Origin of the sequence: Paenibacillus cineris, assembly GCF_018333335.1 — a bacterium.
Taxonomy (GTDB): domain Bacteria; phylum Bacillota; class Bacilli; order Paenibacillales; family Paenibacillaceae; genus Paenibacillus_AQ; species Paenibacillus_AQ favisporus.
The window spans coordinates 3,628,285-3,685,662 of sequence record NZ_BORU01000001.1 but is presented as its reverse complement, the minus strand read 5'-3'; the positions used below and the strand labels follow the sequence as shown (position 1 = coordinate 3,685,662).

Annotated in this window: 56 protein-coding genes (2 of these 56 cut by a window edge); 39 read left to right on the top strand and 17 right to left on the bottom strand. The window is 54.1% G+C overall.

The features are described 5' to 3' along the window. Window positions 1-52, top strand: the 3' end of a protein-coding gene (locus tag KI379_RS17085; protein WP_212984294.1) for a phosphotransferase. Its footprint begins 962 nt before the window's first position; only the last 52 of its 1,014 coding nucleotides appear in the window; its start codon lies beyond the left edge, outside the window; its stop codon occupies window positions 50-52. A gap of 109 nt (window positions 53-161) precedes the next feature. Here KI379_RS17085 and KI379_RS17080 read toward each other — a convergent pair whose 3' ends face one another. The 4 genes from KI379_RS17080 to KI379_RS17065 form a co-directional block, all read right to left on the bottom strand. Further along, window positions 162-869 carry a hypothetical protein gene (locus KI379_RS17080; RefSeq protein WP_212984293.1) on the bottom strand — a complete coding sequence of 236 codons (708 nt, stop codon included), beginning with the start codon at window positions 867-869 and terminating at the stop codon, window positions 162-164. Window positions 870-1,054: 185 nt separating this feature from the next. Beyond that, window positions 1,055-1,282 (bottom strand): sulfurtransferase TusA family protein, encoded by a 228-nt coding sequence (locus tag KI379_RS17075; protein WP_076171113.1) that lies wholly within the window; start codon window positions 1,280-1,282, stop codon window positions 1,055-1,057. 47 nt (window positions 1,283-1,329) lie between these two features. After that, a complete protein-coding gene (locus tag KI379_RS17070; RefSeq protein WP_212984292.1) occupies window positions 1,330-2,400 on the bottom strand; it encodes a YeeE/YedE family protein in 1,071 nt (356 codons plus the stop codon). A gap of 118 nt (window positions 2,401-2,518) precedes the next feature. Beyond that, complete coding sequence (locus KI379_RS17065) at window positions 2,519-3,331, bottom strand: helix-turn-helix domain-containing protein (RefSeq protein WP_212984291.1); 813 nt, start codon at window positions 3,329-3,331, stop codon at window positions 2,519-2,521. A gap of 211 nt (window positions 3,332-3,542) precedes the next feature. Here KI379_RS17065 and KI379_RS17060 point away from each other — a divergent pair, with 211 nt between their 5' ends. After that, entirely contained in the window at window positions 3,543-5,009 is a 1,467-nt protein-coding gene (locus KI379_RS17060; RefSeq protein WP_212984290.1) for a sulfatase family protein, read from the top strand. Window positions 5,010-5,124: 115 nt separating this feature from the next. Here KI379_RS17060 and KI379_RS17055 read toward each other — a convergent pair whose 3' ends face one another. The 3 genes from KI379_RS17055 to KI379_RS17045 all read right to left on the bottom strand — a co-directional run bounded on the left by KI379_RS17055 (window position 5,125) and on the right by KI379_RS17045 (window position 7,840). Then, window positions 5,125-6,087: a serine hydrolase domain-containing protein gene (locus KI379_RS17055; protein WP_212984289.1), complete on the bottom strand. Its 963-nt coding sequence runs from the start codon at window positions 6,085-6,087 to the stop codon at window positions 5,125-5,127. 216 nt (window positions 6,088-6,303) lie between these two features. Further along, window positions 6,304-6,894, bottom strand: coding sequence for a YjgB family protein (locus KI379_RS17050; protein ID WP_212984288.1), 591 nt, complete (start codon window positions 6,892-6,894; stop codon window positions 6,304-6,306). A 148-nt stretch (window positions 6,895-7,042) separates the two neighbouring features. After that, window positions 7,043-7,840, bottom strand: coding sequence for a lipase family protein (locus KI379_RS17045; RefSeq protein ID WP_306433675.1), 798 nt, complete (start codon window positions 7,838-7,840; stop codon window positions 7,043-7,045). 79 nt (window positions 7,841-7,919) lie between these two features. On the opposite strand from KI379_RS17045, the gene KI379_RS17040 reads away from it, so the two are divergent. Continuing rightward, window positions 7,920-8,282: a DUF488 domain-containing protein gene (locus tag KI379_RS17040; RefSeq protein ID WP_244879318.1), complete on the top strand. Its 363-nt coding sequence runs from the start codon at window positions 7,920-7,922 to the stop codon at window positions 8,280-8,282. Between the two features lie 185 nt (window positions 8,283-8,467). Here KI379_RS17040 and KI379_RS17035 read toward each other — a convergent pair whose 3' ends face one another. Next, window positions 8,468-9,400, bottom strand: coding sequence for an AraC family transcriptional regulator (locus KI379_RS17035; protein ID WP_244879317.1), 933 nt, complete (start codon window positions 9,398-9,400; stop codon window positions 8,468-8,470). A gap of 56 nt (window positions 9,401-9,456) precedes the next feature. Between KI379_RS17035 and KI379_RS17030 the strand changes: the two genes are divergently transcribed. Further along, entirely contained in the window at window positions 9,457-10,764 is a 1,308-nt protein-coding gene (locus KI379_RS17030; RefSeq protein ID WP_212984286.1) for an ADP-ribosylglycohydrolase family protein, read from the top strand. A gap of 178 nt (window positions 10,765-10,942) precedes the next feature. Further along, window positions 10,943-11,767: a sugar phosphate isomerase/epimerase family protein gene (locus KI379_RS17025; RefSeq protein WP_212984285.1), complete on the top strand. Its 825-nt coding sequence runs from the start codon at window positions 10,943-10,945 to the stop codon at window positions 11,765-11,767. A gap of 105 nt (window positions 11,768-11,872) precedes the next feature. Here KI379_RS17025 and KI379_RS17020 read toward each other — a convergent pair whose 3' ends face one another. Continuing rightward, a complete protein-coding gene (locus KI379_RS17020) occupies window positions 11,873-12,727 on the bottom strand; it encodes a helix-turn-helix transcriptional regulator (protein ID WP_212984284.1) in 855 nt (284 codons plus the stop codon). A gap of 198 nt (window positions 12,728-12,925) precedes the next feature. Here KI379_RS17020 and KI379_RS17015 point away from each other — a divergent pair, with 198 nt between their 5' ends. From KI379_RS17015 to KI379_RS17005, 3 genes are all read left to right on the top strand, one after another. Then, on the top strand, window positions 12,926-14,806 hold the full coding sequence (locus KI379_RS17015) for a beta-L-arabinofuranosidase domain-containing protein (protein ID WP_212984283.1): 1,881 nt from the start codon (window positions 12,926-12,928) through the stop codon (window positions 14,804-14,806). A 211-nt stretch (window positions 14,807-15,017) separates the two neighbouring features. Continuing rightward, a complete protein-coding gene (locus tag KI379_RS17010; protein WP_244879316.1) occupies window positions 15,018-15,911 on the top strand; it encodes an AraC family transcriptional regulator in 894 nt (297 codons plus the stop codon). Window positions 15,912-16,015: 104 nt separating this feature from the next. Then, window positions 16,016-17,026 carry a phytanoyl-CoA dioxygenase family protein gene (locus KI379_RS17005; protein WP_212984282.1) on the top strand — a complete coding sequence of 337 codons (1,011 nt, stop codon included), beginning with the start codon at window positions 16,016-16,018 and terminating at the stop codon, window positions 17,024-17,026. 120 nt (window positions 17,027-17,146) lie between these two features. On the opposite strand, the gene hmpA is transcribed toward KI379_RS17005, so the two are convergent. Continuing rightward, window positions 17,147-18,367, bottom strand: coding sequence for an NO-inducible flavohemoprotein (gene hmpA, locus KI379_RS17000; protein ID WP_212984281.1), 1,221 nt, complete (start codon window positions 18,365-18,367; stop codon window positions 17,147-17,149). A 275-nt stretch (window positions 18,368-18,642) separates the two neighbouring features. On the opposite strand from hmpA, the gene KI379_RS16995 reads away from it, so the two are divergent. The 5 genes from KI379_RS16995 (at window position 18,643) to KI379_RS16975 (ending at window position 22,483) form a co-directional block, all read left to right on the top strand. Further along, window positions 18,643-19,404: a sigma-70 family RNA polymerase sigma factor gene (locus KI379_RS16995; RefSeq protein ID WP_212984280.1), complete on the top strand. Its 762-nt coding sequence runs from the start codon at window positions 18,643-18,645 to the stop codon at window positions 19,402-19,404. Between the two features lie 90 nt (window positions 19,405-19,494). Beyond that, the gene (locus KI379_RS16990; protein ID WP_212984279.1) at window positions 19,495-20,316 is read left to right on the top strand and encodes a VOC family protein; all 822 of its coding nucleotides are present in this window, start codon (window positions 19,495-19,497) and stop codon (window positions 20,314-20,316) included. Further along, window positions 20,303-21,118, top strand: coding sequence for a VOC family protein (locus KI379_RS16985; RefSeq protein ID WP_212984278.1), 816 nt, complete (start codon window positions 20,303-20,305; stop codon window positions 21,116-21,118). The genes KI379_RS16990 and KI379_RS16985 overlap by 14 nt, the downstream gene beginning before the upstream one ends. A gap of 4 nt (window positions 21,119-21,122) precedes the next feature. After that, entirely contained in the window at window positions 21,123-21,902 is a 780-nt protein-coding gene (locus KI379_RS16980; protein WP_212984277.1) for a VOC family protein, read from the top strand. A 2-nt stretch (window positions 21,903-21,904) separates the two neighbouring features. Beyond that, window positions 21,905-22,483: a GyrI-like domain-containing protein gene (locus KI379_RS16975; protein WP_212984276.1), complete on the top strand. Its 579-nt coding sequence runs from the start codon at window positions 21,905-21,907 to the stop codon at window positions 22,481-22,483. A 90-nt stretch (window positions 22,484-22,573) separates the two neighbouring features. Here KI379_RS16975 and KI379_RS16970 read toward each other — a convergent pair whose 3' ends face one another. Next, complete coding sequence (locus KI379_RS16970) at window positions 22,574-23,383, bottom strand: phytanoyl-CoA dioxygenase family protein (RefSeq protein WP_076171158.1); 810 nt, start codon at window positions 23,381-23,383, stop codon at window positions 22,574-22,576. A gap of 134 nt (window positions 23,384-23,517) precedes the next feature. On the opposite strand from KI379_RS16970, the gene KI379_RS16965 reads away from it, so the two are divergent. The 5 genes from KI379_RS16965 (at window position 23,518) to KI379_RS16945 (ending at window position 28,779) form a co-directional block, all read left to right on the top strand. Further along, window positions 23,518-24,336: a helix-turn-helix domain-containing protein gene (locus KI379_RS16965; RefSeq protein ID WP_244879315.1), complete on the top strand. Its 819-nt coding sequence runs from the start codon at window positions 23,518-23,520 to the stop codon at window positions 24,334-24,336. A 151-nt stretch (window positions 24,337-24,487) separates the two neighbouring features. Further along, window positions 24,488-25,642, top strand: coding sequence for a serine hydrolase domain-containing protein (locus KI379_RS16960; RefSeq protein ID WP_212984274.1), 1,155 nt, complete (start codon window positions 24,488-24,490; stop codon window positions 25,640-25,642). Between the two features lie 238 nt (window positions 25,643-25,880). Then, window positions 25,881-27,065 (top strand): hypothetical protein, encoded by a 1,185-nt coding sequence (locus KI379_RS16955; protein ID WP_212984273.1) that lies wholly within the window; start codon window positions 25,881-25,883, stop codon window positions 27,063-27,065. A 311-nt stretch (window positions 27,066-27,376) separates the two neighbouring features. Further along, the gene (locus tag KI379_RS16950) at window positions 27,377-27,781 is read left to right on the top strand and encodes a CBS domain-containing protein (RefSeq protein WP_076171166.1); all 405 of its coding nucleotides are present in this window, start codon (window positions 27,377-27,379) and stop codon (window positions 27,779-27,781) included. A 44-nt stretch (window positions 27,782-27,825) separates the two neighbouring features. Beyond that, on the top strand, window positions 27,826-28,779 hold the full coding sequence (locus tag KI379_RS16945; protein WP_212984272.1) for an aminoglycoside phosphotransferase family protein: 954 nt from the start codon (window positions 27,826-27,828) through the stop codon (window positions 28,777-28,779). A gap of 99 nt (window positions 28,780-28,878) precedes the next feature. Here the strand turns inward: KI379_RS16945 and KI379_RS16940 are convergent, their stop codons facing one another. Further along, window positions 28,879-29,142 carry a hypothetical protein gene (locus tag KI379_RS16940; protein WP_089547926.1) on the bottom strand — a complete coding sequence of 88 codons (264 nt, stop codon included), beginning with the start codon at window positions 29,140-29,142 and terminating at the stop codon, window positions 28,879-28,881. Between the two features lie 333 nt (window positions 29,143-29,475). Between KI379_RS16940 and pdxK the strand changes: the two genes are divergently transcribed. Further along, window positions 29,476-30,288 (top strand): pyridoxine/pyridoxal/pyridoxamine kinase, encoded by an 813-nt coding sequence (gene pdxK / locus KI379_RS16935; protein WP_212984271.1) that lies wholly within the window; start codon window positions 29,476-29,478, stop codon window positions 30,286-30,288. Window positions 30,289-30,434: 146 nt separating this feature from the next. Here the strand turns inward: pdxK and KI379_RS16930 are convergent, their stop codons facing one another. The 5 genes from KI379_RS16930 to KI379_RS16910 all read right to left on the bottom strand — a co-directional run bounded on the left by KI379_RS16930 (window position 30,435) and on the right by KI379_RS16910 (window position 33,051). Then, window positions 30,435-30,731 carry a YxcD family protein gene (locus KI379_RS16930; protein WP_076171759.1) on the bottom strand — a complete coding sequence of 99 codons (297 nt, stop codon included), beginning with the start codon at window positions 30,729-30,731 and terminating at the stop codon, window positions 30,435-30,437. Window positions 30,732-30,736: 5 nt separating this feature from the next. Continuing rightward, window positions 30,737-31,174, bottom strand: coding sequence for a hypothetical protein (locus KI379_RS16925; RefSeq protein ID WP_076171176.1), 438 nt, complete (start codon window positions 31,172-31,174; stop codon window positions 30,737-30,739). Between the two features lie 137 nt (window positions 31,175-31,311). Beyond that, window positions 31,312-31,872 carry a PadR family transcriptional regulator gene (locus tag KI379_RS16920; RefSeq protein WP_076171178.1) on the bottom strand — a complete coding sequence of 187 codons (561 nt, stop codon included), beginning with the start codon at window positions 31,870-31,872 and terminating at the stop codon, window positions 31,312-31,314. A 243-nt stretch (window positions 31,873-32,115) separates the two neighbouring features. Continuing rightward, complete coding sequence (locus KI379_RS16915; protein WP_076171181.1) at window positions 32,116-32,679, bottom strand: beta-class carbonic anhydrase; 564 nt, start codon at window positions 32,677-32,679, stop codon at window positions 32,116-32,118. 48 nt (window positions 32,680-32,727) lie between these two features. Further along, window positions 32,728-33,051 carry an iron-sulfur cluster biosynthesis family protein gene (locus KI379_RS16910; RefSeq protein WP_212984270.1) on the bottom strand — a complete coding sequence of 108 codons (324 nt, stop codon included), beginning with the start codon at window positions 33,049-33,051 and terminating at the stop codon, window positions 32,728-32,730. A 123-nt stretch (window positions 33,052-33,174) separates the two neighbouring features. Here KI379_RS16910 and KI379_RS16905 point away from each other — a divergent pair, with 123 nt between their 5' ends. The 20 genes from KI379_RS16905 to glnA form a co-directional block, all read left to right on the top strand. Beyond that, window positions 33,175-34,692, top strand: coding sequence for a carboxypeptidase M32 (locus KI379_RS16905; protein ID WP_212984269.1), 1,518 nt, complete (start codon window positions 33,175-33,177; stop codon window positions 34,690-34,692). Window positions 34,693-34,901: 209 nt separating this feature from the next. After that, window positions 34,902-35,912, top strand: coding sequence for an ABC transporter substrate-binding protein (locus tag KI379_RS16900; protein WP_212984268.1), 1,011 nt, complete (start codon window positions 34,902-34,904; stop codon window positions 35,910-35,912). 25 nt (window positions 35,913-35,937) lie between these two features. After that, the gene (locus KI379_RS16895; protein ID WP_076171190.1) at window positions 35,938-36,708 is read left to right on the top strand and encodes an ABC transporter ATP-binding protein; all 771 of its coding nucleotides are present in this window, start codon (window positions 35,938-35,940) and stop codon (window positions 36,706-36,708) included. Between the two features lie 26 nt (window positions 36,709-36,734). After that, on the top strand, window positions 36,735-37,580 hold the full coding sequence (locus tag KI379_RS16890) for an ABC transporter permease (protein ID WP_212984267.1): 846 nt from the start codon (window positions 36,735-36,737) through the stop codon (window positions 37,578-37,580). 224 nt (window positions 37,581-37,804) lie between these two features. Further along, a complete protein-coding gene (locus tag KI379_RS16885) occupies window positions 37,805-38,782 on the top strand; it encodes an aromatic acid exporter family protein (RefSeq protein ID WP_089547920.1) in 978 nt (325 codons plus the stop codon). A 265-nt stretch (window positions 38,783-39,047) separates the two neighbouring features. Next, window positions 39,048-39,608 carry an outer spore coat protein CotE gene (locus KI379_RS16880; protein ID WP_089547919.1) on the top strand — a complete coding sequence of 187 codons (561 nt, stop codon included), beginning with the start codon at window positions 39,048-39,050 and terminating at the stop codon, window positions 39,606-39,608. Between the two features lie 114 nt (window positions 39,609-39,722). Then, on the top strand, window positions 39,723-40,982 hold the full coding sequence (locus KI379_RS16875) for a putative amidoligase domain-containing protein (RefSeq protein WP_212984266.1): 1,260 nt from the start codon (window positions 39,723-39,725) through the stop codon (window positions 40,980-40,982). Window positions 40,983-41,045: 63 nt separating this feature from the next. Beyond that, window positions 41,046-43,817, top strand: coding sequence for a DNA mismatch repair protein MutS (mutS, locus tag KI379_RS16870; protein WP_089547917.1), 2,772 nt, complete (start codon window positions 41,046-41,048; stop codon window positions 43,815-43,817). Window positions 43,818-43,874: 57 nt separating this feature from the next. Then, the gene (gene mutL / locus KI379_RS16865; RefSeq protein ID WP_212984265.1) at window positions 43,875-45,980 is read left to right on the top strand and encodes a DNA mismatch repair endonuclease MutL; all 2,106 of its coding nucleotides are present in this window, start codon (window positions 43,875-43,877) and stop codon (window positions 45,978-45,980) included. A gap of 138 nt (window positions 45,981-46,118) precedes the next feature. Then, complete coding sequence (locus KI379_RS16860) at window positions 46,119-46,910, top strand: class I SAM-dependent methyltransferase (RefSeq protein ID WP_212984264.1); 792 nt, start codon at window positions 46,119-46,121, stop codon at window positions 46,908-46,910. After that, window positions 46,900-47,880 (top strand): tRNA (adenosine(37)-N6)-dimethylallyltransferase MiaA, encoded by a 981-nt coding sequence (miaA, locus tag KI379_RS16855; protein WP_212984767.1) that lies wholly within the window; start codon window positions 46,900-46,902, stop codon window positions 47,878-47,880. Before KI379_RS16860 ends, miaA begins: the two co-directional genes overlap by 11 nt. A gap of 19 nt (window positions 47,881-47,899) precedes the next feature. Beyond that, window positions 47,900-48,139, top strand: a complete 240-nt coding sequence (gene hfq / locus KI379_RS16850) for an RNA chaperone Hfq (RefSeq protein ID WP_076171204.1) — start codon at window positions 47,900-47,902, stop codon at window positions 48,137-48,139. Window positions 48,140-48,331: 192 nt separating this feature from the next. Continuing rightward, on the top strand, window positions 48,332-51,031 hold the full coding sequence (locus KI379_RS16845; protein ID WP_212984263.1) for a penicillin-binding protein 1A: 2,700 nt from the start codon (window positions 48,332-48,334) through the stop codon (window positions 51,029-51,031). 140 nt (window positions 51,032-51,171) lie between these two features. Then, on the top strand, window positions 51,172-51,729 hold the full coding sequence (locus tag KI379_RS16840) for a DUF402 domain-containing protein (RefSeq protein ID WP_076171208.1): 558 nt from the start codon (window positions 51,172-51,174) through the stop codon (window positions 51,727-51,729). After that, window positions 51,726-52,382 (top strand): YdcF family protein, encoded by a 657-nt coding sequence (locus tag KI379_RS16835; protein WP_212984262.1) that lies wholly within the window; start codon window positions 51,726-51,728, stop codon window positions 52,380-52,382. The genes KI379_RS16840 and KI379_RS16835 overlap by 4 nt, the downstream gene beginning before the upstream one ends. An 84-nt stretch (window positions 52,383-52,466) precedes the next feature. After that, complete coding sequence (locus tag KI379_RS16830) at window positions 52,467-53,465, top strand: AAA family ATPase (protein ID WP_145132248.1); 999 nt, start codon at window positions 52,467-52,469, stop codon at window positions 53,463-53,465. A 48-nt stretch (window positions 53,466-53,513) separates the two neighbouring features. Next, a complete protein-coding gene (gene hflX / locus KI379_RS16825; protein WP_076171215.1) occupies window positions 53,514-54,818 on the top strand; it encodes a GTPase HflX in 1,305 nt (434 codons plus the stop codon). 22 nt (window positions 54,819-54,840) lie between these two features. After that, entirely contained in the window at window positions 54,841-56,094 is a 1,254-nt protein-coding gene (locus KI379_RS16820) for a methionine gamma-lyase family protein (protein WP_212984261.1), read from the top strand. Between the two features lie 87 nt (window positions 56,095-56,181). After that, entirely contained in the window at window positions 56,182-56,595 is a 414-nt protein-coding gene (locus KI379_RS16815) for a MerR family transcriptional regulator (protein ID WP_076171220.1), read from the top strand. 33 nt (window positions 56,596-56,628) lie between these two features. Continuing rightward, on the top strand, window positions 56,629-57,378 hold the 5' portion of the coding sequence (gene glnA, locus KI379_RS16810; protein ID WP_076171222.1) for a type I glutamate--ammonia ligase. It continues 579 nt past the right edge of the window; the window shows 750 of its 1,329 coding nt (coding positions 1-750); it begins with the start codon at window positions 56,629-56,631; its stop codon lies beyond the right edge, outside the window.

Genomic DNA, 57,378 nt, shown 5'->3' with positions numbered 1-57,378 from the left:
GGACAGGACAGTGGTCGAAGCTCTGCTGGAACGATACCTGCGCCCGGAATGACAGCAAAGGCGATCTCCCCAGTTAATGGGAAGGTCGCCTTTATTTTCGGGAAGATCATACCTAACTTAAGAACCATTTGCCATTTTGCGATGATTGTAAGGGTCGTTTCCTATTCATGCGGAGCAGCAGACGTTGATGCTTGTCGACCAGGGCCTCGATCGAACGATAGGGATAAAAATTGTTGCGTGTATTTCTGTGCTTCTTCAAATCTCTTCCTGTTTCTGCAGTAGCGGGAAAGCATCATGAGAATCGACAGGTAGATGGTCTGCTCTTCCGGGCGCATATCGTCATGCTGATAAGCATCAAAGCGCTCCGTCAAAGGCGCGATATACTCATCGACGTTAAGATCCTGGGAAAGGGCACATTCTAATAGGGTCAGCAATCCGGATAACGTTTCGGACGGATGCTGATTTAGAAAATGGGCGTACTCCTCGAGTTTTGTAAGATTTCCCGATAGAAGTTGTACAGACAGCGAATTGGCATAAGCATAAAAAGCATATTGGTCGAGTATCCGCTGGCTGTGTTCGCTTCCGTCCAAAAACCGGCCAAGATCTTTGTACTGTTCAATGCACTTCAGCGATTCCCCGTATTGCTTGTCTTTTTGATAGCCGATTCCCTTCATCAGCAGACTATATCCTATATAATAAATAATCGGTTTTTGTGCCTGTTTATTGTGAATAAATGCATGATACGCGTCGTTATAGAGCTGATCCGACCGCCGAATCAGAAGAGTCCAATTTTCTAATGAATAGGCGTTGTTCAAGGCGGCTACGGCCGTATCCAAATTCATATCTCCATCATTTGCGCAATCGTCCATGGGGCCCTCCTAGCATTCCTATTTCTTCCAATGAGTAGAGTATATAAGGTAGGCCGGTTACGGTCAATTTATTGAAAGAAAGAACACCGGGCTTGGTCGCTGCGATTTTTGCGCTTCAACAATCCAATACATGCAAAAAGGCGGCCTCCCCAATATGACGGAAGGTCGCCTGTTTATGCGTTACATTATTTCTTTTGCACCGTAATCGTCCAGGAAGCATCGTCGATCTGTTCGAAATTCGTGACGGTGTGGCCGGCTTCTGCAGCCCAGCGCGGTATGGCTTCGGTGGCCTGCGTGCAGTCGAAGTCGATGACCAGCTCGTCGCCGCTGTTCAGCTCTTCGATCGCCTGCTTGGCTTCAATTAACGGGAACGGACAGACCATGCCCAGAACGGCTAGTTTTTGTTGTTTCATGGATGTAACCTCCTTAAGATGTGACTAGTTTAACGTAAAGCTCCTAATTAGGTTGTCGTGGTTTGCAGCGAAGCGGACTGCTTCAGCTTGGCTTTGGTGCGAGGGCGGACGTACACGAAATAAGAAGCCGTCCATGTGCCCAAAATCATAAACACGAGGGATACCCAGCCCTGCCATGTCATCATGGCGGTCATGACGAGACCGTTACCGATCGAGCAGCCGCCTGCCCAGCTGGCGCCGAAGCCCATCAGGATGCCGCCGGCAAAGCTCGAAACCGCCGTCTTTGCATCCGGAGCGCGGAAGCGGAATTCCCGGCTGCCTTTGGCGGCGATAAAGGATCCGACAAGGATACCCAGCACCAGGAACATGCCCCAGTTCACATACTTATCGCTGTCTCCCGTAACCAAGTACTGCAAAATGTTAGCGGAAGGCGTCGTGATTCCAAGACCCGACATGCGTCCGGTGGCCTCGCTCAGCGGCCAGGCCAGCAGGGCGATCAGGCCGACAAGAATGGCGGTAAAGAACGGATGCCAGCGTTTTTCGAACAGCAGATGGCTGAGTCCGGAACGCTTCGGCTTCATCGCTGGAATGGCCACCTTCGGTTTGCGCAGTGTACGGATGACCATCACGATCGTAATGATAGCTAGAAGAGCGATAAACGGCCAAACCGAAATGCCGAAGGTGTCCGGAATGGAGTTGGCCGGAGCTTCTACTTTTTTGATTCCGTTATTGAGCGGCGCCAAGGCACCCGATTTCATCGTGGCGCTCATCGCCATATAACCGAACAGTGCGATCCAGCTGCCGATCAGTCCTTCACCGGCCCGGTACCAGGTTCCTGTCGCACATCCCCCGGCCAAAATAATACCAATCCCAAATATAAACGAGCCGACCACGGTAGCCACCCAAGGGAACGTGCCGGCGCTGAATTCGATGAGTCCAAGCTGGATCAGCGCAAACACGCCGATGCTCTGAATCGAAATGGCGATCAGCAGGGCATAAAACATGCGGTTGTCCTTGGTCAGAAACATGTCCCTGAATCCGCCTGTCAGGCAGAAGCGTCCACGCTGCATGACGAAGCCGAGCAGGGCGCCGCACAGCAAGCCTGTTAACATCAACATGACGTCATTCTCCTCCTTTTCGTATATACGAGTAATTCACTTTGTTTTATCGGTATTTATGATTCTAACAAACGGGCAGGAGAAGTCAATGGAGAAATGTTCCAATGAGGCTGACATATCACGTGATCGTGTTGATGAGCGGAGGCATGCCTGACCGCTGTGACTGTGTAACGTATTCGGTAGGGGAGAGGCCGCAGTATTTTTTGAACACCCGGTGGAAATACGAAGTATCGTAGTAACCGAGGTACTGCGATATGCCCGCGACCGTCATATTTGAGCCCAGCAGCAGGCTGCAGGCCTCCTGCATGCGCAGCTCATGCATATAGCGGATCGGAGACCGGCCATACACTTCTTTGAAGACGGCGGTTACGTAATTGGGGGAGCGGCCGATCAAAGCAGCCAGCCGGGCAATCTCGATCTGCTCCCGGTAATGCTCCAGCAGATAGGCTTTGACCGCTTCGGCATATTTCAGCTTGCTCGGTGTCAGTGCGGGCTGTTCGAGTTCCCGGGCAATCATGCCAAGGAGCTCCTGCAATATTCCAAGACAGATGATGGAACGGTAGCTTTTCCCGCCACGCATCTCTTCGTACAGCCTGTCGCAGCGGTGATAGGCGTATTGGCTTGGGGAGAGCCTGAACTTGATGAAATGTCCTTGATCCACGAACGGAATTCCCGTCTCAGCCCCGGGCTCGCATGTAAATAAAACGGTATGTTTTTGGTGGGGAATGCCGTCCTTGTTCTCTCCTGAACGGCGGGCTCCGCGGGGGATGAAGAGCACGTCCTCCGCTTCGGCAATCACAACATTACCATTAATCTCGTACCGGACCTGGCCCTGCCGGACGACGACTAGAACGTTGTACGGAATCGTCTCAAGGTTGGTCCTCCATTGGGGGATTTCATTGTCGAAATTTACACTCATGATTTGAAGCATGCGCTGCACCTCTTTATTCCAAAACTTAATAAAACCCTATCATAATGCAGACTTCTCGTAAATTATGCTTCCTTGCAATCGGCATAAATCTTATAAATTGCGATAGAAATATACATCAGATCAATGAAATGTACATGGACGCATATGGAGCGTCACGCCTATAATTCAGCTGCAAAGGCATTTCATATTATCCGGAGAGGACGGATGGACGATGAGAGTGTTACTGCTGGATTTGGATTCAACGAGACCGGACCACCTTGGCTGTTATGGCTACCACCGCAATACGTCGCCGCATATCGACCGGGTCGCGGCCGAAGGCGTACGCTTTGACAACTACTATACATCAGACGCTCCGTGCTTCCCGTCGCGTACGGCATTGATGACGGGCCGTTTCGGCATACATAACGGCGTCGTGGGACACGGCGGGACCGCGGCGGACGTCCGGTATGAAGGCGCTGACCGCGATTTCCACGACAAACTCGCGTCAGAGAGCTTCCCGGCGGTCTTCCGCCGCGCGGGCATGCGGACGGCCCTAGTCAGCCCATTTGGGGAGCGGCATTCTGCCTGGACCTTTTATGCAGGATTCAACGAAATTTACAATACGGGCAAGGGCGGGATGGAGTCGGCCGAGGAGGTCACCCCCGTTGTGCTGGATTGGATCGAGCGGAACGCAGATCAGGAAGACTGGCTGCTGTACGTGAACTACTGGGATCCGCACACCCCTTACCGGGCGCCGGCATCGTTCGGCAATCCGTTTCAGGACGAACCGCTTCCGGAGTGGATCACCGAAGAAGTGCTGGAGCGCCACAAGCAAAAGGTTGGCCCGCACGGCGCGAACGAAATCAATATGTATAACAGCAGCACGTCGCCTCATTTCCCCCGCCATCCCGGCGACATTCAGAACATGGACGATTTGCGGAGGATGATCGATGGCTATGACTGCGGCATCCGGCATATGGATGACAACATCGGGATGATTTTCGATCGTTTGACGGAGAAGGGGGTCATGGACGACCTGGTGATCATCATCACCGCCGACCATGGCGAAAACATGGGCGAGCTCGGCATTTACGGCGAGCACGGCACCGCCGACCAGGGCACCTGCCGGATCCCGATGATCATCCGGTGGCCGGGAATGCAGAAGGGGATTTCTGATGATTCCCTGCACTATCATCTCGATCTGGTGCCGACCGTCGCGGAACTGCTGGGCGTTCAATCTGCGCCTAGCTGGGACGGCCGCAGCTACGCCGGTACGCTCCGGAGCGGAGAGTCCGGCGGAAGGGAGTACCTCGTCGTCTCGCAGTGCGCCCACGTATGCCAGCGCAGCGTACGGTTCGGGGACTGGCTGTATACCCGCACGTACCATGACGGATATCACCTTTTTGACAAGGAGATGCTGTTCAATATTACCGAGGATGCCCACGAGCAGAACAACCTGGCTCAGGAACGGAGAGACCTGTGCAAGGAAGCGGTCTACTTGCTGAACGAGTGGCATGACGAGATGATGATGACGATGAAGTTTGACGTCGATCCGCTGTGGACAGTCATTCAGGAAGGCGGGCCGTATCATGCGAAAGGGCATCTGCCGATGTACATCGAGCGGCTGGAACAGACCGGGAGAGGGCATGCCGTGGACGAGCTGAAGCGCCGCCATCCGCGGGAGTTTGCACAGAAATAAGCGGCATGCGGCGGGAACGAAGACAAGGGGCTATCGATTGGCGATAGCCCCTTTCTATATTGCCTGTCGGCGCTGACCATGCTGGCAACAGCGGTTTACCATGCATCGGCGCAGCTTAGTTCAAATCTTCGAGCAGCAGCGGTGCAATGAAATCGCGGAACACATTCGCCGGATGCCGCTCTTTTTTACGCTTGTCATCGGTCAGGACCACTACCGTCTCCAGGATGGGGACGATATAGATGAACTGTCCCGCATATCCGCGGGCGTAAAAATAGTTAAATGAAAGCGGGGATGCAGCAGCGGAATGACCACCAAGCCCGGCTTCAAAAGTATCCGTCCACCAATGCCAGCCGTAGAAGCCGCGGTTTGGCGGACCAGCGGGGATGAACGGCTGTACGGACCGGTTCACAAGCTCTCGGGAGATCAGCTGCCGCTGCTCCCAGCGTCCCTGCTGCAGATACAGCTGCCCGAACCTCAGCAAGTCCCCGGGACGGAGCCATAAGCCGTAGCCTCCGGTGTGGATCCCCTGGGGGTCGGACTCCCAGCGATAGTCTTCGATGCCCAGCGGTCCAAACAAATTTTCCTCGGCGTACCGGGCCGTTGACTTGCCGGCAGCTTGAACCAGGATCGCGGACAGAAGCTGGGAGCATCCCGAGCTGTACTCCATCCGGGTCCCAGGTGTATCGGAAATCGGCTGCTCGAGCACAAATTCGACCCAATTGCCGGTTCTGGTCATGCGCGGAAACGACTTGATCCCGCCGAATTCGCTCCATTCAAAGCCGGCTGACATCGTCAGCAGATGCTCCAGCGTAATCTCCCGCTTGGGTGGATCGGAAGCGGAACGTAACTGCGGGAAAAATTCGATGATCGGCGTCTCCGCACCCGGCAGGATGCCTTGGTCCATTGCGATGCAGATCAGGGCTGACAGAAAGCTTTTGGTGCAGGAATTGACCTTCGCCTGCTCGTCAGGGATGCGGGGATGACGGTAGTGCTCAAACACCAGCCTGCCGTTTTGGCTGATCAGGCAGCTTCTCAGGTCGACCGGTGCGATCATTGAAGCGAGTGCAGATATATTCATGGGAATCTTCCTTTGTTAAGTATGGCTTTTGTGGCATGACGCCGCCTATATATTATGGCAAACTGACGCCTCCCGGACAAGGTTCGGACGATGCTCCAATGGCTATTTTCGATCGAAGGACCATCACGTATAATGAATACTTAGCCTGCTTGAACCTCATCCATACACGCAAAAAGACAGCGGCTCCAGGTGAACCACTGTCTTCGGCGAAGGCTGTTATTTGGTTAAAAGGTTAATATGATCAAGCTCCGTGCTGCTGTTGAAAATAAACTCAAGCTTATAGTTGCCGCGGTTGTACGTCAGCTTGGTCTGTGTCTTCTTCCCGGTTTTGAAGGTGGACACCGAACTTGGTGCATACCAGTTCTGCTTCAGCATCTTCATCGTAATGCCGCCGATATTGGTCTGGCGTTCGACGTTGGTGCCGAAGTAGCGCATTTCACGGATTTTGCCGAGCTTATAATGGATGGCGTAGCCGGGATTGCCCATATTCGCGCTGTATACATCGAACCCATCGGCATCCTTCATCGGATTTTCGGGTTCCCCGATCTTGTGCAGGACATCCTGCCGGGTGCTCTTACCAACGCTGAGGCCGCTAACCGCCCCCGGGAACTGGCCTTTCAGCGCCGGTTTGTAGAAACTGTTCAGCGTCTGGAGTGCCTGCTTGGATGCGTAACCTGCATCGGCTGCCGCAGCAGCGTGTGCTTGATGTACGGAATATGTCGTGCCTGCGCCAACGGCTCCCAGGCCTACCATGCCGGCCACGGTCATGGCCATGATTGCTTTTTTTGCCGGTTTTGTGATGTTCATGCTGTATCCTCTCCTTGTAACTTCTGGGGTCTCTATGTTTTTATTACCCATTCTGCGTAAGATTCAATTCTTCTACAGCATAATAGAACCCTAAGGAGATTGGGTTACGATTCCGTGAAAGAATATGTCAATTTTGACACGGATGGCGTTAAAGGACGCGTTCAGGGAACGGACAGAAGCCAGGGTTGGCTGAGGACAGCATCTTGGTATATTCCGGCTGAAGCTTGGATAACTCGTTGAAATAGCTGGAGATGACGTGGTTCCCTCCAAAGGATCCGAGCTGAAAATGCCGGGGTGACAAGTTCTTTACATGGCTGTAATAAAATGTTTTGGACCGTTTCGGCAGTTTGTATACGGCAGGGGGCGCATGGGTCACGACATCAAACAGATTGGCGATGCGAAAGCTGTTGGGGACATAGCTGGCACAAGCCTTGGCAAAGGCCGGATCGCCTACCCGCGGTGAACCGAATGTGAACAGGTAAGGGGAGCGGAAGCCGGTATTGGCTGCAACATCGACCGCGCATAAGGTCGCCAGCGCCGCACCCAGGCTGTGACCGGTAATAAACAGCGTCTTTCCGCGGGATACCTTAGCCAGTGTCGAGATAATGCGGGTCCTTGCGGAGGCATAAATGTCCGTGAAGCCCCGATGCGTCATACAGTCTTCTTTAATGTATTTGTATTTCTTCTGAGATGCGATCAGGTCCGCGATCCAGTTGGTCGTCGTGCTGGTTCCCCGAAATGCAATGATGACCTCTTGATCCGAATCGAGAATAAAACCGAAGCGTTCCCAGTCGTTCGTAATGGACCTGGCCTCAATCGTCTCAAGCCGTGTGTATGGAGAAGGGACGACAAACGACCCGTCCGCATTCTCAAATTGAGCATAGGTCTGTCCACAGATGGCCGCCAGAAAAATGGTACGCTGCTGCAAATCGTCTGCCTTGCTCATACGCATCCCGCCTTTCACTCCTACACTATATTAAGAGGGTAAGGATCGGGTGCTTGGGCATGAATAGTCTAATAAGGAGGTGTCCACCATTCCGATTCATATCAAACGGGTCTATGAAAAGCCTGAGGCATCAGACGGCAAACGAATCCTGGTCGACCGTCTTTGGCCGAGGGGACTCACGAAAGAGCAGGCCGCGGTCGACGAATGGATGAAAGAGATCGCGCCCAGTCATGAGCTGAGAAAATGGTACGCGCATCGGCTGGAGCATTACGAGAAGTTCAAAGAGCTCTACCTGCAGGAGCTGCAGCAGGACAAGCCTTCCCAGCTTATGCGGCAAATCCGGGAGCTGGCGGAGGATTGCACGGTTACACTGTTATATGCCGCGAAGGATACCACCATGAATCAGGCGGTCGTGCTCAAAGAAATCATGGAAACGTCGTAAGCACCGCGGGCTGGCCAGATCGTTGTAGTCGTTTACTCTCTCGTATATCATTCCGGTGACCGTCATGGCGCCTCCTTAAGGCCAAGGGCTGCAGGGGGCGCCATTTTGAGTTGGTTGAGCCGCGCCTCTAATTGTCTGCCAATCACAAATGATTTTGCTGCAGCACAAAATATTTGCTGCCTCTGTCATCTGTTTTTGGACCGCCATTGGCTCGGGGCTTCGCCCATCAGCCGCTTGAAGTGCCGGTTGAAGCTGGATAAGGTCGCATAGCCGACCTCCTCGGAAATAGCCAAAATGCTGCTGCCGCTATGGCTCAGCAGGGCAGCCGCAACCTGAATGCGCACGTTGTTGATATAGTCCAGCGGAGCCATGCCCATGCATTTGTGGAAAATGCGCCGGAAATGGGTGACGCTGAGGCAGCATAGCTCGGCTAACCGGTGGATCGGGACCGGTTCCATATAGTGCTGGGAAATGTACTCGAGCGCTTTTGAAATTTGCTGCATCGCCCGCCGGTCGGCCCCGCCAGCCGCAGTTTCTGCGGTGCCGCTCTCTTGAAGCAGCAGCTTCCTGCCGATCAGCGTCAGGAGCGTCCAGATGTATCCTTTTACAGCCGATTCATATCCCGGCCCGTGTTTCTCCAGCTCCTTCATCGCGCGATCTGTCAGCCAGACGACCTCAGCGTGATCATCCGGAGTGACGATGTTGTTGAACCGGGAATACGTATCCGTTCCGACCCGGTCCCAGAATCCGGAAGACAGCTGGTCAGACGAAAAGAGGGCGTCCGGATCAATAAAGCAGAAATGCCACCTGCTTTCTTTTCCCTTTAAGCTTTGGGCAAGATGCAGCTGATTCGGAAAGATGATGCTCACATCCCCTTGGGTGTAGGGCAGGATTTTGTCTTCAACGAAAAAGACGCCTGAGCCTTCCAGACAGTAGCCGATCTCAATGCAGTTGTGAAAGTGCAAATACGTAATCTCGTTGTCTCCCTGGATATAATTGCTGAGCCAATCCACGGGGAAATCGGAAGGAAGCATATAAGGCTGGGAGACGACTTTATAATCAAATGGTCGATTCTGCACAGTTTTCAGTCCTTTTTCGGCGGAAGTCATTGTTTTCATTATAATAAACTATCCTTGAACGAAATTCATTGATCTTGGGAAAGGAGTTTATTGATATGGCTTATCCTAAGGAACCGAGGATCCACGAACTGGCAGGTAAAATTATTGAGTACGGGCGGCTCGCGCACGAATACGGAGGACGGGGCGTGGCCGATGCCTGGATCGACGTGGAAGAGAAGATGAAAGAAACGTTGGAGAGACTGCAGGGATTACCCATTGACGCCGAGCTTAAGGAGCGGGAGCCGGACGATCTGCCGTCCATTCGAGCGCAGCGTACTGAAGGACCAAGAAGGCTGTGGGGATCGTTTGACAAGGCGGTCTACAAGGAAAAGCTCGAAGGGGCAATGCTCGCCCGTTTTGCCGGATGCACGCTGGGGGCGCCGGTGGAATTCTGGGAAGTGAGCGACATGGAGAAATGGGCCGCATATATCGGGGATGCCTTTCCTCCACAGCATTATTGGTCCAAAATCAAAAATCCGAACGATCTCCGTTACGGCAAAAGCACCTTTTATGAATATACCTTGGAAGGCTTGTCCCAAGTCCCTGTCGATGACGATATTACTTATACGATCCTCGGACTGCTTATTGCGGAAGAGCACGGCCTCAACTTCACAACAGAGGATGTGGGAAAAAGCTGGCTCAAGTACCTGCCGGTTGCTTGTACTGCGGAGGAGGCTGCGCTCAACAATTTGAAGGCGGGCATCCCGGCGGTGCAAGCAGCTGACGTCAACAATCCGTTCTGCCAGTGGATCGGTGCGGATATCCGCTCGGATCCGTGGGCTTATATGGCTCCGGCGTACCCGGCGAAAGCGGCGGAATACGCCTATCGGGATGCTTATTTGAGCCATCGGCGGAACGGGATTTACGGGGAGATGTTTTTCAGTGCTGCGCAGTCCGCGGCGTTCGCCGTCGATCATCCCGATCAGGCGCTCCGCATCGGCTTGACCGAAATTCCGAAGGAATGCAGCCTTTACAAGGATGTGGAGTGGGCGCTTGCCGTAAGCGGTGAAATCCATGATTACAAGGAAGCCAGGGCGGCGGTCGATGAGCGCTTCAAGGGAATGTCGGGCGTGCACACCAACAACAACGCCTGCTTGACGGTGTTCGGCCTGATGATCGGGGGGACCGATGTGTCCAAGGTGATTTCGGAGACGGTTGCCATGGGACTGGACAACGACTGTACGGCTGCGACGGCCGGCAGCATCGTTGGCGCGATCGTCGGGAAATCCGGCGTACCGGAGCATTGGGTTGAGCCGTTTCACGATACGGTCACAACGTATATGACGAACGCGGAGAAGTTTCAGATCAGCGACCTGGTCGACCGATTTACCCTCCTTGCCGGCAAAACGCATCACGAATCGTAACTTGGCGACGTCGGCCGTAGTTCTTTGTAAGAACGATCCAGTGTGAATCCGTATGTGATCGAACAAAAGACATATCAAATCCATCCACGAATCATGCCCTTGGATCCATGGACAACTGGCGGAGGATCGGAAACAATGGGGGAAACGGTGTCCAATCAACCGGGAGAGGTGGAAAAGGATGAAACTCAAATTGATCAAGGCGTTGTGGGGCATGGAGGGAACGGGTACATTGGAAGAGCAGGTGGGGCGTATCGCTTTCGCCGGTTATGATGGCGTTGAGGCGCCCCTGCCGGCACCTGACGACGAACAGCGGTTTAAGGAGCTCCTCGCAAGCCATAAACTTGATTATGTAGCGATGATTTTTACCGAAGGGCCGGACCACTATGCTTCTTTCGAAGCACAATTGGAACGGGCAACGTCGTTTGGGCCGATCCATGTTACTGCGCATTCCTTAAAGGACTATGTCCCGCTGGAGGAGCAGATCGATTATTTCCGGCGGGCCGTTCAGCTTGAGCAGCAGCTTGGCGTCAAGGTGGGCCATGAAACCCACCGGGGCAGAGCTTTATTTAATCCCTGGGATACGGGGAAGGTGCTGAATGCGGTCCCTGGACTTGGACTGACGGCCGATTTTAGCCATTGGTGCTGCGTTACCGAATCGACGCTGGAACATTTCGAGAGTGAGCTGGACCTGGCTATCGCCCGCACCGTACATATCCATGGGCGTGTCGGTTATGCGCAGGGCCCTCAAGTTCCGGATCCGCGGGCACCCGAGTACGCGCATGAAGTCGCTCGGCATTTTGACTGGTGGAACCGGATCGCCGATGCGAGGCAGCAAGCCGGTGCCTCCGAATTGACCTTTACGCCGGAATACGGTCCGCCGGGTTATCTTCACACGCTGCCTTTTACCAATCAGCCGGTGACGGATTTGTGGCAGGTATGTAAGTGGACGGTAGAACAATACCGTGAAAACTTTGAACGAACCCAATCCGTGAAAGCCACCTGACAAACATAAGTGAAGCTATGTAAAAGAATGCAAAAAAGGCTGCCGCAGTGCTTCAACCGCATGCGGGCAGCCTTTTGTCATGGATACAGGTACCTCTGGCCGAAATTATTTTCGGTAGAGCTGCCGGAAAGACTTCGGGGTATGACCGGTATATCTCGCAAAGCTCCTAACGAAATAAGGAAAGGATCCGAAACCCGTCTGCTCGGCGACGCGTCCGATCGGATCGTCGGTATGGATTAGAGTTTGCTTGGCCTGCTCGATCCTGTGCCTCGTTAAATACTCCAGCGGCGTACAGCCGAACGTCTTTTTCATACATATAGCGATGTAGTTGGAATGAAAGTGCAGGGCTTCCGACATCCGCTTATAGCTGATGGGCTCCCGGTAATGCCGGCGAAGATATTCGCCCGCCAGTTCCGCCACCTTCAGATGTGGATTCTGTACTTCTCCCCCTTCCGTCTGCTGCAGCATGGACAGCAGGTCCTGAAAGCAGGTCTGCTGCTTCCAGCGGGCGGATACTGTTTGTTCCGGGTGCAGCAGCATCAGCCTGCGGAGGAGCTCTTCCACTTGACCTGGGAGAAGTGGAGCTCCTTGCTGGGAAATATAGATTGAGAATTTCTCGATCTGATAGAGGGGATGGCCTTCAAATGCCGGTAAAGAGGAATCCTGCTCGGAAACTTCGTTCCAGCTGCCCAAGGTTTGAAAATGCAGCCAGTAAAAATGCGTTTCTTCCAAACAGGGCCGGGCGGTCCGGTGCGACCGGTCGGGCCGAAGGATGGCGTAATGTCCCGCCGAGACGGTGAGCATCGTAAGCTCTTCCTCCAGAAACAGGCAACCCCTCGTCACGAAGATCAGGTCAAAGACCCCGATGCCGCTGCGGTCCGGATGGATTCCGCCAATCGGGTAGATGTCCTCCCCGCAGGTAATGTAATGGGGCAGAGGCGGAGCGATGAATTGAAACATGGCGATCCTCCTTCCTTCGAATCGAATTGCTTCTATCATAAAGGATTGTACATGGCGAAGCCATATGTTTTGCCTGCATGATGAGGTTGTGATCGGACAAAAACATGTTGATATCCGGTATCGGTAAATAGCGGGGGACATGGTATATTTCATAGCGTTAGCCGAAGTAAACCGAAGATGAAAAGGGAGTGGCGAGCTATGAAATTCGTTAAAACCGCTTATGAACAACTGCCGCTTGGCGCGGTTAAACCTTCCGGTTGGCTTAAGGAGCAACTGATGATTCAAGCAAAAGGTCTTACCGGGCATTTGGAGGAGCATTGGGCGGATGTCGGGCCCGAAAACGGGTGGATCGGAGGCAGCGGAGAAAGCTGGGAACGCGGACCGTACTACTTGGACGGACTTCTTCCGCTTGCCTATTTGCTAGAAGATGAAAGGTTGATTGCCAAAGCCAACCGGTGGGTTGAATGGTCGCTTGCGAGTCAACAGGACGATGGCCACTTCGGTCCGAAACGGATCGAAACCGTCAACCGTGAGGTCGATAAAAAGCACGATTGGTGGCATTACATGATCATGCTGAAGGTCATGATGCAGCATGAAGAAGCGACGAAAGATGAGAGGATCGTTCCCTTTCTGACGAAATTTTTCGGCTACGTCCGCCGCACCATTGAAGAGAATCCGCTGCAAGGCTGGGCGAAAACCCGGGGAGCAGAAATGCTGCTCTGCCTGGTTTGGCTGTATAAAAGGACGCAGGATCCTTTGCTGCTGGAAGTGGCGGAGATCGTGGCCAAGCAGACGACAGACTGGTCCGATATTTTTTACGACTTCCCGTTCTGGCGCAAGGTAGAGGAGTGGGACTGGACGACGCATGTGGTCAATGTGGCGATGGGGATCAAGACGCCGGGTGTTTTGTACGAACTGACCGGTGATGCCGTCTTAAGGGAGGCTGTGCACCGCGGAATCGATTCGCTGATGACATACCACGGTCAGGCACATGGCATGTTTTCGGGTGACGAGTGGCTCTCTGGCACGCACCCGAGTCAGGGTGTCGAGCTGTGCGCCGTGGTGGAATACATGTTTTCGATGGAGCAGCTGACGCGGATATTCGGCGACGGCAGGTTCGGCGACATTCTTGAGAAAGTGGCGTTTAATGCGCTGCCGGCGGCAATCTCTCCGGATTGGACTTCCCATCAGTACGATCAGCAGGTGAACCAGATTTTGTGCAACGTCGCTCCCCGCAGCTGGGTGAACGGGCCTGACGCGAACCTATTCGGCCTGGAGCCGCATTTCGGCTGCTGCACCGCGAATATGCACCAAGGATGGCCCAAGCTGACGTCGCACTTGTGGATGAAGGACCATGAAGGCGGGCTTGCAGCCGTTTCCTATGCGCCGTGTACTGTCGAGACCCCGGTTGGCAACGGTTCCTTGGCCAAGCTGGCTGTCAGCGGAGAATATCCCTTCCGGGACCGTGTCTCCATTTCAATCACTTTGGAGCGCCCGGAAACATTTACGGTTTCCTTGCGGATCCCGTCCTGGTGTACACAGCCTGAAATCCAGATCAACGGTACACTGGTGAACGTTCAGACCGAGAACGGCTATGCCAAAATCAACCGCGAGTGGGCGAGTGGAGACCGGATCGAACTGACGCTGCCGATGGCCGTCAACACGACGTCGCGCAACCTTTATGCGGTCAGCGTAGAGAGGGGACCACTTGTCTATGTGCTGCCGGTCCGGGAGCAATGGCAGATGGTGCGTGAGCGTGAAATGTTCCATGATTGGGAGCTGTATCCGGGATCGGCCTGGAAATACGGCCTGTTGGCCGATACCGGCTTTGAGGTAACCGAGGCGGATATTCCAAGCCAGCCGTTCTCCGCGGATGGAGCCCCCGTGCGGATCACAGCATCGGGACAGCTGGTCAAAGACTGGAAGATGGAAGGCAACAATGCAGGCACACCGCCCATTCATTCCGACTGTAACGGTCAGCCTGTGGCGGAGCTTGAGCTGATCCCTTACGGTAGCGCGCGGCTGCGGATCGGTGAGTTCCCGCTCATCGGCAGCCGGAAGCGGTTCAAGGAGCAATAAGCTAAGCTCTGCTAGACAGGGCTTCTCACCCTGCACGGCAAGGCGTGTGGAATCCGTCCCGGGTTCGCTCTAAAGAGAGAGATGCCGCAGGGCATGCGGTCATCTCTCTTTTTTGGGCTGCAGGGCGCGGTTTAATCGTGTATTATGCTATTAAAACGAGCGGTTCCGATCCGGCAGCGAGAGGGCCAGAAACTAGGGAGGTTGTGCATCGTTGCTTACATTACCCGTCATTCATGCCATGGGGGACATCGCCGTGAAGCCGGGATCCGTTCTCGGGATGCGTACGATCGACGATTTCGAATTGGTATACTTCCCGGCAGGAACCCGATCCGTTTATGAAATCGACCGGGGGCCGTTTGCGCTGGACCGTCCGGGAGTCGTGTTCACCTGCCCCGGAGAACCGCACCGGTACCGGTTTGATCCTAGCCTTCCCACAAGGCACTTATTCGTTCACTTCGAATGTGCTGCAATTCGGGAAGCCTTCTGCAGGCCGGACCACGATCGGGAACATTTCCGTGACTGGTCGGTCATTGCCGGAGGGAGCCTGATTCCCTCCATGCTTAAGCAGATGCTGAAGATCGCACATATCAAGCCGACTGGCTGGCAGCGAAGGGCGTCCGTTTTGCTGATGGGTGTCCTTGAGGAATGGCAGGCGATCGAGGAAGACGAGTCGATGTCGGCCGCTTCGCTGCCCGCCCCCATCATGCGGGCCATGGACTATATGGAGCAGCATCTTCACCGCCAGATTACCATTGAAGAAATCGCCGCCAGCTCGGGCTGGACCCATGAGCATTTCACCCGAATGTTCGTCCGCTGGATGGGCATTCCGCCTCAGAAGGCGCTGCTGGAACGCCGCCTCCGGAGAGCTGAACAGCTCCTTATTCAGGCAGAGCGGACCATCAAGCAAATCGCTTACGATGTCGGGTTTACCGATGAGCACTACTTCTCCCGCATGTTCAAGCGAACCCGTGGAATGACGGCCCTGGAGTTTCGTGACCGGTTCGCGGATCCGTTGTTCCGGCATTTGGCCGTCATCGAGGAAGAGGAGGCCGCGTATCCTTTGAACCGGCATTTTGTCGTACTGGATCACGGTGATTCCCGGTAAAGCGGATATCAAATCCGTCCACCGTTTTCCGTGTCCTCTCCATTGAGAACGCTTACGAAATCCTTCACACTTAAGATAATCAATGCGTGTGGAGGGGATCAACCATGGGGCAGACGTATGTGCCGAAAGCCAAATTAAGAGAGGACCGTTATTATGTAACGGTGGAAGAGTATAAGCAGTATCACAGGGACGGATTCGTCATCGTCCGAGGGCTGCTGGATCCGAAAGAAATCGAACAATACGCCGTGTGGGCAGAACGGCTGCGGATCGAGAATGAAGGAAAGCGCGTACAGGCATCCGAAGAGGATAAGGACCCGCTGAAAGCGGAGTTCGCCGAAAAAACGCGGGTTCATATGATCTCCCGCCTCTATCCGGAAGGGGAGCAGCTGATGCTGCATCCCCGAATACTCGACGTGCTTGAGGCGCTTACAGGTCCGGATGTGTATGCCCTGCAGTCCATGATCTTTTTTAATCCTCCGGGAAAAGGGGGACAGGGATGGCATCAGGATGCATACTACATCAAAACCCATCCCGACACGTTGATCGGAGCCTGGATCGCGCTTGAGGACGCCGATGAAGAGAACGGCTGCCTGTGGGTGGTTCCCGGCTCCAACCATGAGCCGATTTATCCGCCGCCGGGAGATCATGGCGGAAACGTTCACGCCAGGGAGGCGTTTTCCGATCTCCATTCCGTTGAGCATGTCAGTCACCTGGATGACGAAGTCAACACGCTGTCGAAGGTGGTGTCCCATTATCCTGACCCGATTCCGGTTCCGTTAAAGCCTGGGGACGTGCTGTTCTTCCATTCACACCTGTTTCACCGCTCCTACCCGAATCGAACGACGGACCGTTACCGCCGATCGTATGTGTGCCATTACTGCAATGCCCGTTCATTTGTTCCATGGGACCATGACGGCTACGAGGGTGACAGCGGGAATTACCGCCAAATCTTGGCGCGCGGACGGACGCATCTGGCATATGCCGAACCGCTATTCAATACGCCGGTTGATATTACGCAGCATGATGAGATTTCCGAGTCCACCAGCGTGACGATGATGGGGATGGACGACGGCATGATGATGCCGGTCGTTCAGGAAAAAGACGAACAGGACTGAACCCCGATACCTGGATTTTTTTGGAGTAATGATTCAAGCCTGCAGTATCTTTCATAGAAGAAGAGCCCGGCACCTGTGCCGCGCTCTTCTTTATTTTGAAGTGGTTTGCCCCAAATCCGGCTATTCCTCATCCAGTATGGCGATCGGACTGAAGGCTTCATAATGAACGCACTCCTTAGGGATTTCCAGCTCTTTCAATGCTTGATTGATTGCTTTCATGAAGGAGACGGATCCGCAGAAATAATACACTGCCGGCCCGGACGGAAGAATGGAGCGGAGCCACGCTGCATCAACATATCCCTTGTGTGAAAAGCTTTCTGAACCCAGGTCTTGCTCGGTTGGAGAAGAATACGCTGTGAAACAGTGGAGGTTCGGATGGCTGTTGGCCAACTCGGCAAGATGCTCCCTGAACGGATGGTTGTTCCCGTTCGCGGCCGCTTGCACAAAGGTTACTTCGCGGCCTGGAAATTGATCGGCAACGGTATTGATCATGCTCATCAAGGGGGTAACTCCAATACCGCCTCCGATGAGGACTAGGTGGTCGTTGGTATGGTCCATGGTGAAATCACCTGCCGGCGCAGAAAAGAGGAGAGAATCCCCTTCTTGAATGCGGTCATGCAGATCGTTGGATACGATCCCGGCCGGCTTCCCCTCGTTCGAACGCTCCCGCTTCACGCTGATCCGGTAATAGCTTTTGCCCGGGGCGTCCGAAAGGCTGTAATGACGAATGTGCGTATACTTTTCGCCCGGAACTTGCGCTTTGATCGTTAGATATTGGCCGGGTTCAAAGCCAGCAAGAGCCTGTTTGTCCGAAGGCTCTAGGTAGAAGGAGGTCACATCGTCGCTTTCCGCTACTTTCCGGGTAACCGTAAAGCTGCGGAAACCTTCCCATCCTCCGGCTTGTTCTTTTGCTTCTTTATAAAGGTCCTGTTCGATTTGAATAAAGGCCTCGGCAATATATTCGTATGCCTTACCCCACGCACCGATAATTTCATCGGTAGCTGCACTTCCGAGCACCTCCTTGACTGCCTCGAGAAGCGTCTCTCCGACCAACGGGTATTGCTCCGGTTTTACGCCGATAGCCCGGTGCTTTTGGGTGACCCTGGTAATGACCGGCATGATGGCATCCAGATTCGTAATATGTTCACCCGCGGCGTATACCGCATAACCCAATGCCTCCTGCTGCAGCCCGCGCTTCTGGTTGGTCTGGTTAAAAAGGTTGTAAAGATCCGGAGCCTTGGCAAACAACAATTCGTAAAACTTTTTTCCGATTTGCTCGCTGTGCTGCTTAAGAACAGGAGCAGTCGATTGAACGATCTCGATCGTTTTAGAGTCAAGCATGTCTGTTGAGCCTCCATCCATATTTCATTGCCAACCATTAGCTTGACCGATTTCATTTTGCATTAATCAAAATTTTTCCAAACGATGGGGGCTGTATGAAAGGCGGTACAGGGAGGGGGCAAGATCAGAATATTTTTTTGAGAAAAAAGAGGAAAAAGCAAAATAGAGATAGAATATCTTGAATAGGAACATTTGTTTGCGTGGTGCTTTTTTATTAACAATCCCAAATAGGCAGGTCATATGCGACGTTGGGACAGGGGAGCGAGGTGAGTTATATGACGGAAACAACCCTTAATTCTTCCTTCCCGGGGGAATTTGCCGGATTATTGGCCGAAGTGAGACCCCAGCTGCTGCAGTACTGCCGATCGCTGACCCATCGGGAATGGGAGGCCGAGGACCTGGTTCAGGATACCATGGTCAGATTGATGAACCGGTGTATACAAATGCCGGAGATGACCCTGAACAAGCCGTATATGTTTCGCACGGCCCGCAATCTTTGGATTGACCGCTGCAGGTCCAGCCGGAGGCTCGTCACCATGTCGGTCGAACAATTTGAATCGGCTTACGGAAGTGAAACGGAACCCTTCGCGGACAACCTGATCACCCGCGATCTGCTGGAAGAGCTGATGTACCGGCTGAAGCCGAAGGCTTTCGTCATGGTTCTTCTGTGCGACGTATTCGGGCTTACCGCCAAGGAAGCGGGAAACTGCATCAACATGGCGGAGGGGGCCGTTCAGGTTGCCCTTTCCCGGGCGCGCAAACGGCTGCGCCTGCTGGCGCTCCATACGCCGGAAGGGATTTGGAGCGATGCATGCGCGCCGCGGAGCCGGCCGGGAGATCCTAAGACGGCCGCCAGGCTACTTGAAGCGGTTGCCGCTGCTTTTATCCGCCATGATCCCCACATGATTTATGAAGCTTATCTCCAGGTGTACGAGAACGGCTGCCGCATTGCGGACATCCGGACCCGAGATGGTCGATTTTATTTTACTTTTCAGGATCCGGACGGCAATGTTTTTATGGTGAGCGAAACATTTTAATCATCATCTTAGGCGATTGTGTATGGTTGCAGGCAGCTTCATCGTTATTTACATGTAAGGGCATTTAAGCTAGAGAGGAGGTAGAGATTCATGCCATCAGGCGGCGCTTCATTTGTATGCATCGACAGAGTCATTCTGCCGGTCCCTGATGCCAAGGCGGCTGCGGAATGGTACATCAACGAGTTTGAATTCAGGATCGGGCGCAGAGGCAGTAAGGAGATCGACTTGCGGATACAAGATGGGGAAACATTGCTTACGCTGACGGAACATTCCGGAAACCAGCGTTATCAGCCGCTTATCCACCTGGACGCCTCTGGCCACGTTCCATGCTTCAACTTCTATTGTCATTGGGACGATTTGCACAGCGGCTGGCTTCGTTCCAGGAACATTTCGGTCACGTCAACGATGCAGACGGATCACATGAACGTTTGCGAGATGATCGACCCATACGGAAACGTGACCGGGATCTGCCATGAAAAAAGCAATTCGCTCTTCTACACACCGGCTCCAGGACCGGTTCCCCCGATGTTTCACCGGATTCTCGCCGTTTTTCTTCCCATTATAGATTTGGAGTCCTCGATCCGATGGTACGTGGATATGCTTGGTTTTGAGCTGGTAAACCATTGGGGGCAGGGGGCGGATCTCAAAATCGGCAGGGGAGAAACGATTGTTACAATGATTGTTATGGACGAAGAGCTGCACCGTCAAGCCTTGCTGAGGCTGAACGGCCAGGCTTATTATTCGCTGCAAACGCCCAGCATTCACGATGCTTACCGGCAGCTGTCCCAATTAGGCGTCCCGGCCGGATCATGCCGGGAACAGGATGGAGTCAACAGGTTTCACATTTGTTCTCCGGAAGGTTTAATCATCCGTATATCGGAAAAGGAGCTGATTCAAATTGTCTCAACATGAAGAAATGAATCGCACTACCGCGATCCCGTTCGAAAACCGAATTGCGAGCGTATTTGTGCATGTCACGAATCTTCGGCAATCTGCCGAGTGGTACAGCCGCCTGCTGGGTCTTCCGATCAAGGAAGAACGGTTAAACGGCGGACCGGTGTATTGGTTTGATTTTCAAGGTACGCATCTCATCCTGGATTCCAATTCGGGGAACAGGCAAAATCCGGATTGGAGGGAAGACATGATGCCGCGCATGATGTTGCCTGCCAAGGATATTGACGCGGCATACCTTTTTATTCGGAAACAAGGCACGCCTCTCTCTGAACCGGAAAGACACGGGCCGATGGCATACTTTAACTTCCGCGATCCGGAGGGGAACGTACAGATGGCATGCTGGGCCGAGAACCGCGAGGAAGACTCATCATTGGCAGGATTAAGCCGAAGTCCGATTTTGCCGAGAATCGGCGGCGTATTTGTTGACGTGAAGCATATGCCTGCGGCTGCCCGGTGGTACTCGGGACTGCTTGGTGTGGAATATGATGAAGCGGCCGCCGAGCAGCGGATTTATTCCGTTCCGACGGCATCCGGTGCCGCGCTTCTGCTTGACCATAACCGTCATCTGAACGGGGAGTCGTTTTCGGAGCTGTTTTATTTCGAAACAGAGGATTATGACGGGGCACTCCAATTTGTAAAGTCTAACGGCTTTGAGTTGGCCGGTGAACCGCAAATCTTTCCTGACCTGAGCGAATTCGCCCTTCTGGACCCGGATGGGAACCGGATCGTCATTGCACAAATGAACGAGGAAGGACAATGACGGCATGCCAAAACAAATCAGCAGTTCGTTAACCGTGTTATCCGTTTCGGATGTGGCCCGATCCAGAGCCTATTACCGTGACGTGCTCGGCTTTGACGTGACAGATTGGTGGGCCCAGCGTGACGGATTATCCGGGCTTGCGCTCAAGCTTCATCAATCACCGGATCCTGCCCGGATTTATCCCAATCCTCCGGAACCCGGCTCCGAACTCGGAATCGACGTCTCGGCTTACGTTGACACCTGGGCAGCGCTGGACAGTCTGTATGAGGAGTTCAAGTCCAAAGGGGCCGTCTTCGCCATGGAGCCGACGATTTTTGCGGATGGCGGCCCATGGAAGGAGTTTGTGGTCGAAGATCCGGACGGATATCATCTGGCGTTCGGCGGCGTGGACGGAAGCCGTGCCCACTGCAGCATCGATCCTCATATCCAATCTGTATTTTTATGGGTGAGGGACCTTAACCGCGCGGTGGAACGCTATTCACAGCTGTTGGGGCTTGAGGTGCGGAAACAGGACCGATATGGCCATCTTCATGTGTTTCGTCTTGACAACGGTTCAGAGCTCATGCTGGATTCCAACGGTATGGAGGATGTTCTTATAGCCAAGAAGGGGCCGGTTCTTTTTAAACTAAGTACATATGACATCGATCAAGCCGCAAAGGAAGCGCAGGAGATCGGTTTCGACATCGTATACGGCATCCAGCGGCTTCCGCAAGTATCCTTCTTCAATATCAGGGATGAGGACGGCAACACGATCATGATTTGCCAGGAGCATACGGGGGTGTAGTCATGAACATAGAAATCGTGGAAAGGCCGGAATTGAAGGCGGCCGTGCTGCATATTCCGAGAGACGGACGCCTTGTGCGGGATGCCTGGGCCCAAGTGTCTGCAAGGCTTAAACATCACCCTGGGGTTGCGGATCGGGAGCATGGATACGTATTTATTCCGGAGTGGCAGTGGTCAACGGAAGTGACCACGTTATGGGTTGGCATGGTGGTGGACCATTTCGAGGGACTGCCTGCAGAACTTCAGCAAATCACCATTCCGGCGAAACGCTATGCCAAGCTCACCGTCCGTGGGAATCGGACTCATATGGAAGAAGCGTACGGCGCGTTGTTCGGCTGGTTTGAGCAAGGGCCTTATGAAAGGGATGTACGTGATGGCTCATTTGGCTATGAAATGAATCGGCTTCAACCGGTAAATCCCTTTGAAATTCCTGCCGATGACATCGACTACTTTGATTATGATATTTATGCACCGATCAAGGACGAAACGAGATTGCAGATATACTTATACCGATCGTGTCGTGATTTCGCGGAACTGAAGGGGCAGACCCTCCAAGCGTTTGCTTGGGGGGATCCGCTGTGAATACCGCCCCTGTCAGCGTGGCCAGAACGGCTGCTAATCTCGTAATTCATCCTGCACGCTTGTTTGCCACTTGCAGAATTCATTGATTCATTAGTGCGGGTAAGCGGTGCCGAATTCGATGCCGCAAGGACCGCCGTCCGGATTGACATCGAGATCGACCTCGCTTCCGTCCCTGCGGAACAACGGCCGATAAAATGAACTGATCTGGGTAGCGGAAGCGTTGGCATAATGGCAAATAAAAGCACGCCGGAAACGATTCTGCGATTTGTTGCGGTAAGACCCGTGGATCAGATTACCGTTGAAGAACAGAACGTCTCCCCGGTCCATGATGGCGGGAACGGCTTTCCTGTCTTTTGGCGGCTTGACCAGATGAGTCGTAAACGATTCGCTGGAGTCTGCTTCCTCCGGGCATACCAGCGCATAATCGCTCGTTTTGGGAACGATGAGCATTCCGCCGTTTTCTTCATCCGCCGGGTCGATGGCGGTCCAGGCCGCAATGCAGTTACCTGGTTCGACCTGCAAGTAGAAGTTGTCCTGATGCAGCGCTTGCCCGCGTGAGCCCGGCGGTTTGTAATAAAACATGCTTTGTGCCGCCAATGCCTCCTCGCCGTACAAATCGGCGAGCACATCCATCACGGGTTTATGCAGCATATACTTTTTTGCGGTAGCGTTGAACCGGTGGGGATGCATGACGCGAGGATATCGCTTCAGCGGATCGCCAGCTTCCTGATCGAGCACCGGCTCGAAGTGTCCGGGTACGACGGTGTTGCCGATCTCTTCGAAGGTAGCGTCAATGTCTCTCAATTCTTCCGGCTGAAAAAGCCCCTTTACAATTAAATACCCTTCCGTTTCAAACATTCGCAGCTGTTCTTCCGTCAAAACTTGCGGATTCGTCTGCATGGGGTGTCCCTCCCTGATTCGTAATGGATACTGATTGACAATAGCATACGGTAACTCTATGTTAAGGAGAAGGCTGAAATCTGCTATTAAGTCACGGAATCCTGCTATCATCCGAAATGAGGGGAGGTGCGAATGTGTCAGGGTTTATTCGTCAACCAGACGTCCTTGAAGGTACTGGCGCAGCAATATTCGGTGACCATTTTGAAAAAGATGACACCTACAGACTTCACCGGCCAGACGGGATGCGGGACTGGCTGCTGGTCTATACGCTTAGCGGCGAGGGTTACTTCATGACACCCGGCGGAAAGAAGGGGTGCGGAGCCGGGCAACTCGGCCTGCTCCGGTCAGGCGTGCCGCATGAATACGGGACGGTCCGCGGATCATGGTGGAATTTTTTATGGATCCATTATCCCGGACTCCCGGAAAACGCTTATCTGCCCGAAGATGACATCCTGATTGAAACGCTGTCCGAAGAACGCATTAAAGACCGGATCGAGCGGGCGTTTCGCAACGTCCTTCAGGATTCGCGCGACAGATCCGTTTTGTGGAAGCCCTTGTGCGAGAACACGATTCGTGAAGTACTGCTTCTGCTTGCGCAGCGGACGAAGAAACGGTTTGATCCCAGAATCGAACAGACGCTGGGCATCCTCTCCAGCCGGATGAAGGAGGAGATCAGGGTTGATTTGTTGGCCCGGGAGGTGGGGCTTTCCCCTTCACGCCTGGCACATTTGTTTAAGGCAGAGACGGGCCGCACCATTGTGCAGCATGTCAATCAAATGCGCATCCGTCAAGCAGCTTTGCTGATGAAGCATTCCGGGAGGCTGGCGGTAGAAGCCGCCATAGAGGTCGGTTTCGGTAACTACAACCACTTTGCCGACCAATTTCGCAAATATTACGGAGTTACGCCCCGTGAGTACCGCAATCCGTCCCCTACGATGGACAAGGGCTTTTAACGTTGAAGACCGATGGTTGAATCGGGTAGTAAAAGAGTGGTATATATGAACGAGATAGGCAGCCGCAAGTCGGCGTTCTTGACCCAGCAATGCGGGAGGCGGCATGATGACACACTGCGGAGCGCTACATTTTGTGAAAGGGGAAATGGCTATGAGCAGTTTCGAACGTTTGACCCCGCTGTTCAAAAAATATATGGAACAGGGAGGACCTGCCGGTTGCGCCTGTTTGGTGATGCGCAAAGGTGAAACGGTCTATGATGAGAAATTCGGATATGCGAATTTGGAAACGAAGCAGAATATCCAATCGGACACCATCTATCGCATATATTCCATGACGAAAGTCATCACATGCACAGCAGCTCTCCAACTGTATGAACGTGGATTGTACCTGCTTGATGATCCGCTGGAGGAATATTTGCCCGAGTTCAAGAACCCGTCGGTATTTCGTCAAGATGAAAGCGGTAACATGGTGGCCGGCCCAGCAGCGGGTCCGATTCGCATCAGGGATCTCTTTACGATGACGTCCGGTCTCACCTATGGCGGCAGCGGATCGGAAACGGAGCGGTTAACGGGGCCGATTTATCAAAAAGCGCCGACGTCGATGGACGTGCGTGCTTTCACCCGCGCGCTGGCGGAAGTTCCGCTCGCCTTCGATCCCGGAACACGCTGGCAGTACGGCCTGAGCCACGATGTGCTCGGGGCGCTGATTGAAGTGCTGTCCGGACAGACGTTCGAACAATACTTGAAGCGGGAAATATTCGACCCGCTGGGTATGAAAGACACCTCTTTCCGGATTAGTGAAGGCAAGCGGGATCGTCTTGCCGTGATGTACAATCTTGCGGAAGACGGAACGCTAACGCCCAACAACTCGCTCGAAACCCCGTATCAACCGGAATGCCGGTTCGAGAGCGGCGGGGGAGGGCTGTTGTCGACGATCGGTGATTACGCCCGTTTCGCACAGGCTCTCGTTCGTGGCGGGGAACTGGACGGCTACCGGCTGCTGAGTCCAAAGACCGTTCAATTGATGGCGACAAATCATTTAACCCCACAACAGATGAATGATTACAATTGGGGGCATTTAAACGGATATGGTTACGGACTTGGCGTTCGGGTGATGATCGATCCGGCAGCGGGCGGCACAGGCAGCTCGATCGGGGAATACGGCTGGGCCGGCATGGCCGGTTCCTGGGTTATGATTGACCCGCAGGAAGACTTGACCCTCGTGTATATGCAGCAGATGCTGCCGAGCCGCGAGCCTTATATTGCGAACCGGATCCGCAACGTCGTTTACAGCGCGTTGGATTAAACAACCTAGAGATACGTTTTCGGTCTTTTTAATATTTTTACTGCGGCTTACGTCATCCACTGGACGTAAGCCGTTTCTATTTCCGGGAGATGGCATAGTAGGTACCTTATATTAGTCAAAATGTACTTGTGTATTGGTCAGTTTGGCAGGGGGCGATCCAGCCCTTTTGCCGCTTGTTGGAGAGCGAATCACCGCCCATAATGGAAACGGGTCCCAATTCTGACAAGGAGCTGATGAAATGATGATGACGATCACTAAACGGTCCAGTAAACCATCGAATGTCCGCAAATGGCTGTTAGGTGCAGCTGTTGGCCTATGGGGCATAATCGCCGGCAGCCATGTATTTGCGGAGCCGTCCGCCCAGAACCCACCGGAGATGCTTTCTTACTCAGACTTGAATGTTCATGCTGGTGATGTTTTTGAACACGGGACGAATGCGATTTCCTATGCCGGAATTGAAGGGGAACAGATTGTCGTCCATTCGATCGGCGCCTATGGTCAAATCAAGAAGGAAATCGGCTTTCCCAAACATGAGCTTGAATATATCGCGGAGTTTCATCACACCCAGGATCAGGGGTATATCGCTGGAGGTGGATCACAGATTTTAAAGGTAGGAGAAAAAGGGCAAAAGGAGTGGGCATATACCCTGGAGAAGGCGGACAGTTATATCGTTTCGGTGGATCAACTGAAAAACGGAAAGTATGCGGCTGCAGTGGATACACCTGGGAGCACCTCCAATAGCCATACACTACATTGGATCGTTTTTTCCGAAGCGGGAAAAGCCTTGCATGAAGGAGATCTGGTAGACGTTGCCTTCGAACGGATTCATTCCGTGCAGCACACGTCGGATGGAGGGTTTCTCATATCCGGCAGTGAGTACCGGGACGGGGAGAAGGGGCATGTGGTGCTGGCCAAATTCGCTCCATCGGGTCAAGTGAAGTGGAAGCAATCGATCGCGGTGGCAGACGATTCCCAGAACGTTGAAGTTTTGTCGCTCGCCGAAGGACATGACGGCAGTATCGTGGCCGCCGGCTATTATAACCATCCGAACCCGAACGATCCGATCCGGTATTTGACTACAGGTTTTGCGCTGTCGGTGGATCGCAGCGGCACACTGCAATGGACAACGATACTTGATTCTGCGTTTGACCGCAGCATGGTGAACGATATCCAGCCTGCATCAGACGGCGGATTCATCGCGACGGGGAAGGTGAATGAGGATTGGCACGGGACGGTATCCCGACAAGGGGTTTGGGGAATCGCTCCTGACGGGGATGCGACTTGGACGAAAGTGATTAACCGTGCCAGCTACAATGCCGGTGAACTCGTACAGCCTTTACAGAATGGGCAGACGCTGCTTATTGGCACTGCGGACGGAGCTTACAAACTAATAAAGCTTGGTGCCGCCGCCCTTCAGAACTAGTGAAATCCGCTGAAGTTTGACGATGTATACGCAAAAAATGATCAAAACAAAGTGCCCATTCCATGGAGATATCGAAGCCGAATGGGCTTTTTGCTTATGCGGACTCTGTCTGCTTATTAGAGGTGCTCACTTCCCATTTCGAATGTCCGCGGACCGCGGCTTCATTTGTCTTGCGCAGGATCGAAAGTTTTTTCTTTTTTTCGAGTATGCTACACTTACAACAAAGGCACAGAGCGAGCGGCAAATCGCTCCTGTCCACTACAGACGCACTAGCAGCGGCGCAAATTGAATGAGAAGGGAGCTTTTGTTCGATGGAAATATCCGATTTTCTGTTCCCCAAAGACAAAGTGGCTTACATTCATTCTTCTTCCACAATGCAGGAGGCTATGGACAAGCTGGAGCAAAGCCAGTATTCGGCGATCCCCGTCATCGATGAAGAGGGGAAATACGCAGGCACGCTGGCCGAAGGGGATCTATTGTGGAAAATGAAGAATACCCCCGGGCTGAGCTTTCAAAATTTGGATACCGTCAAGGTCCATGAGATTAAGCGCCGGATTAAAAATGAATGCGTTTCAATCCATGCGCATCTGGAAGATATGCTGGAGTTGGCTGCCGACCAAAACTTTGTTCCCGTCGTAGATGAAAACGAGATCTTTATCGGCATCATCCGCCGCAAGGTTATTATAGAGTATTACACGAGTAACATTAGTGATTGATCATTCGGTCAGATCAAGACCGGAACAACGGGTGAATGAATCTTATGAACAAGTTCACTGCCATCCTGAGCAAGTATTACGGACTGGAGCAGGTGGAGGTTCTCCGGCAGAAGGGCGGATGGGCCGCGCTGGCCTATAAGGTGACGGAACCGGAAAGCCGCCGCTCCTACTTTTTGAAGGTATATGAAAAAGACAGATCGTCCACGCCCAAATGGACCGCGCGGATTGATCAATATGTACCCATCACGAGCTGGCTTGAGCAGACTACAGGGCTGCATGGAAAAATACCTGTTCCGATGATGACGACCCATGGCCATTACCGTTGTGAAGATGATTATGGCATCTATCTCCTCTATGACTATATTGATGGTGAGACCATTGGGGACAAACCGCTAACACAGGAACAAATTTGCCAGCTCGCGGCAATTGTAGCCGAGCTGCATAGCTGCGGTAAAGAGCTGCCTGTTCAGTCCGAAAATATCGTGGAAAATTTCGAGCTGCCGTTTGCATTAAGCTTGAAAAATATCCTGATGACTAAGGGTGCCGGTCTTCCAGGCGATGTATATGATCTGCTGGGGCCATACGTTGAAGCGTTAAACCGGATGATCTTCAATGCTGATGAACTATCAGCCGTGATAAAACAGAGCCAGCTTCCGCTTGCGCTGTGTCATACGGATATCCATCCTTGGAATGTAATGCAGCCTCAAAGCCGCCGTCAACTGATGCTAATTGACTGGGAAGGCCTAAAGCTAGCTCCTGTGGAAGCGGACCTGATGTTTGTGGTTGACCAATCCTACTTTAATGAATTTATGCAGATTTACCGGCAATTTCATCCCGATTTCACGCTGAATGGCAGGACACTGACGTTCTACCAAATCAGAAGGAAGCTGGAGGATGTATGGGAGTTTATTGAACAGCTGTTATTTGACCGTCAATCACCGTCAGAACGAACATCGACCCTTCAGAGTTTAGAGAAAGAACTGCTGGAAATAAAATGATCCAACGATGACTGAAATTTTCATCTTGGATGTTGATATATTCATACACGAGCTGAAAAGAGGAGGAAGCCAACCGGCTTCCTCCTCTTTCATAAAAGATTAATTGCGCTGCAGCAGCAGGTACCCGCTGATATCGGAAGTCATTTTGCGGAATACGATTTTAAATCCTACATCATGATCCTGTAGACAAGCCAATGCAGTGCTGAGCAGCGCATTGGGTCTTAAGTCTTGCCTGCAGGGAGCGGCGCTGCCAATGACGCGAGCAGCGACGATTCTGCGTGCAGAACCGGGAACCAGCGGGTTTCTGGACCAGCTGATCAGTACAAGGTCCGGCTGCCGGACAGCCTTCACACGACGGGGCATAGCGTCTCACCTCTTTTCTAGTAGTTCGCTATATTCAATGCAGTGGAGATAGAAAACGTGCTAGACAGGAACCTCACAAGACACGGGGATCTCTATCGCTTGCTTATATAAGGATAAAAGCTGCAATAGATTGGCATTGCTTTAAGTTTTCAGGGGTAGGTTCATCAGTTCCATACAGCTATTGTTGAGGGGATGCCAACGATCCGGCTATTTTGAATGCTTTGGGTACATCCTAAAATGGAGACCGCAGGAATAACGCATTCGACAATTTTCTGGTATAATCAACTCAGTTTCAGAAAATAAGCATTCACGCAGAACAAAGGGGAAATTCATATGCCGAAGATTATGAAGACGTTAACCATTGCCGGCAGCGACTCCAGCGGGGGCGCAGGCATTCAGGCGGATTTGAAAACTTTCGAAGAGTACGGCACTTATGGATTCAGCGCGCTGACCACGATCGTGACTATGGACCCGGACAACGGCTGGCACCATAACGTATATCCGGTGGATTCGGCCTTGGTTGCGGAGCAGCTGAAGACGGTCTTTGCCGGTGGACCGGTGGACGCCATGAAGACAGGCATGCTTGGCAGCGTGGACATCGTCCGCGTAGCAGAGCAGGCGATCAAAAGCAATCAGCAGAAAAACGTGGTCATTGACCCGGTTATGGTCTGCAAAGGCGAAGACGAAGTGCTGAATCCCGAAAGCGCTGAGGCGATTCGCGACCTGCTTCTTCCGCTGGCCACGGTGGTTACGCCCAATCTGTTTGAAGCCGGCGTGCTGTCCGGCCTTGGCAAGCTGACCAGCGTCGAGGACATGAAGGAGGCGGCCCGCAAAATTCACGGCCTCGGCGCCCAAAACGTCGTTGTCAAAGGCGGCAAGGCACTCGGGGGAGACCGTGCGATCGACGTCTTCTTCGACGGCAAGGACTTTACCGTCCTGGAGACGGACAAGATCGAACCGGCCTACAACCACGGTGCCGGCTGTACTTTCGCCGCGGCGATTACGGGCGGACTGGCGAATGGACTATCTGTTGCAGATGCGGTGGCCAAAGCCAAGGATTTTGTGTCGGCGGCCATCCGCAGCGGATACCAGTTCAACGAATACGTGGGGCCGGTCTTCCACGGCGGGTATCGTCTGAACCGGTAATTTCGAAGCCGATGGGCAGCGGCTGCTTTGGAGCAATGAAGAAAAAGGATGCACATTCCCGGAATGTGCATCCTTTTTTATTTTGTTTTTATGACATCAAAAAGAAGGCCGGGCATCCAAAACGGACACCCAGCCTTCGGTATAAATTAATACGCCTGTTCAACCTCAACATCAACGTGAGCCGTGATTTCTTCATCCAAATCCAGCGTCACCTGCTCGCGGTAAGCCCGAATGTTATATTCGCTGTAGAGGTAACGCAGGATGGCTTCAATCATGTTGGACTCGACCAAATACTGGCTCCGTCCCTGTGCCCAAACCTCTGCGGAATATCCCGTTTCCTCGTCCCAGCTCAGCTCCACCTGCACATCCGTCGGACGGATCTGCTTACGCTCGGCGGTATGAAGACAAATCGCGTTCACGATTTCATCCATGGTCAGAATCAACATGATTAATACCGTCCATCATTCGGATTCGGTCGCTTCCGGTTGCGGTACGCTCGGTATCCGGCCCGGATGAGCGAGAAGAGAACGTAAATGGCCAGCAGGTTGATGATCAATCCGAAGAAATCGCCCATGAATCCCATGTTGCTGAACATGCCGCCGAACAGAAGTCCGGCCAATCCGCCGATCATGAGTCCCTTCATAAAGCTGCCGCCGCTGAAGAAGCCGCGTTTTGCCGTTGTGCCGGCTGTACTCGAGGTGTTGTTGGTCGACTTTTTGACGTTGCTGTTCGGCGTCGACTTGCTCGGCGTGTTCGTGTAGGATCTTGTGCCGGATTTAAATCCACCGCCTGCACGTCTGGCGTCCGCGTTATCCGGTACGGTAACGGCGAAGAAGAACGTAAACGCCAAAGCAATCAGCATCCACTTCTGTAAAGATTTTTTCATGGTTTGAAATATACCTCCCTGAGAATGGTGAAAGCATGTCTATCTCATAATACATTACGTACCAAATATCTTAAGGTTTCAAAATTAATTAAATTAATTTTTGCCGATAAAAGATGAATAATGTCAGATCATTCAGTTTACGGTTTGACTAATGCCGGAGGCTCCGAATAATCGCATTCTCTCAATATGCCCAGAACCCAATTGCACCATTCCAAGCCGGCTGCCGCATTAAAGATGCCTTTCTGGATCAGCAGGTGATCGTAAAACTCCCGGGTACCGAATTTCTTATGTTCCTCTGTCACTTTGCCCTGCATCGATTGGAACGATTCCAGCCGGCGGATGAAGTAAGATTTGCGGGTTTCCACGATATCGATGGCGTTATCCCTGTCGGTCATCCACATGCAGAAGGTTTTCATCGATAATTCGTCGCGGGTCACCGGATCGGGAAGCGGTTTGTACATCCATTCCTTGAGCTTGCGGATGCCGCTGTCCGTAATGGAGTATACCTTCTTATCCGGTTTGTCGCATTGTTTCACCCAATGGGAGCTCAGCAGCTCGTTCTCTTCCATCTGCGCCAGCAGCGGATAGATTTGGCTGTGCTTAGCCTGCCAGAACGGCTGAATCTTGAGCATCACATCATATCCTGATCCGGGTTCCCGTGCAAGGAAAGCTAGTAGTCCATAGGAAAGTGTATTCATTAGCATATCTCCTATACGTGAGATGGTCTTTTCAACCAAAGTGTACACTTAAACTGTATGGTTTTCAACCTGAGCTCATGACTGAAAAGCATGGATCGGAACGGAAAAAGAAAATGATGTTCGTCTAACACTGAGAAATCGAGTTTAAAGGAGCCGGTTCGGCGCTGGACCGCTGCCCGCTGTTCACAAAATAGAAAAAACACGGATGATGATCATCCGTGTTTTTGCAAATCCAAGCGTATTCTACTTATCGTAACCGTCGACAACCAGCTCGAGATGGCCTGTTTTCGGATCGATGACCATGCCGTGAACGCTGCAGCCCGGCGGGAGAAGCGGGTGATTTTTGATCAGGCCCACGGTTCCTTTTACGCCTTCCTGTACGTTATCGAATCCGCGCAGCCAATCGTTCAGATTGATGCCGGAGTTCTCCAGCGTCGACAGCACCTCATCGGAGATGCCGCGCTCCTTCATATGCTCGATCATGACGTCTGCGTTGAGCGCCGCCATGCCGCAGTCCAGATGCCCGACGACGATGACTTCGTCAGCTTTCAGTTCATACAGAGCGACGAGAACGCTCCGCATGACGCTGCCGAACGGATGCGAGATGATCGCACCGGCGTTTTTGATGAGCTTCACGTCGCCGTTGCGGACGTTCATCGCTTTGGGCAGCAGCTCTACGAGGCGCGTATCCATGCAGGTGACGATAACGAGCTTTTTCTCGGGGAACTTGCCGGTAATGTATTTTTCGTACTCTTTACTTTCTACGAACTGCTGGTTGAACTCCAAAATCTGCGAAACGGTTGTCATAATGAATTGCTCCTTCCATAGTTGGGTAATGATGCATGATGTAAGGCGTCAACGCTTATCCACTAGCCTGATATTTTGACCGTACAGCTGCCCGTCACCGGTAAGCCGGAACGATGGATAGTTTTTTTCGGAGTCCAGGTATAGTTGCTCTTCGAAAAAAACCGCCTGCAGGCGGTGAATAATAAAATGCAGATGATGACTCTGTATTTCCACATCATCGGCTTCTTTGGCGGAAACGATCCAGAGTGCCGGCAGCCCGTTGACGCCGCAGCCGCAGCCTTCGGAATCGTAGGCAAGCCGGATGATGGCCGACTGCGACCCGGCAAGCGACTCGATATGCTTTTTGGCAGTTTCGGTAACTTGGATAACCACGGCGGGTTTCAGGCTCCTTCCCTATGTAAAAAGGATAATAGCGTCTATTAAATATTGATTATACTTTCCAGTAAAAGTATCATCAAGAAGGAAGAAAAAATTCGGCGTGAGGTGAACCTAATTATGGAAAAAGAAGCAAAAGCGACATTGGACTCATTTCTCGGACTGGTCCGCAAAATCAGAAGCTATGACGAGGCCATCGGCTTGATGCACTGGGACTTGCGGACGGGCGCACCTCGTAAAGGAGCAGAGCAGCGTTCCGAGGTGATCGGGATGCTGTCGGCGGAAGATTTCAAACTCCGAATTTCGGATGAAATGGGCTCGTATTTGGAGGCGTTGACCCGTCCTGATACATATGAGGGCCTGGACGATATTTCCAGAAGGATCGTTGACGAGTGTAAAAAAGAATATGACGAGAACAAAAGCATCCCGGCGGAAAAGTTTCAGGAATTTATGGTGCTGTCATCCCATTCCCAGACGATTTGGGAGGAAGCGAAGGCGAAGAGCGACTTTGCCATGCTGGAGCCGAACTTGACGAAGCTCGTGGGCATGCTGAAGGAATTCATCGGATATTGGGGCGTCAAAGGAACGCCATATGACACGCTGCTGGACCGTTATGAGCCGGATATGACGGTTGAGAAGCTGGACCAGGTGTTCAGCAAGCTTCGTGACCGGCTGGTGCCGCTCGTGGAGGCGATTGCGGCATCTCCGAACAAACCGGATACGTCGTTCCTGGACCAGCTGTTTGAGCAGGAGCAGCAGGCGAAGATGAGCCGCTTCATTCTGGGCGAAATGGGGTACGATTTCGAAGCCGGGCGCCTCGATGAGAGCGTACACCCGTTTGCGACCGGCTTGAACCCGGGAGATGTGCGGATTACGACCCATTATTTGCAGGACGACGTAACGAGCGCGCTGTTCAGCTCCCTGCATGAAGGCGGTCATGCCCTCTACGAGCAAAACGTGAGCAAGGAGCTGGCCGGAACGCCGCTCGCCCAAGGAACGTCCATGGGCATTCACGAATCGCAGTCCCGCCTGTGGGAAAATATGATCGGACGCAGCCGCGCCTTCTGGGAACGCTACTATGCCGATCTGCAGCAGCATTTCCCGCAGCAGCTGAAAGACGTGCAGCTGGATGATTTCTACCGGGCCGTCAACCGCGTGGAGAACTCCCTGATCCGGATCGAATCTGATGAGCTGACGTATAACCTGCACATTATTATCCGCTATGAAATCGAGAAGATGCTGTTTAATGAAGGGCTTGAGGTCAAGGACCTGCCTAAGGTATGGAACGAGAAGTACGAGCAGTACCTCGGCATTACGCCGCCAAGCGACAGCCTGGGCGTCCTGCAGGACGTGCACTGGTCCGGCGGGGATTTCGGTTACTTCGCCTCCTATTCGCTCGGCAACATGTATGCTGCGCAAATCATGAACACGCTGCGCAAGGAGATGCCAGAGCTGGATCAGCATATTAAGGAAGGCAATCTGGCACCGATCCGCGAATGGCTGACGGAGAAGATTTACCGCTACGGCAAGAGCCGCAAGCCGTCCGAGATTATTTTGCAGGTGACCGGCGAAGAGCTGAACCCGGACTATTTGGCCGAATACCTCGAAACGAAGTATAAGGAAATTTATCAATTGTAATGCAGCGCAGGAACGCTTGACATCAGATCCAACCATCCAAGCGTAAGCACAGAAGCACCCCTGTCACTTCCGTAAAGAAGCCCCGAGGCTGCTTGAGGAAATGGCGGGGGTATTTTTGTGTTCGTCCGTGGCCATGTTTAACCCTTTGCTGGGCGCATGCATAAGATGGCATATGGCTGGAACGCGAAGAAGGATGGAGGACAATGACAATGAGAAAGAGTAAACGTGGATTCGCCCTGGTGCTTGCGGCGGTTCTCCTTTGCGCAGCCGTGCTGTCCGGTTGCTCCGGAAGCAAGGGTGACGTGAAGGTCAAAATCGGCGAAGTGACGCGCTCGGTATTTTACGCTCCGGAATATGTGGCGCTTGGGAAAGGCTTTTTTAAGGAAGAAGGACTGGATGTGGAGCTGCAGACGATTCCCGGCGGTGATAAGACGATGACGGCGCTGCTCTCGGGTGCCATCGATGTGGCTCTGGTCGGATCCGAGACGTCGATTTACGTATATCAGCAAGGTTCGGACGATCCTGTGATCAACTTCGGTCAGGTGACGCAGACGGACGGCACGTTCCTCGTCTCAAGACAGGGTGAAGGAGAGTTGGACTGGAACCAGCTGAAAGGAAAAACCTTCCTCGGGCAGCGCAAGGGCGGCATGCCGCAGATGGCCGGCGAGTTTACGCTGAGAAAGCATGGCATCGATCCGCATCAGGATCTGAACCTGATCCAAAACATCGATTTTGCCAATATTGCTTCGGCGTTTTTGTCCGGAACGGGTGAATACGTGCAGCTGTTTGAGCCGCAGGCCTCGATTTTTGAAAAAGAAGGCAAAGGGCATGTCGTCGCCTCATTCGGAGTGGAGAGCGGACATCTGCCCTATACTGTCTTTATGAGCAAGCAGAGCTATATCAAGAAGAACGGCGAAACGGTTCAGAAATTTACGAACGCGCTCCAGAAAGCCCAAAATTGGGTCCAGCAGCACACCCCAGAGGAGATCGCCGACGTCATTCTTCCTTATTTTAAGGACACCGATAAGGATATCGTTGTCTCGGCGGTCAAACGGTATAAGGATCAGGGAACGTACGCGACAGATCCCGTCGTGGATGAGACGGAGTGGAACAACCTGCTGGACGTCATGAATCAGGCTGGCGAACTGAAAGAGAAGGTGCCTGCCTCCGCCATCGTGGACAACAGTTTTGCCGAAAAGGCCAAATCGTCCGTGAAATAATGGTTATGGAAAGGAGATCGTGCGCATGGAGCCGGTAGTCGAACTTAAAAATTTGACGCATGTATACGTTAACGACCGAGAAGCTTCGCTTGCTGTCGAAGGACTGAATCTGACGGTACATCCCGGAGAGTTCATCAGCCTGGTCGGACCGAGCGGATGCGGAAAAACGACGATTCTGTCCATGATCGCCGGGCTCTTGCATCCGACGAACGGCGAGGTGCTTGTCTATGGGCGGAAGGTGGAGGGGCCTTCCCCGGATGTCGGGTATATGCTGCAGCAGGATTATTTGTTCCCTTGGCGCACAATCCTTCAGAACGCGGCCATCGGGCTTGAGGTAACCGGGCGCCTGCAGCGGGAATCGATGGATCACCTGACGCAGCTGCTTGACGAAATGGGACTGGAAGGAACGGGGAGCCTATACCCGCAGCAGCTGTCGGGTGGGATGAGGCAGCGGGTTGCCTTGGTACGGACGCTGTCGACCGATCCCGGACTGCTGCTGCTCGATGAGCCCTTCTCGGCGCTTGACTATCAGACCAAACTGCAGCTTGAAGATTTAATTGCCGGGACGCTGCGGGAAAAGAACAAGACGGCAATTCTGGTCACGCACGATTTATCCGAGGCCGTGGCCGTCAGCGACCGGGTCGTTCTGCTGGGTAAAAATCCCGGCCGAATCCGCCGTACCTTTGAAGTGCCCGGGCACATCCGGGAGACACAGCCTTTCTATGCCAGAAAGGAGGAAGGTTTCAATGAATTGTTTCACGAAATCTGGCGCGAGATGGAGTCGGAGGAAGACTGACATATGGAAGAAGGGAGGCGGCGCGTATGAACAGTGTGCTTAGATCGGATGAAGTGATCCGGAGGGACCGGGGTTCCAGCCTCGATGCTCTGCATCAAGCTCATTTGCGCCGCCAGCGCAAGCTGCGGGCACAGGTCCTGTCCGTTCAGATGGCCATTCTGGTGCTGTTCTTTGCCTTGTGGGAAGTCGCCGGACGTTTAAAATGGATCGACGTGCTGCTGTTCAGCTATCCGAGCAAGGTGTTCGCGCAAATTTGGAAGGATGCGGTCAGCGGAGAGCTCTGGGGACATTTGGGCGTGACGGTGGGCGAGACGGTCGTCGGATTTTTGCTGGGAACGATCGTGGGGACGCTGCTGGCTGTCTTAATCTGGTGGTCGCCGTTTCTTTCAAAAGTGCTGGATCCGTATATGGTCGTGTTCAACAGTATGCCGAAGGTGGCGCTTGGTCCGATCTTCATCGTGATGTTCGGCGCAGGCTTTATGGCCATCACCATTACGACGCTGTCGATTACCGTCATTGTGACAACGCTGGTCGTTTATAACGCATTCAAGGAAGTGGACCCGAACCTGGTCAAGGTCGTCCGCACGTTTGGCGGAACCCGGAGGCAGATATTCAACCAGGTCATCCTTCCGGCGTCGTTTCCGACCATCATTTCCACGCTGAAGGTTAATGTGGGCATGGCATGGGTCGGCGTGATCGTAGGCGAGTTTCTTGTCGCAAAAATAGGTCTCGGTTATTTGATCATTTACGGGTTCCAGGTGTTCAACTTTACGCTGGTACTTGCCAGCCTGATGATCATCGCGGTCGTCGCCACGGCTATGTACCAGCTGGTCGTTTATATTGAAAGAAAGCTGCTTGCGCATCGGCAGTAGGGAGCAGCCTGGAAGGGCCGGGACTGCGGAGACGGGAAAGAAAAGATAGGTGCGGATATACTTGCTGTGGCATAGAGCCTTTGCCCTTTCCCGGACCGCAGCCTCACCGGCTTTTGATTAACATTGAATGTATTTCTGAAAATTTCATATCCATGTCACGTTGTGTGAAGCATCAAAATCAAGTACCATGAAATACGTCAACATGTATAGAGAGAGGCGGTTTCATGGGTTTTCGTATTATTAAAACGGCTATTGCGACGCTGATGGCCATTCTGGTCTCGGATGCCTGCGGCGTGACGGGACCGCTGTCGGCGGGGATCCTGGCCGTGCTCGGGGTCGATGTGACGCGAAAAAGGAGCCTGAAGACGGTATCCGCACGTTTTTTCGCCTCGCTGCTTGGACTGTTCTTTGCCTGCATTTTATTTGAACTGCTTGGTTTCCATTACTGGGTGCTCGCGATATATATTCTGATCGCCTTTCCGGCCATCACCCGGGCAAATTTCAAGGAAGGCATCGTTACGAGCTCGGTCGTAGTGTTCCGGGTTTTTGGCAGTGCGGAAGTCAGCACGGATGTCATCGTGACGCAAGTTGAGCTGCTCGTGATCGGGCTTGGCTCGGCCATGCTCGTCAACATGGTGTACATGCCCCCGGCTTCTGAGCAAATGACGTCGATCCGCAGGCGGGTGGATGAGCAGTTTTCAAAAATCTTCAGACAGATCGCACTAACCCTTCGCGACCCTTCCTACGTATGGGACGGGCATGAACTCATCGCCGCGGGAAAAGCGATTCAGAGCGGCAAGGAAGCCGCGAGCCGGGAGATGGAAAACCAGGTGCTGCACCCTGACGAGTCGTGGACCATCTATTTTTATATGAGAAAAGAGCAGCTGGAGTCGATCCAAAATATGCTGCAGCTCATTTCCCACGTCTATCAGAAGCTGCCGCAGGCGGATGACGTAGCCGAGCTGTTCGAACAGCTCAGCAGGGACGTAACGGAGGAAAACTACACGGGACGCACGGAGAAGCTGCTGGTCGCCCTCGAGAAGGAGTTTAAAGAAATGGAGCTTCCGGCGACGCGGGAGGAGTTTGAAGTCAGATCGGCCATTTTGCAGCTGATTCGTGAGCTGGGACAATATTTGAAAATCGCGAAAAAAAATAAGACGCCAGCACCGGGCAAGTTGCGAAAACCCTCTGCCGGGTCCTGAAAACGCAAAGAAACCCCTTGGCAGCTGCCAAGGGGTTTTTATACAATAAAAGCCGCATAAAGTAGAGTGACGAAAAGTTTCAGACTAGATTATAAGGGCCGTAAAATGCAGGCCAGCCAAGGTATTTCGGCGCTCGCGTCATAGCATTATTCCTATTCTAGCCGGGCGATCACAATAATATTTCATTCATTTATGCTCGTTTAATCAACAAATGCCTATGTCCTGCATACACTTAAGTGAATGATTGTATGGAGGAGGTTCAAAGATGTCATTAAGCGATAAACATCAATGTAGAGAGATCATCACGAAAGCGATCTGCGGCAAGGGTCGTAAGTTCTCTACCGTAACACATACCGTGACTCCGCCTCATAATCCTACCAGTATTTTGGGGGCATGGATTATAAACCATCAGTACGAAGCGGTTGCCGCAGGCGACGGAATTGAAGTTATTGGTACTTACGATTGCAACATCTGGTATTCCTACGACAAAAACTCCCAAACTGACGTTGCCAAAGAAACGGTATCTTATGTAGAATTCGTACCGCTGTCTTACCTGGATCCGAAACACCGGGCTTCAACCGTCGAAGTCTCTGCGGAGGCCACGCAGGAGCCGAGCTGCGTTGAAGCCAGTGTCTCTTCGGGAGGCGGCAATGTCATCATCCGCGTGGAGCGGGAATTTGCGGTCGAGCTCGTCGCCGAGACCAAGGTGCGTGTTTTGGTGTGCAGCCGCGGCCATGGCGACTACGACGACAAAGAATTCGAATTCGATGGCGACGATGGGGACTATGAGGATCTCGATCCCGATTCCCTTGATGATGAGCTGTAATTCGTAGAGCAAGGAAAAGAGGTATGATGTACTATATGCCGGGAGAGCGGCGGCGAAGAGGGCGGATGCCCTCCTTTTTTTATTTTATTTTCAGCGAGTGAGGGGGGGATGAGGGTGACAGAGGAGGAAAAAGAAGCCCGGTATGCCGGCTGGCCCGACCGGGTCAAGCATGCCCGTCTGGTCCGTTCCGGCATCAGCTCCCTCCTGCTGCCGGAAGAGGACGCGGCTGCCCGGGAGTCCGCCCGATACCGGCGAAGATACGCCGTTAACGTCACTTGCCTGCAAGCCGTTGACTTGAAGCGCGTCGAGGGAAGCGCAGACGGCTTGCGTGTTCCCGTCGGTTCGGCCCACGCGGGTGAGGCACCGCTCATCGGGCTGTATGCCCGCCTGGAGAAGGCGGCGGTGCGGGCCCTTTATACGCTTGGTCTCGACTCGGGCGAAGTCGTGCTGGCTTCCTCCGGAGAGCGGAAGTTCGGCGTTGAGCGTGTCACGCCTTCCTCCGGAATCAAAGATCCGCGCATCAAGGCGCGTTATGACCGGGCGGAGACGGAGCTTGCCCGCCGGCTACGGCGGGAAGAGGAGGAAGGGATCCGCCTCGTGATGGGCATGGATCCGGAGTTTGTGCTTGTGGATGCGGGCAGCAACGAGATGGTTCCCGCATCCCGGTTTTTGGACCGGGAGGGAGAGGTCGGCTGCGACGCCGTCCACGGCGATGGCTTTACGACCTTCCCCATCGCCGAGCTTCGCCCGGATCCAAGCGGGGACCCCACCGGTCTGCTCAAGCGCCTGATGTTCACGATGCAGGCCGCCGGCCGGATGATCGGGGACCGGTCGCTCATCTGGCAGGCGGGGGGCATGCCCAGACCCGGTTTGCCGCTGGGCGGGCATCTGCATTTCAGCGGCATTGTGCTTACCCCGGAGCTGCTGCGGGCGCTGGATAACTACTTGACGCTGCCCGTCTCACTGCTCGAAGACGAGAACAGCCGGGCGCGGCGGCCCAAATACGGCTATTTGGGCGACTTTCGCCGCCAGCCGCACGGCGGCTTCGAATACCGCACGCTGCCGAGCTTTCTTGTGTCCCCCCTGCTGGCTAAAGGGGTGGTGTACCTCTCCTATTTGATCGTCAGCCATTACAGAGCGCTGAAGATGCGGCCGCTGGACGCGAGCGAGCGGGTGCACCGGGCGTATTACCGGGGTGACCGCGAGGTGCTGAAGCCAGCTGTTCGGCCGCTGTTCGGTGAGATCCGGCAGCTGCCGGATTACGGCAATTACGCCGGCTCTATCGAACCGCTCCTGGCGCATATCGAGCGGGGAACAACGTGGAACGAGAGCAGGGATATCCGGCCGCTGTGGAACATTCCGGTCGAACCTTGATTCCCGCCCACTTACTTTCTGTTATAATAGGGCGTGAGCACAAGTGAAGTCTGGAGGTACCTCATGGCCAAGTATACGCCAATGATTGAACAATATTTGGAAATCAAGCAGCAAGCCCAGGATGCGTTTTTGTTTTTCCGCCTGGGCGATTTTTACGAAATGTTTTTCGAGGACGCCTTAAAGGCCTCCCGGGAACTGGAAATTACGTTAACCGGCCGGGAAGGCGGCGGGGACGAAAAAATCCCGATGTGCGGGGTTCCCTACCATTCGGCTGAGAGTTACATACAGCGGCTGATCGAGAAGGGCTACAAAGTAGCCATTTGCGAGCAGCTGGAGGACCCGGCGGTGACCAAAGGCATGGTCAAGCGCGGCATCGTCCGCGTCGTGACGCCGGGGACGATCATGGAAGGCAAAAACGTAGCTGACAAATCCAACAACTATTTGGTATGCGTGACCGAGACCGACCGCATGATGTCGCTGGCGGCCTGCGATCTGACGACAGGCGAGCTGTACGTGACTTCCATGCCCGCATCCGTGGAGTGGCTGCGCGACGAAATCGGCATCTACGAACCGGCGGAAGTGATCGGGGACCCGAAAATGCTGGATTTGATCAAGGCGGAACAGCTCCAGTGGAGCCGGCCGGTCGTCTACACGTCATGGGAGAAAAGGGAGGAGCAGACGGTCCGCGCGCAGTTCGGCGAATCGGCCTGGGCCCGGCTTGATCCGGAGCGGCAGGCATGCGTGGCCGTGCTTATTTCATACCTGAGCGAGACGCAGCGGCGTTCGCTCGGCCAGCTGACGCAAATTTCGCCCTATGAACCCGGCCATTACATGATTCTCGATCCGTTCACGCGGCGAAACCTGGAGCTCGTCGAGACGGTGCGCGACCGATCCAAGAAAGGGTCGCTGCTCTGGCTGCTGGACCGGACCGAAACGTCGATGGGGGCCCGGCTGCTGCGCAGATGGATTGACAAGCCCCTTTTGCACCGCGGGCCGATCGAAGAGCGCCTGGAAGCCGTGGAGCATCTCTACAACCAGTTTATCCTGCGGGAAGACCTGCGGGCTGCACTGAAAGACATTTACGATCTGGAGCGGCTGGTCGCAAGAATCGCTTTCGGCAATGCGAACGGGCGGGACCTGAACGCCCTCAAGCTGTCGCTGGCGCAAATTCCTTCCTTGAAGGAGCTGTGCGCGTCGTCAGCGTCTTCCACCCTGCGGAAGCTGGCGGCGGAGATGGACGAATGCCGCGATCTTTATGAAGCGATCGACGCGGCGATCGTCGACGATCCGCCCGTATCTGTGAGGGACGGCGGCTTGATCAAGCCGGGCTATCACGATCATCTGGACGAGCTCAGAGAAGCCAGCGTGAACGGCAAACGCTGGATCGCCGAGCTTGAGGCCAAGGAGCGTGAAGCGACGGGCATCCGCTCGCTGAAGGTCGGATTCAACAAAGTGTTCGGGTATTACATTGAAGTGACCAAATCGAATCTGGGCACCCTCCCGGAAGGCCGGTACGAACGGAAGCAGACGCTGGCCAATGCCGAGCGGTTCGTAACGCCGGAATTGAAGGAGAAAGAGGGGCTCATTCTCGAAGCCCAGGACAAAATGGTGGACCTCGAATATTCCCTCTTCAGCGGACTAAGGGACCGGCTGAGCGCGGAAATCCCGCGGCTGCAGGCACTCGCCGAGAAGGTCGCCGTCACCGACGTCTATCAGTCGCTGGCAGCCGTCAGCGCGGAGCAGGGCTTTGTGAAGCCCAAGCTGACCGAAGGTTATGACCTGGTCGTAGAGAACGGGCGCCATCCGGTGGTCGAGGCGGTGATGAAGGACGCCTCCTTCATTGCCAACGGGACCCGTCTGACCCGGGAGGAAGCGGCGATTTTGCTCATTACCGGGCCGAATATGGCCGGAAAGAGTACGTATATGCGGCAGGTGGCGCTGATCTCGATCATGGCGCAAATCGGGTGTTTCGTGCCGGCCAAGGCGGCGGAAATTCCGCTCGTGGACCGGATCTTTACCCGGATCGGAGCGGCGGATGATCTGATCGGCGGTCAGAGCACGTTCATGGTGGAAATGGCCGACATTCAGGTCATGACCGAAAAAGCGACGCCGCGCAGCTTGATCATTATCGACGAGCTGGGCCGGGGAACATCGACCAGCGAAGGCATGGCCATCGCCCAGGCGGTGATCGAATATGTCCATGATACGATCGGCTGCAAGGCGCTCGTATCGACCCATTTTCACGAGCTTGCGCATTTAGAGGACAGCCTGCAGAGCCTGCGCAATTACTCCATGGCGGTGCAGGAGAGCGGCGACAAGGTTCACTTCCTGCGGAAGCTGATCGCCGGGCCTGCCGGCAGCAGCTACGGCATCTACTGCGCCCGGCTGGCCGGGCTGCCGTCGTCCATTATTGGACGGGCATACACGCTGCTGCAGGGCCTTGAGGAAAGCGCGGCCCAGACCGCTGCGGCCGCAGAAGCGACCAAGGCTGAACCGCCGGTACAGCTCAGGGAGCGGGCGGATGCTGGCGAATGGGAACGTTCGCTGACGGATGCGGAAGCAGGGCACGCCGAACCGGCCGTCGGAGCTTCCGTTCAGGAGACGGCTTCAGGCCGGGGAGAGTCAAGCGTTGCAGAAGTCGTACAGCTCTCGATATTCGGGGATGAGGAACTGGAGCCGGTGAAGCGAAGCGCTGCCGCTCCTGAACCGCAGCCGGTTCATCCAGCGGTAACGCAAATCCTGGAATCGGTGAAGAGCGCCGACGTCATGAACATGACGCCGCTGCAGGCCATGCAGCTGCTGAACGAGCTGAAAATGAAGGCAAAGGATCTGTAAACAAGTGGGACAAGGCCGATTGTCCGTTCATATCTTTTTTTGAAATGGGGGAACGGTATGGCGAAAATTCGCGTTTTGGACGAGCACATAGCCAACCAGATAGCGGCCGGCGAAGTGGTTGAGCGTCCCGCCTCGGTTGTGAAAGAACTGGTGGAGAACGCCATTGATGCCGGAAGCTCTCGAATCGAAGTCACGGTAGAGGAGGGCGGGCTTGAAAGCATTCGCGTAACCGACGACGGTTCGGGGATCGAGCCGGAAGACGTTAGCACCGCCTTTTACCGCCATGCGACGAGCAAAATCGAAAACAGCAGAGATCTGTTCAACATCACGAGCCTCGGGTTCCGCGGCGAGGCGCTGCCGAGCATCGCCGCCGTGGCCAAAGTGGAATTGGTCACGGCGAGCGCCGATAACGGGCTCGGGCGGCGAATCGTCATCGAAGGCGGCAGGCTCGTGACCGAAGAGGACACGGCGGCGCCGAAGGGAACCGACTTGACGGTCCGGGAACTCTTCTACAACACGCCGGCACGGTTGAAATATATGAAGACGATCCAGACGGAACTGGGGCATATTTCCGATTACATGTACCGCATCGCCCTGTCGCATCCGGAGATCGCGATTACGCTGCGGCATAACGGAAACGTGCTGCTGCAGACCGTGGGGAACGGGGATCTGCTGCAGGTGGTCGCCGCCATATACGGCCGGCAGGCCGCCAAGGCACTGCTGCCGATCCATGCGGAGAACCTCGACTTTACGATCGACGGGTACGTCAGCCGTCCGGATTGGACCCGTTCGAACCGGAATGGGATCTCGATCATCGTCAACGGGAGGTACATCCGCAGCTACGGCCTGAATCAGGCCATTCAGCGGGCGTACCATACGCTGCTGCCGATCAACCGCTACCCGCTCGCCGTCCTGGAAGTCAAGATGCATCCGTCCCTGGTGGACGTCAACGTGCATCCGGCCAAGCTGGAGGTGCGCTTCAGCAAAGAGCAGGAGCTGTTCCCGTTCGTGGAGAGCAGCATCCATCAGGTGCTCCGGCAGGAAGTGCTCATTCCGCAGCCGGTTAAGCAGAGCATCGGCGGTAAGGATAAAGGATCGTTTATTCAGGAGCAATTTCACTTCTCCAAAAGCCCGGCCCCGCAAGCCGGTCCGATGGACGGGCTCATGGACGGCGGGGAAGTCCCGCTGACGCAGGATCCCGGCCCAGCCGGTCACACCGGAAATTCGGACGCTAACGGCTCCCTCACTCCGGTGAGCGCATCAGGCAGCTTGCCGGTGAAGTCGCCTCTAGCTGCCGGGCCGGAAAGCGCCGGCACGGGCCTCTCCGGCCCGCGTGCACAGGCACCGGCGCAGCAAGGCTATTCCGGTCAGAGCAGCCCGAATGCAGGAAGCGTGCGCAACCCCGGTGAAGCTGCCTATGCGCAGCAGAAGCTTCCGTATTCTGCGCGCGAGACGGTACGCGAAAATACGGTTCCCGGATACCGGCTGAACTTGTCGCAGAGCGGGCGGGTATCGCAGAGCTCGAATCCAGCGCTGGCCAGCCGGCTGCTGGCGAGCACAGAGGCGCCGCCCGAAATTCCGCCTTTTCCGGAGCTGACGCTGATCGGCCAGCATCACGGGACGTACCTGATCGCCCAGAACGCGGACGGGCTGTTCCTGATCGACCAGCACGCAGCGCATGAGCGGATCAATTACGAATTCTATTACGAGAAATTCGGCCGTCCGGCCGATGCCTCCCAGGAGCTGCTGCTGCCGATCACGCTGGAGTTTACGCCGTCGGAGTCGGAGCAGCTGACGCAGAAACTGCACTGGTTCGAGCAGGTCGGCGTATATCTGGAGCATTTCGGCGGGCAAACCTTCCGCGTGGTTTCCCATCCATACTGGTTCCCTAAAGGGGAGGAGAAGGCGCTGATCGAAGAGATGGCCGAATGGGTCCTCAGTGAGCGGAGCATCGATCTGGCCAAGCTCCGCGAGACGTCGTCCATTCTCTGCTCCTGCAAAGCTTCAATCAAGGCGAACCAGAAGCTGACCGAGCAGGAAGCGACGACGCTGCTGGACCGCCTTGCGGCATGCCGTCAACCTTATACCTGCCCTCACGGGCGGCCGATCGTCGTTTCCTTTTCGACCTATGACCTGGAAAAACTGTTTAAGCGCGTTATGTAACGCGGCAGGCGGTTCAACAACGCGGGCAGCGGAAAGTGACGGAGAAGGACGGTTCATAAAACGAATTAAGGTGTATAACTAAACCAACAGCGCATTTGCTTGGCTGGTGCCCGATTTTATACAGGATTGGAGATTGTCATGATTATTACGACGGGGGATAAAGCGGCTGAATCGATCGTAGGCAGGGCGGTCGCCCTGGCCAACGAGACGGGGGGCAAATATGTCCCGAGAAGCCACACCCCATTAACAAGAATGGCCAAAATGCACGGCGATGACGAAATCATCGTCGTGCTGGACGGTGGAGCGAGGCTTGTCAGGCCGGGAAGTCCGCCGATGGAGTTTCATCCCAGCATGGGCTTTGTCCGCGCCAAGCGGCTGCTCAAGGGCGAGAGCGACCCGATGCTGGATGCGGCGTCGATGACTGCGGGGGACACGGTGCTCGACTGTACGGCAGGCCTCGGGTCGGATTCGCTCGTATTTGCGGTCCAAGGAGGGCCCGGCGCGCATGTCACCGCGGTTGAAAGCTCGCCGGCCCTGGCGGCGATGCTTGCCGAAGGGCTGGCTCACTACCGTTCCGGCCTGGCCGAGGTGGATGACGCCATGCGCCGGATCCGGGTGGCCTGCGGCCATCATCTGGACGTGCTGCGCAGACAGCCGGACAACAGCGTGGACATCGTATACTTCGACCCGATGTTTCGCGAGCCGCTGATGGATTCTTCGTCCATCAGTCCGCTGCGCGGGTTTGCCAACAGCGACCCGCTGCAGCCGGAGAGCATCCGCGAAGCTGTCCGGGTCGCGCGCAAGACCGTTGTGCTGAAGGAGAAAAAAGGCAGCGGCGAATTTGCCCGTCTCGGCTTCGTGCCGGTCGACCGGCCGCATTCAAAAATTTCGTATGGAGTGATATGTGTTGACCGACCGCTTGACAACTGAGACGAAGCCGCGGCTGCTGGTGCTGATCGGCCCCACGGCCGTCGGCAAAACCAAAATGAGCATTGAGATCGCCAAGGCGCTGGGCTGCGAGATTATCTCCGGGGATTCCATGCAGGTCTACCGCCAGATGGACATCGGGACAGCCAAAATTACCAAAGAAGAGATGCAGGGCATCCCTCATCACCTGATCGACATACACGAGCCGGACGAAGCCTACTCGGTCGCCGAGTTTCAGGAAGAATGTTCCCGGCTGATCGCGGATATCCATGCCAGGGGCAAGCTGCCTTTTATCGTCGGGGGAACCGGTCTGTACGTGGAATCGGTCTGCTATGGTTTTCAGTTTGCCGAAGCGGGAGAGGACAAGGCGTTCAGGCAGGAGCAGGCCGACTATGCAGAGCGTTACGGTGCCGAGGCACTTCATACCCGGCTGGCGGAAGTCGACCCGGAGAGCGCCCTGAGGCTGCATCCCCATGACCAAAGGCGCATTATTCGGGCGCTTGAGATCTATCATTTGACGGGTATCCCTCTTTCGGCCCAGTTGAAGAGCCAAACCCGGGAATCGCCGTATCAATTATGCCTGGTCGGTTTGACAATGGATAGGCAAATGCTATATAAACGTATTGAAGCCCGTATCGATGAGATGCTGGAGCAGGGTTTGGTAGAAGAGGTTTCTTCTCTGCTGGATAAGGGCTACGGACCGGATCTGGTCTCGATGCAGGGACTGGGTTACAAACAGATCATCTCATATTTGCAGGGTGAAGCTACCCTGGAAGAGGCTGTTGCAATTTTGAAGAGAGATACGCGCAGGTTTGCCAAACGCCAGCTGTCCTGGTTCCGCCACATGAAGGAAATCCAGTGGGTGGACGTCACGGACACGGGAAATTTTCTCGCGAATTTCGCCGCAATCCGTGATATAATAGCAGGAAAGTTTCTCTTAAATCTTGAATATACTTCAAAACAATCTAATTGAATCGTTGGGGGTACGGCTAATGAACAAATCCATCAATATCCAAGATACATTTTTAAACCAGCTTCGCAAAGAAAACATCCCTGTCACCATTTTTCTTGTGAACGGATTTCAAATCAGAGGCTTAATCAAGGCGTTTGACAACTTCACCGTCGTGGTGGATACGGACGGCAAGCAGCAAATGCTGTTCAAGCATGCGATTTCAACGGTTACGCCTCAACGCAATGTATCCCTGATGCAGGAAACCCAGAACGAGGTATAATTTAACAGGACAAGCCTCATAGCTGAAACTTTTTCAAATGACTTTCGTTAAAGAGTATAGAATGGCGGGGATGCGGGTAAATCCGTTATTAGACGTTCATTCTGTAAGCATAGGAAATGGAGCGGAGCAACCTGCAAGGGTTGTTCTTTTCATTCCGAGCTTAGAAATCAAAAAGGGAGTCAGGAGGGTACCATGGACAACAACAAGCTGTCGAGGTCTGATAGAAACAAAGAACAGCCCAAGACAATGAAAAAGACAACCAAGAACAAGAAGAAAAAAATATCCGGAAAGCGCGTGTTTTGGACGTTATTTTTCACCTGTGCATTTGCTATCTTCTGTGCGCTTGCCGGATATTTGTATATTACGGTCAACGGGGAGCGCCTGCTGCAGGCGAACAAGGATAAGCTGACCGTACACGAAACATCTAAAGTATTCGACCGCAACGGCAATCTGATGGGGGAGCTGTCCCTGCAGAAGAGCGATCCGGTCCAGAGCGAGGATATTCCGAAGCTGCTGAAGGAGGCTTTTGTGGCGACAGAGGACAAACGCTTCTATGAGCACAGCGGCGTCGATCTGTGGTCGATCGGCCGGGCGGCCGTCAAGGACGTCATCGCCAGATCCAAGGTCGAAGGCGGCAGTACCATTACGCAGCAGCTCGCCAAAAACATTTTTCTGACCCGGGACAAAACGTTCTTCCGGAAGGCGACCGAGGTGTCCATCGCCATGGCGCTGGAACGGAACATGAACAAGGACGACATCATTACGATGTACTTGAACCGGATCAATTTCGGCGGGCAAATCTACGGAATCAAGGAAGCGTCGAAGTATTATTTCGGCGTAAGCGATTTGAATCAGCTGAAGGTTTGGCAAATGGCCACCCTGGCGGCTATGCCGAAGGGTCCTTCGAAATACAATCCGGTGCGCAATCCGGACTTGTCCATGCAGCGCCGCGCCGTCGTGCTGAACCTGATGGCCCAGGAAGGGTACATCACGCAGGAAGAGGCCGACGCCGCGAAAAAAGTCGAATATACGTATAAACCGCCGAAAAAACAGCTGCAGTATCAGAACTTCATGGACTATGTCATGAATGAGGCGGAAGACGTTACCGGGCTCAGCGAAGACGATCTGAACATCGGCGGATACAAAATTTATACGACGATGGATGCGAATGCCCAGAAAGTGCTGGAGAAAGAGTTTGCAGACGAATCGAACTTCGAGAAAAGCCCGGATGACCAGCCGGTGCAGGGCTCCATGGTCATCATGAACCAGGAGTCGGGAGCGCTCGTCGCTCTGCTCGGCGGACGGGATTATACGCGCGGCGGCTACAGCCGTGTCACGAACAGCCGCAGGCAGCCGGGGTCGGCCTTTAAGCCGATCGTCTCGTACGCGCCTGCACTGGAAAGCGGCAAGTTTGATATGTACTCGTCGCTCAGCAACAAGAAGCAGTGCTTCGGCAGCTACTGCCCAGGCAACCTGCACGGATACTCGGATACGATCGGCATGGCCGAAGCGATCCAGAAATCCGAGAACATTCCGGCTGTTTGGCTGCTGAACCAAATCGGGGTAAATACCGGCTTCAAATTCGCGGAATCCCTCGGCATTCAGCTGACCGAAGATGACAAGAACCTTGCGATGGCGCTCGGCGGTATCAGCAAGGGAACGAACACGCTGGAAATGGCTCAGGCGTACAGCGCCTTTGCCAACGGCGGCAAGATGAACGAGGCGTACTCGATCAAGAAGATCGTCGACAGTGACGAAAAGCCGGTTTATGAGCATAAAGACAGCGCTAAGAAAGTCATGAGCGAAAACACCGCATACCAAATGACCGAAATGATGAAAAAGGTCGTTGAAGACGGTACGGGCCGGAAAGCCAGAATCGACCGTCCGGTAGCGGGTAAGACAGGCACAACGCAAAGCGGTTATACCGGTGTCAAATCGAACCGCGACGTATGGTTCGTCGGCTACACGCCTGAACTGACCGCTGCGGTTTGGATGGGTTATGACAAGCCGGACAAAACGCATCTGCTGCACAACAGCAGTCCGCTGGCGGCGGCTTTCTGGGGCAAGGTCATGGACCAGGTCGTGAAGGACTTCCCTCAGAAGGAGTTCCCGGTTCCGGACAAAGTCAAAGATCAGGAGCCGGTGAAGGAACCTGAGCAGGATCAGAACCAGGGCCACGTAAGCGGCTTGAGCGCCGATTACAACATCGACACGCAGACGGTTACGCTGAGCTGGAACGGTGTAGATTCCGGCGACGCCCAGTACCGTATCTACCGCAAAGAATCGTCCGAAGCGAACTACTCGCTGATTCTGGATGGCGTAGCCGGCACGACGGCCCAGGATATGGGAGCACTGCCGGGTATGACGTACGAATACTATGTCACGGCATACTTCCCGGATTCGGGTACCGAGTCGGATCCGTCCAATACGGTGCAGATCACGATCGATACACCGCCTGATGAACAAACCCCGCCTGATCAGAACAACGGAGATAACGGTCAGGACGGAAACGGTAACCCGGATAACGGCAATACCGACAACGGCCAGGGCGGAGATAACGGCGATATGGGTAACGGAAATGGGAGCGATAACGGTAATAATGGAAATTGGAATGACGGCGGCCCGGGCAATAACGGCAATGGAAACGGCAACGGGAACGGCGGTTCCAATGGCAACAACGGCAGTGGCCATGGAGGCGGCGCCAATAACGGCAGCGACGGATCCAGCGGGGATACAACCGGCGATAGCGGCACAGGTACGATAACCCCGCCTGAGAACGGCGGAACGACCGACAATGGCAGCAGTGACGGAACCGGGAGCACCGACGGAACGACCTTCCAAAACCCGGGTGATTCCAGTTCCGGCAGCACAGGAACCGTGACCACTCCGTAACCGAATAGAATAAGTTTTGTTTTAGACCCCTTTCATTTGGGGGTCTTTTTTTTGCTGTCCGCACATCTGTCAGGCAATATTTTGAGTGTGATTCCCAAATGTGATAAGCTGAAGACACCATATTGGAGAGGGAATTTTCCATGAAACGAAAATTTGGAGATCGAGCGAACTGGCGCCGGATTTCCCGCCGCCGCTTCGCCTGCCGTTATGTTGAGAGCGATGCATTTACAGGCTATATTACGCTGTACACGATTTACAACCTGAAAGAGCCGCTCTGGAAAAACTACGGAAATCACACTTACCGCATCGCGGATAAAGGATACTCATGGCTGCAGTACTTTCCACATAACAGCCATTATATTGTCACGGCGATGTTCGACGAACGGAGCGAAATTATCCAATGGTACATCGACACCTGCAAAACGCAGGGGGTCACGGAACAAGGCGTGCCTTGGTTTGACGATTTGTATCTGGATGTGGTCGTCCTTCGAAACGGAGAGGTGTTCCTGCTGGATGAGGACGAACTGGATGATGCGCTGACCCGTGGGGATATCACCAGGGAAGACTACCAATTGGCAATCTCAACGGCGAAGAACGTAATGAAAGCTATTGATGCGCATCAGTTTCCGTACTTCCTCATGTCCCTTGAGGACCGGAAGAGACTATTTGACAACGGTGAATTCCGGAGGAAGTCATGAACGTCCGCAGCGGGGGGCCGGTGGCCGTAACCAAGCATAAGAAAATGTCCGTGCTTCGAAAGCTGCTGATTACCTTCGCCGTTCTGGTCCTGCTCGGACTGCTGTGGGTCGGGTATGCATGGCGGCTCATGAACGGGGCCCACAGCTCCGTACCGGCATCGGCAAGCGATGTCGGCATTATTCTCGGCGCATCGATGTGGGGGGACTCGCCGAGCCCCGGTCTCCGGGAACGCTTGGACGAAGGGCTCCGCCTCTATCAGGAAGGCAAGTTTCCGTATATTATCGTCACCGGAGGCCTGGACCGGGCGGATTACAAGTATACCGAAGCCGAAGGCATGCGGAATTACCTGGTGGACCACGGCGTGCCGGCATCCGCTATTATTCTGGAAAACAAGGCGACGAGTACCTATGAAAATTTGCTGTTCAGCCGGGAGATTATGAGAGAACGGGGATGGCAAAGCGCCGTCATCGTTACGCATCAATACCATGGCATGCGCTCATTGGACATTGCGAAATTTTTGGACTACACCCGACCGGCCCTTGGTTTAACAGAGTCCAGAACGCTTCAGATGAAGTATCACAAGCCGCGGGAAGTGCTGGCCTACACCAAATGGAAGCTGGATGAGCTGCTGCTGCTGACAGGCCTGAAATAGATGGGAAACTGCTAATAACGCCTGGGCAAGTAGAATACATTGAATAGAGAATACATCTCTGTAGATAAATGAGGTGATGGATGCATGAACGGGCGTATAGCGGCCGCGAACGGCCGGCCGGAGGGCAGGCCATCCAGACAAATCAATGTGATTTTGCGCAGCCAGGAGCCTCCTGTCGTCAGCAGCGCCGTTCCGGAGAAGGAATCGGTCCCTGCCCAGAAGAATACAGCTCAGCACAGCCTGTATCAGGAAATTCAAAAAGAGCTGGATCAGCTGGTAGGGCTGGACAGCATCAAGGATTTCGTGTTTGAAATTTACGCCATGCTCCAAATCGCCCATATGCGTCAGGAAGCGGGGCTGGCCAGCGGCGGACATGTATATCATATGGTGTTTAAAGGGAACCCCGGCACGGGTAAAACCACAGTAGCACGAATCATCGCCAAGCTGTTTCAAAAAATGGGTGTGCTGAGCAAAGGCCACCTGATCGAAGTGGAACGCGCCGACCTTGTCGGTGAGTATATTGGCCATACCGCGCAAAAAACCAGGGATTTGGTCAAGAAGGCGCTTGGCGGCATTCTTTTTATCGATGAAGCGTACAGCCTGGCCAGAGGCGGCGAGAAGGATTTCGGCAAAGAGGCGATCGATACGCTGGTCAAGGCGATGGAAGACCACAAAAATCAGTTCATTCTGATTCTTGCCGGATATTCCGAGGAGATTGACTTTTTTCTGCAAACGAATCCGGGGCTGCCGTCGCGTTTTCCGATTCAGGTCGATTTCCCCGATTATACGATCGATCAGCTGATCCAGATCTCCGAGCTGATGGCCAAGGAGCGGGACTACATCCTGATGCCGCAGGCGATACTAAAATTGAGGCAGCACCTGATTCAGGAGAAAGGCGAAAGCGAGCACGCCTTCAGCAATGCGAGGTACGTACGCAACACGATCGAGAAGTCCATCCGGAATCAGGCTGTACGGCTGCTGAATCATTATGCGCACAGCAACCCGGGTAAGCTGGAGCTTATGACGCTCCGGACCGAGGATTTTAAGCTGGAAGCCAAAGGCGCGCCCGGCAGTTTGAACTGATCTTTATTTTGCAGCAATGGACGCTGAAGCGAAAAGGAGCAGATCATCATGGCAAACCAAACGTATGACACGAATCATGAAATTCCGGACCGGGCCGTACTGGTCAGCCTGGTGACCGACGAGGTGAAGAGATCCGGCATGAACACGGAGCACTCGCTTCAAGAGCTCGTCCGGCTGGCCGAGACGGCCGGCGTGGAAGTGCTGGAAATGCTAGTGCAGAACCGGGATGTGCCGGATGCGAGATGGTTTATCGGCAAGGGCAAGGTGGAAGAGCTGAAGCAGGCCTTGGAAATGCATGGCGGCAATACGGCCATCTTTGATCAGGAGCTCTCCGGCGCCCAGGTCCGGAACCTGGAGGAGGCCCTCGATGCCAAAATCATCGACCGCACCCAGCTTATCCTGGATATTTTCGCCCAGCGCGCCAAAACGCGCGAAGGGATTATCCAGGTGGAGCTGGCTCAGCTGACGTACCTGCTTCCACGGCTGTCCGGACACGGCAAAAATCTTTCCCGTCTCGGCGGAGGAATCGGGACGCGGGGACCGGGGGAAAGCAAGCTGGAGACCGACCGCCGGCACATCCGCGGTCGAATCGGCGACCTGAAACGCCAGCTTGAAGAGGTTACCAAGCACCGGAAGCTGCACCGCGGCCGCAGGCAGAAGAGCGGGGTGGTCCAGGTCGCGCTGGTGGGCTACACGAACGCGGGAAAGTCAACGCTGCTCAAACAGCTGACCAACGCTGACGTCTATATCGAAAACCAGCTGTTTGCGACGCTGGATCCAACCTCGCGCATCATGAAGCTGCCCGGCGGCAGCGAAGTGATCCTGACCGACACGGTCGGCTTCATCCAGAACCTCCCGCATGACCTCGTCGCCGCGTTCCGCGCCACGCTGGAGGAAGTGAATGAGGCGGATCTCGTGCTGCACGTCGTAGACGCATCGTCGGAGATGCGCGATGAACAAATGCGGGTGGTGGATTCCATTCTGGAAGAGCTGGGGGCGGCTGACAAGCCGCAGCTGATCCTTTTTAACAAAAAAGACGCCTGCACCCCGGAGCAGCTGGAGATGCTGCCGTCCGGGACGGGTTATTTAAAAATCAGCGCTTTTGCGGAAGGAGATCTGCTGGCCGTTCGCGAAGCAGTACAGACGAGGCTGACGGGAGATACATTAACCTTCCGCGTACCTGCCGGACGCGGTGATATATTATCCCAGCTGCACCGGGTCGGCGAAGTAATTGGCCAGGATGCCGACAATGATGATATGATTTATACGGTGCAGGTGCACAAGCCTGACTATGAGAAGTACGGTTACATCGTAGAGAGCTATAAAGAACAGGTCAGACCTTCTGACCAATGAGAAGTGAGGAGAAACCGGGAACATGGTAACATTTGCAGACGAACTTATACAGTGGAAAGATACAGCCGAGCGGCGGATCGAAGATCAGCTCCGGACGGTGGACGGAATCGTGGACCATAATCAGTGGAAGGTCATCGAAGCGTTCCAGCGCCATCAGGTAAGCGATTTTCATTTCGCCGGCTCAACCGGTTATGCCTATAACGACCGAGGAAGAGAAGTGCTTGACTTGGTGTATGCGGACGTATTCGGAGCCGAAGCCGCTCTGGTACGCCCGCATTTTGCTTCCGGGACCCATACAATTTCAACGGCCTTGTTCGGGGTGCTCCGCCCTGGCGACGAGCTGTTCTACATTACCGGACGGCCGTACGACACATTACATAAGGTGATCGGCCGCAAAGGGGATGGTACGGGCTCCCTGGCCGATTTCGGGATTACTTACCGCGAAGCTGCCTTGGCTGCGTCAGGAGACGTAGACTGGGAGGCTGTAGAAGCAGGCATTTCCGGCTCAACGAAGGTGATCGGCATCCAGCGGTCGCGCGGATATGACTGGCGTTCCTCGTTCACGGTGGAGCAGATTGGCGAAATGGTCCGGCGCGTAAAGCAAATCAAGCAGGATGTGATCGTGTTCGTGGACAACTGCTACGGCGAATTTACGGAGGAAATAGAGCCGACGCAGGTCGGAGTAGATCTGATGGCGGGCTCGCTGATCAAAAACCCCGGCGGGGGTATTGCCGAAACCGGCGGCTATATTTGCGGTAAACAAGCCCTCGTTGATCTTGCAGCCTATCGGCTGACCGCCCCAGGCATCGGCGGTGAGGTGGGAGCGATGCTGGGAGCGACCCGGGGGATTTACCAGGGGCTTTTCCTGGCGCCGACGCTTGTGGGACAAGCGGTCAAGGGCAGCATTTTCGCAGCCGCGATGTTTGAGCAAGCGGGGTTCGAGAGCAAGCCGGCATGGAACGAGAAGCGCACCGACCTGATCCAGGCCATTTCCTTTACCGGACCGGATCATTTGATCGCTTTCGTTCAGGGGATCCAGCGCGCAGCAGCGGTCGACAGCCACGTCGTACCCGAGCCGTGGGACATGCCCGGCTACGAGCATCCGGTCATTATGGCGGCCGGGACGTTCATTCAAGGGGGAAGCCTGGAGCTGTCTGCAGACGCGCCGATCCGGGAGCCTTATATCGGATACATGCAGGGCGGACTCACCTATTCACACGTCAAATATGGCGTAATGATGGCGTTACAGACGATGAAAAATCGAAAATTATTGTAAGTTTATCTGACACGTTATTGACGTGTGATATCATGAAATGTACAATGGAACATGAGAAATAGTTCATGTGGAAGGTTGAGATGAGTCATGGGTGATGAAATTCGCAGAAACATGGCATTATTCCCGATAGGTATCGTCATGAAGCTGACCGATTTGTCCGCGCGGCAGATCCGGTATTATGAACAGCACAATTTGATCGTGCCTGCGCGCACCTCCGGCAACCAGCGGTTGTTCTCGTTTAACGATGTGGAGAGATTGCTGGAGATTAAGGCGCTCATTGAGAAGGGCGTCAACATCGCGGGAATCAAGCAGGTCATGAATCCTGTGTCCAAAGAGTCTGAGGAAGCCACTGTCCTTAATGCCGACACCGAGGTAAAGCGCAGAGAACTGTCGGAATCTCAGCTGCACCGTTTGCTGAAGCAGCAGCTGGTATCTGGTAAGAGACCGGGTCAGGTCTCATTGATTCAAGGCGAGCTGTCCCGGTTTTTTAATAAAAAATAACAGGAATCACATGTGAGAAAGGGAGAGGATATCGTGAGTTATACTAAAGAGGATATTCTGCGTATTGCGGAGGAAGAGAACGTCCGTTTTATCCGTCTTCAATTCACGGACTTGCTGGGAACGATCAAAAATGTGGAGATTCCCGTCAGCCAGCTGAAGAAGGCGCTCGACAATAAAATGATGTTCGATGGATCTTCTATCGAAGGTTATGTGCGCATCGAGGAATCCGATATGTACCTGTATCCGGATTTGGACACATGGGTCATTTTCCCTTGGGTGACGGAAGACCGCGTTGCGCGTCTCATCTGTGACATTTATATGCCGGATGGCACTCCGTTTGCCGGAGACCCTCGCGGTATTCTGAAACGCAACCTGAAAGAAGCGGAAGCGATGGGCTACACGTCCATGAACGTAGGTCCGGAGCCGGAATTTTTCCTGTTCAAGACCGACGAGAAAGGCAATCCGACGACGGAACTGAACGACCAGGGCGGATATTTTGACCTGGCCCCGACAGACCTCGGCGAGAACTGCCGCCGCGAGATCGTATTGACACTGGAAGAAATGGGATTTGAAATCGAGGCTTCCCACCACGAAGTGGCGCCGGGACAGCACGAGATCGACTTTAAATACGAGAACGCCGTGAAGGCAGCGGACCAGATCCAAACGTTCAAACTGGTCGTTAAAACGATTGCCCGTCAGCATGGTCTGCATGCGACCTTTATGCCGAAGCCACTGTTCGGCGTGAACGGTTCCGGTATGCACTGCCACCAGTCGCTGTTCAAA

What these genes read in the sequence shown, in the direction of transcription:
- KI379_RS17080 (WP_212984293.1), bottom strand. Translation starts at nt 869, where the DNA reads ATGGACGATTGCGCAAATGATGGAGATATGAATTTGGATACGGCCGTA.
- KI379_RS17075 (WP_076171113.1), bottom strand. Translation starts at nt 1,282, where the DNA reads ATGAAACAACAAAAACTAGCCGTTCTGGGCATGGTCTGTCCGTTCCCG.
- KI379_RS17070 (WP_212984292.1), bottom strand. Translation starts at nt 2,400, where the DNA reads ATGTTGATGTTAACAGGCTTGCTGTGCGGCGCCCTGCTCGGCTTCGTC.
- KI379_RS17065 (WP_212984291.1), bottom strand. Translation starts at nt 3,331, where the DNA reads ATGCTTCAAATCATGAGTGTAAATTTCGACAATGAAATCCCCCAATGG.
- KI379_RS17060 (WP_212984290.1), top strand. Translation starts at nt 3,543, where the DNA reads ATGAGAGTGTTACTGCTGGATTTGGATTCAACGAGACCGGACCACCTT.
- KI379_RS17055 (WP_212984289.1), bottom strand. Translation starts at nt 6,087, where the DNA reads ATGAATATATCTGCACTCGCTTCAATGATCGCACCGGTCGACCTGAGA.
- KI379_RS17050 (WP_212984288.1), bottom strand. Translation starts at nt 6,894, where the DNA reads ATGAACATCACAAAACCGGCAAAAAAAGCAATCATGGCCATGACCGTG.
- KI379_RS17045 (WP_306433675.1), bottom strand. Translation starts at nt 7,840, where the DNA reads ATGAGCAAGGCAGACGATTTGCAGCAGCGTACCATTTTTCTGGCGGCC.
- KI379_RS17035 (WP_244879317.1), bottom strand. Translation starts at nt 9,400, where the DNA reads ATGAAAACAATGACTTCCGCCGAAAAAGGACTGAAAACTGTGCAGAAT.
- KI379_RS17030 (WP_212984286.1), top strand. Translation starts at nt 9,457, where the DNA reads ATGGCTTATCCTAAGGAACCGAGGATCCACGAACTGGCAGGTAAAATT.
- KI379_RS17025 (WP_212984285.1), top strand. Translation starts at nt 10,943, where the DNA reads ATGAAACTCAAATTGATCAAGGCGTTGTGGGGCATGGAGGGAACGGGT.
- KI379_RS17020 (WP_212984284.1), bottom strand. Translation starts at nt 12,727, where the DNA reads ATGTTTCAATTCATCGCTCCGCCTCTGCCCCATTACATTACCTGCGGG.
- KI379_RS17015 (WP_212984283.1), top strand. Translation starts at nt 12,926, where the DNA reads ATGAAATTCGTTAAAACCGCTTATGAACAACTGCCGCTTGGCGCGGTT.
- KI379_RS17005 (WP_212984282.1), top strand. Translation starts at nt 16,016, where the DNA reads ATGGGGCAGACGTATGTGCCGAAAGCCAAATTAAGAGAGGACCGTTAT.
- hmpA (WP_212984281.1), bottom strand. Translation starts at nt 18,367, where the DNA reads ATGCTTGACTCTAAAACGATCGAGATCGTTCAATCGACTGCTCCTGTT.
- KI379_RS16995 (WP_212984280.1), top strand. Translation starts at nt 18,643, where the DNA reads ATGACGGAAACAACCCTTAATTCTTCCTTCCCGGGGGAATTTGCCGGA.
- KI379_RS16990 (WP_212984279.1), top strand. Translation starts at nt 19,495, where the DNA reads ATGCCATCAGGCGGCGCTTCATTTGTATGCATCGACAGAGTCATTCTG.
- KI379_RS16980 (WP_212984277.1), top strand. Translation starts at nt 21,123, where the DNA reads ATGCCAAAACAAATCAGCAGTTCGTTAACCGTGTTATCCGTTTCGGAT.
- KI379_RS16975 (WP_212984276.1), top strand. Translation starts at nt 21,905, where the DNA reads ATGAACATAGAAATCGTGGAAAGGCCGGAATTGAAGGCGGCCGTGCTG.
- KI379_RS16970 (WP_076171158.1), bottom strand. Translation starts at nt 23,383, where the DNA reads ATGCAGACGAATCCGCAAGTTTTGACGGAAGAACAGCTGCGAATGTTT.
- KI379_RS16960 (WP_212984274.1), top strand. Translation starts at nt 24,488, where the DNA reads ATGAGCAGTTTCGAACGTTTGACCCCGCTGTTCAAAAAATATATGGAA.
- KI379_RS16955 (WP_212984273.1), top strand. Translation starts at nt 25,881, where the DNA reads ATGATGATGACGATCACTAAACGGTCCAGTAAACCATCGAATGTCCGC.
- KI379_RS16950 (WP_076171166.1), top strand. Translation starts at nt 27,377, where the DNA reads ATGGAAATATCCGATTTTCTGTTCCCCAAAGACAAAGTGGCTTACATT.
- KI379_RS16945 (WP_212984272.1), top strand. Translation starts at nt 27,826, where the DNA reads ATGAACAAGTTCACTGCCATCCTGAGCAAGTATTACGGACTGGAGCAG.
- KI379_RS16940 (WP_089547926.1), bottom strand. Translation starts at nt 29,142, where the DNA reads ATGCCCCGTCGTGTGAAGGCTGTCCGGCAGCCGGACCTTGTACTGATC.
- pdxK (WP_212984271.1), top strand. Translation starts at nt 29,476, where the DNA reads ATGCCGAAGATTATGAAGACGTTAACCATTGCCGGCAGCGACTCCAGC.
- KI379_RS16925 (WP_076171176.1), bottom strand. Translation starts at nt 31,174, where the DNA reads ATGAAAAAATCTTTACAGAAGTGGATGCTGATTGCTTTGGCGTTTACG.
- KI379_RS16920 (WP_076171178.1), bottom strand. Translation starts at nt 31,872, where the DNA reads ATGAATACACTTTCCTATGGACTACTAGCTTTCCTTGCACGGGAACCC.
- KI379_RS16915 (WP_076171181.1), bottom strand. Translation starts at nt 32,679, where the DNA reads ATGACAACCGTTTCGCAGATTTTGGAGTTCAACCAGCAGTTCGTAGAA.
- KI379_RS16905 (WP_212984269.1), top strand. Translation starts at nt 33,175, where the DNA reads ATGGAAAAAGAAGCAAAAGCGACATTGGACTCATTTCTCGGACTGGTC.
- KI379_RS16900 (WP_212984268.1), top strand. Translation starts at nt 34,902, where the DNA reads ATGAGAAAGAGTAAACGTGGATTCGCCCTGGTGCTTGCGGCGGTTCTC.
- KI379_RS16895 (WP_076171190.1), top strand. Translation starts at nt 35,938, where the DNA reads ATGGAGCCGGTAGTCGAACTTAAAAATTTGACGCATGTATACGTTAAC.
- KI379_RS16890 (WP_212984267.1), top strand. Translation starts at nt 36,735, where the DNA reads ATGAACAGTGTGCTTAGATCGGATGAAGTGATCCGGAGGGACCGGGGT.
- KI379_RS16885 (WP_089547920.1), top strand. Translation starts at nt 37,805, where the DNA reads ATGGGTTTTCGTATTATTAAAACGGCTATTGCGACGCTGATGGCCATT.
- KI379_RS16880 (WP_089547919.1), top strand. Translation starts at nt 39,048, where the DNA reads ATGTCATTAAGCGATAAACATCAATGTAGAGAGATCATCACGAAAGCG.
- mutS (WP_089547917.1), top strand. Translation starts at nt 41,046, where the DNA reads ATGGCCAAGTATACGCCAATGATTGAACAATATTTGGAAATCAAGCAG.
- mutL (WP_212984265.1), top strand. Translation starts at nt 43,875, where the DNA reads ATGGCGAAAATTCGCGTTTTGGACGAGCACATAGCCAACCAGATAGCG.
- KI379_RS16860 (WP_212984264.1), top strand. Translation starts at nt 46,119, where the DNA reads ATGATTATTACGACGGGGGATAAAGCGGCTGAATCGATCGTAGGCAGG.
- hfq (WP_076171204.1), top strand. Translation starts at nt 47,900, where the DNA reads ATGAACAAATCCATCAATATCCAAGATACATTTTTAAACCAGCTTCGC.
- KI379_RS16845 (WP_212984263.1), top strand. Translation starts at nt 48,332, where the DNA reads ATGGACAACAACAAGCTGTCGAGGTCTGATAGAAACAAAGAACAGCCC.
- KI379_RS16840 (WP_076171208.1), top strand. Translation starts at nt 51,172, where the DNA reads ATGAAACGAAAATTTGGAGATCGAGCGAACTGGCGCCGGATTTCCCGC.
- KI379_RS16835 (WP_212984262.1), top strand. Translation starts at nt 51,726, where the DNA reads ATGAACGTCCGCAGCGGGGGGCCGGTGGCCGTAACCAAGCATAAGAAA.
- KI379_RS16830 (WP_145132248.1), top strand. Translation starts at nt 52,467, where the DNA reads ATGAACGGGCGTATAGCGGCCGCGAACGGCCGGCCGGAGGGCAGGCCA.
- hflX (WP_076171215.1), top strand. Translation starts at nt 53,514, where the DNA reads ATGGCAAACCAAACGTATGACACGAATCATGAAATTCCGGACCGGGCC.
- KI379_RS16820 (WP_212984261.1), top strand. Translation starts at nt 54,841, where the DNA reads ATGGTAACATTTGCAGACGAACTTATACAGTGGAAAGATACAGCCGAG.
- KI379_RS16815 (WP_076171220.1), top strand. Translation starts at nt 56,182, where the DNA reads ATGGGTGATGAAATTCGCAGAAACATGGCATTATTCCCGATAGGTATC.